The following is a 43,423-nucleotide window of genomic DNA, read 5'->3' on the forward strand; positions in this document are numbered from 1 at the left end:
ACGGCGCGCGTTCACGCGTATTCCGTGTTGCCAAGCAAGCGGTAATCAAGGCTGGCCAATACGCCTACCGTGACCGTCGTCAGAAAAAACGTCAGTTCCGCGCTCTGTGGATCGCTCGTATCAACGCCGGTGCGCGTATCAACGGTCTGTCCTACAGCCGTTTCATCGCTGGCCTGAAAAAAGCGTCGATCGAGATCGACCGCAAGGTTCTGGCTGATCTGGCAGTGAACGAAAAAGCGGCGTTTGCTGCGATTGTCGAGAAAGCTAAAGCCACTCTGGCCTAAGTCCCCGGCAATCACCGGACCCCGTTTCGGGGTTCGGTGTTAAACGTCATAAATAGGGGAAGAGCCTTTTAAGCTCTTCCCCTATTTTGTATCTGGAGTCTGTACATGGAAAACCTGGACGCGCTGGTCTCTCAAGCACTTGAGGCTGTGCAAAGCGCCGAAGATATCAATGCCCTGGAGCAAATCCGGGTTCACTACCTCGGCAAGAAGGGTGAACTGACCCAGGTGATGAAGACCCTGGGGAATTTGCCGGCTGAAGAGCGTCCGCAGGTGGGCGCCCTGATCAACGTTGCCAAGGAGCGTGTCACAGAGGTTCTCAATGCGCGCAAGGCGTCGTTCGAGGAAGCGGATCTTGCCGCCAAACTCGCCGCCGAGTCGATTGACGTGACCCTGCCTGGCCGCGGGCAAACCACTGGCGGGTTGCATCCTGTCACCCGGACTCTGGAACGCATCGAACAATTCTTCACTCATATTGGCTATGGCATCGCCGAAGGGCCCGAGGTTGAAGACGATTATCACAACTTCGAAGCCCTCAACATCCCAGGCCACCATCCGGCCCGGTCGATGCATGACACCTTCTATTTCAACGCCAACATGTTGTTGCGCACCCATACCTCGCCGGTACAGGTCCGCACCATGGAATCGAACAAGCCGCCGATCCGCATCGTCTGCCCGGGCCGGGTGTACCGCAGCGACTCCGATATCACTCACTCTCCGATGTTCCATCAGGTCGAAGGCCTGCTGGTCGACCGCGATATCAATTTCGCCGACCTTAAAGGCACCATCGAAGAGTTCCTGCGCGTGTTCTTTGAAAAAGAACTGGCAGTGCGTTTCCGTCCTTCGTATTTCCCGTTCACTGAACCGTCCGCCGAAGTCGACATGGAATGTGTGATGTGCAGCGGTAATGGCTGCCGTGTCTGCAAGCAGACTGGCTGGCTGGAAGTCATGGGTTGCGGCATGGTTCACCCGAACGTGTTGCGCATGTCCGGCATCGATCCGGAAGAGTTCCAGGGCTTTGCCTTCGGCATGGGTGCAGAGCGTCTGGCCATGCTGCGTTACGGCGTCAATGACTTGCGCCTGTTCTTCGACAACGACTTGCGGTTCCTCGCGCAATTTCGCTAGGTCGCCCGTAACGAACTTTTTAGGAGAGCAGGATGAAATTCAGTGAACAATGGTTGCGCGGCTGGGTAAGCCCGCAAGTATCCCGTGACGACCTGGTTGCACGTCTGTCGATGGCTGGCCTTGAGGTCGACAGCGTGACTCCAGCTGCCGGCCTTTTCAGTGGTGTAGTGGTCGGCGAAGTGTTGAGCGCCGAACAGCATCCGGATGCCGACAAGCTGCGTGTGTGTCAGGTTAGCAACGGTGCAGAAACCTTTCAGGTTGTGTGTGGCGCGCCGAATGTGCGCCCCGGTCTGAAGATTCCATTCGCCATGATCGGCGCCGAATTGCCGGGCGACTTCAAGATCAAGAAGGCCAAGCTGCGCGGCGTCGAGTCCAACGGCATGCTGTGTTCGCAGGCCGAGCTGCAGGTGGGCGAGGGCAACGAAGGTTTGATGGAACTGCCGGCGGACGCGCCGGTGGGCAGGGATTTTCGTGTCTATCTGGAACTGGACGACGCCAGTATCGAAGTCGATCTGACGCCGAACCGTGGCGATTGTCTGTCTATCGCGGGCCTGGCCCGTGAAGTGGGTGCGCTGTACGACGCCAAGGTTGCACGTCCGCAAGTGGTTGAAGTGCCAGCTGTTCACGATGACGTGCGTCCAATCGAAGTCCTGGCTCCGGCTGCGTGCCCGCGCTATCTGGGCCGCGTCATTCGAAACGTTGACCTATCGCGTCCGACCCCGCTCTGGATGGTCGAGCGCCTGCGTCGTTCCGAGGTGCGCAGCATCGACGCTGCTGTAGACATCACCAACTATGTGATGCTGGAGTTGGGTCAGCCGCTGCACGCTTTCGATCTCGCCGAAATCAATGGCGGCATTCGGGTCCGTATGGCCGAAGAGGGCGAGAAGCTGGTTTTGCTGGATGGTCAGGAAGTCAGCCTGCGAGCAGATACCCTGGTCATCGCTGACCACCAGCGCGCCTTGGCCATCGCCGGTGTGATGGGCGGCGAGCACAGTGGCGTTAACACCGCGAGTACCCGTGACATCTTCCTGGAAAGTGCTTTCTTCGATCAGATCGCTGTTGCTGGCAAAGCTCGTTCCTATGGCCTGCACACCGATGCGTCGCACCGGTACGAGCGAGGGGTGGACTGGCAACTGGCCCGCGAAGCCATGGAACGCGCCACAGGGTTGCTGCTGGAAATCACCGGTGGCGAAGCCGGGCCGATCACCGAAACCGTCAGCCAGCAGCATCTGCCGTCGATCGCGCCGGTTATCCTGCGCGCCGAACGTATCGAGCAAATGCTGGGCATGCAACTGGATGCGACCGAAGTCGAGCGCCTGCTCTCGGCGCTGGGCCTGCAGGTGTCTTCGCAAACCGCTGGCCAGTGGCGCGTTGAAGTGCCAAGCCATCGCTTCGATATCACACTCGAAGTCGACCTGATCGAGGAACTGGCGCGTCTGTATGGTTACAACCGTCTCCCGGTTCGCTACCCGCAAGCCCGTCTGGCACCTCAGGCGCGGGCTGAAGCTCAGGGGGATCTACCTGCATTGCGCCGTTTGCTGGTCGCGAGGGGCTACCAGGAGGCGATTACCTATAGCTTCATCGACCAGAAATGGTTCGAGCTATTCAGTCCGGGTGTAGAACCCCTGTTGCTTGCCAACCCGATCTCCGCTGACATGGCGGCGATGCGTTCGTCGCTGTGGCCGGGGCTGGTCAAGGCCTTGCAGCACAACCTCAACCGTCAGCAGGACCGCGTACGTCTGTTCGAAAGCGGGTTGCGTTTTGTCGGCCAGCTGGAAGGTTTGAAGCAGGAGCCTATGCTGGCAGGTGTGATCTGCGGCAGCCGTTTACCTGAAGGTTGGGCGCAAGGACGCGATGCGGTGGACTTCTTCGACGTCAAGGCTGACGTGGAAGCGGTACTGGGCTTTGCGGGCGCTTTGGATGATTTCCGTTTCGTACCTGGAAAACATCCAGCCCTCCACCCAGGCCAGACTGCCCGTATCGAGCGCGATGGCCGCGAAATTGGCTATATCGGCGCGCTGCATCCAGAACTGTCCAAGACTCTTGGTCTGGACCGACCGGTTTTCGTTTTCGAGCTGGTTTTGGCAGATGTTGCCAAGGGCCGCTTGCCGAAATTCCACGAGTTGTCGCGTTTTCCGGAGGTGCGCCGCGACCTCGCACTGCTGGCGGATCGTGAGGTTGGAGCCACTGCGGTACTGGACGTTATTCGTGAAAATGCAGGGGAATGGCTGACAGACCTCAGGCTATTTGATGTTTATCAGGGTAAAGGCATTGATCCGCATAGAAAAAGCATCGCAGTTGGCTTGACCTGGCAACATCCATCGCGCACTCTTACTGACGATGAGGTAAATGCTTCGACGCAGCAAATTCTCACCTCGCTAGAGGAAAGGTTAAACGCCACGTTAAGGAAGTAGCGTATGGGGGCTCTGACGAAAGCTGAGATGGCCGAACGTCTGTACGAAGAGCTAGGCCTGAATAAACGAGAAGCCAAGGAACTGGTAGAGCTGTTCTTTGAGGAAATCAGGCACGCTCTGGAGGATAACGAGCAGGTCAAATTGTCCGGATTCGGAAACTTTGACCTGCGAGATAAACGCCAGCGACCGGGTCGAAATCCCAAGACAGGGGAAGAAATTCCGATTACGGCTCGCCGTGTGGTCACCTTTCGCCCAGGGCAGAAATTGAAAGCCCGAGTTGAGGCATATGCTGGAACCAAGTCATAACGACGAGCTACCGCCTATTCCCGGCAAACGCTACTTTACCATTGGTGAAGTCAGTGAGCTCTGTGCGGTGAAACCGCACGTTTTGCGTTATTGGGAGCAGGAGTTTCCTCAACTCAACCCGGTCAAACGCCGCGGAAATCGTCGGTATTATCAGCGACAGGATGTGCTGATGATCCGACAGATTCGCGCGCTGCTTTATGACCAGGGTTTCACCATTGGTGGCGCGCGACTACGCATGTCCAGCGACGAGGTCAAGGATGATTCTCTGCAATACAAGCAGCTGATCAAACAGATGATTACAGAATTGGAAGACGTATTGATCGTGTTGCGTAAGTAACGTGTTGGATGAAAATACTTCCATAATTCAAAAGCTTAGGGTATATTTCTCGACGCTTTCTCAAGAAGCCCAAACAGATTCACGCCTAGTCGGGGCGTAGCGCAGTCCGGTAGCGCACTAGCATGGGGTGCTAGGGGTCGAGTGTTCGAATCACTCCGTCCCGACCATATTTTTCAATGACTTAGGCCAATGTTCGCAACATTGGCCTTTTTCATGCGCGTGACTTTTGCGTGACTCTTCGATTTTTCATGCCTGCCTCCGTTTCAAAATTGTCAGCACCGGACCACGTGAATCAGTTGCTGATACCATGTTCGCAGCTTCAATCAGATGACCGAGCTCAGCGCCCGAGTAGTGACTGGTGATGCTGCCGTTCTTGTGCCCGAGCAAGGCCTTGCGATCCTCCTCTGTGACACCCGCCGCCCGAAGGCGACGGCCGAAGGTGTGCTTTAAATCATGGATCCTGATCGATAGATAGCCAGGGTGAGCGGGGCGGAGATGTTACTCCTGCCAGAGTTTCGCCGCGCGCACCCGCGCTTTTTTCCAGGCCGAGTCGTTCATTCGGTGCAGGGCCGTGCCGTTGTAGGGGAAAACCCATTCCTTGTGGATGCCGCGCTGCTTGTCGATGATCGACTTCGCCACGGCATTCAGCACGACTAGCCTGTCATCTCCATTCTTCACACCCGAATTTTCATGTCGCCCACCAAAATCGGCGGGAATCAGAAAAACGCTGGTGCCAAGCTCCGGCACCGAGATCTCCCAATCCCACCTCAATTTGCAGACTTCCTGCTCGCGACAGCCAGTGTTCACCTTGAACAGGGACATCGTCTGCAGGTGTGCTGGCAACTCCCCGAACAGAATAGACTGCTCCTCCCATGACATCGGGTAAGGTTTGCGGCTCGACTTCTTCTCTTCCAGCTTGGTGAGCATCGGCACACTGTCCAGCCATGGCCGCCGCTCATCGTCTCGCCACTTCCTGGCACACAACGATAAAACTCGAACCACACGCTCGATCGAGATATTCACCGTCCTGTTGCTTACGCCTTTCTGCACCTTTCCGTCTGGGAGCTTCTTTGTCGTCAGCCGATCCTTGATGAAGGGCTCAAGAGCTTGATCATCAATATGCGTCAGCGGCATGTCGCCAATAAAAGGATCAAGCTGCGAAAGGTGATGCGCGGACAGCTTGAATGACGGTTGATCCTTGATCTCCACCAAAAACTTCATCGCAGCATCGCGCCAGGTCTTCACCTGACGCACGCCGTAGACTTTCTGCTGCCGGATCTGCTCAAGGCGGTGAATCAGGTAGCGTTCTGCTTCTTGTCGGTCAGCTGTGCCAGTAGATTCGTAAAGTCTTTCGCCGTTGATTTTTTTGTCGATATGCCAGAGCCCGTTCCTTTGTGAGAGGCCTGTAATCGTTTTTCGCGCCATTGTGTATCTCCTTTCTGGCGCTCGCTGCGGGGCAATTGTTGCGCCCCTGCGCCTTTTTTATCAATCGCTTTGGCCGCTACGTACGAGGATGCCCAGTCATCAAGCTCCTGCCGGTCGAAGCCGACACCGCGCTCGCCGATGGGGAACTCGTTCACGAAAGGCCGCACGATCTGGTTGAATAGCGCGAGGTTCATGCTCAGATACCGTGCGGAAGGCACAGTGAACATCGACGTGCTCGGCTACAGCTGGAAGGCCGACACTGGCGGTTCGAACCCGACGCTGGCTGCTGTGGGTTCTCCTGCTAACTGGGTCAAGCACGCAGGCAGCGACTAACCCCTCGCACCACAACGCGGCCAGCAATGGCCGCCACGGAGAACATCATGGAACTCATTTACAGCAATCAGCCTGATGGCTTCTAGTCGGGCAAGCGCTACCGCAACCCCGAACTATTCCGTTCGATTGAGCGCGGCGTGACGAAGGTCGTGATCGTGGGTGATTACCCGGAAATCGAAAAGGCCTACAAGTCTGCGGAGGTTGATGTGGAGGTGCAGGCTCGCAAGACGCCCGTTACCTCTCCAGCAGCCAAAAAAGGCGGCGAAGAACAAGGCCGCCGCTGGGAAAGATAAGGCGACCAAGTCGACGTTGCCAAATGAAACCAACGGCACGCTCAAAGACGGAACCTCAGATGAGCCGACCTACATCCCGAAACTGGACTCGAACGACCAGTGGATCATCATCGCTCGTGACGGTGTACGATTCAGCGACTTCGTAGGCACTGCCGAGGAAGCGAAAGCCGAAGCTGACCGCCTGAATAACGTCAAGGAATAACGCATGCTCATCATCGAGGACGGTACCGGCAACCCTGACGCTGAGAGTTATTCGAGCGCGTCCGATCTGGCCAGTTATGCCGTGAAGTTCGGCGTGACCATTCCGGATGAAGAGGTTGCTCAAGAAGCGTTGCTGCGCCGGGCCGCCTTGGTGATGGATGGCATGACGTGGAAATCCGCTTGGCAATCCTTTGGCATTAGCCAAGTCTAAAACAGGCGCCACGCCATCCAATCCCCCCCGGGTCTACGACATCTATTCAGGGTCCTGAACAATCACTATCGATACAACGGGATATAAAAAAATTAGAGTGAAAGGTATCGGTGGCGGCGCGGACGGAAGTGGATATAACAGCGCTATTGCAGGCGGAGGCGGGGGTAGCGATTCAACACCAATTATTTCAATATCCACGCAGCTAGTTGATATAACTTACTCGATTGGCGCTGGCGGAGCCGCAGGGGGACCCAACAATTCACCGGCTGTAAGCGCTGGCGGGAACACAACCGCAAGCGTGCTGGGTTATTCGATTGTTGCGGGTGGGGGCGGACCAGGTACAAGCGGAGGCGCTGGCGGTTTATTGGGTTTTAAGGGCGGTGATGGTGGTCCCCGAGTTGGTACAAGCGCCGCAAATTATAAATCGGGCGGTGGCGGTGGTGCGGCAGGATTCAGCGCTCCTGGGGCAAATGGTGGATCAAACTCCGGCGCTGGGGAGGCGGCGACATTGGATGCCGGAGCCGGCGGCGGCTCATCCAATCCTAGTGGTAGCGGCGGCGGCCAAGGGGCAGCAGGAGCAGCGGCTTTTAGTAGCGGCGGCTTAGGTGGAGCGTCAGCTAGCGGTCTTCCATCAAACGTAAAAGTTGGCATTGGTGATGCGGCGACCCCAATCGATAATCCAAGCGCAACTAATTTTTATGGCGGTTCGGGGGGGTATCGGCGGGGGAGGGGGAGGGGCCAGCTCATATAATTCAAGCGCTCGGGGAGGCGCTGGTGGATCGGGCGCATTGAGGATCGAACTATGGTAAAGGTCGAAAATGGAAAGGCGTCCCGCGACGCGCTGCCGGACTTTCTGAAAGGCCTGGGGATGGAATCGCTGCTGGAGCTTTCATGGACCGATCCATCATTGGGGGTGCAGGACTCCGCATGGTGGCCCGAATAAAATGCTGACGGCGAACTTGGCACGAACAAGAAGTGGGGCGCCGAGGTGCTGACCCTGGACGCTGACCGCAAGGTCGTGATCGTAACTCACAAGCAGGTCAACATGACTGCTACCGAAAAGGCAGACCTGGATGCCCCGATTCAGGCGGCTACCACCGCGGCGTTCGAACAGGCGGTCCAGTCCAAGCTGGACGGCTCAGCACGGGATGCAGGCTACGACAGCATCTTCACCGCGATTTCCTACGCCGACGAACCCGCCGTGCCGCGCTTCCAGGCAGACGGCCAGGCCTTCCGTCGCTGGCGCTCATTGGTATGGGATTACGCGCACACTGAACTTAATGCAGTGCTCGCGGGGGAGAAACCGCAGCCGGACATCGAAACGTTTCTCGCGGCGCTGCCAGTTCTGGATTTGCCGACGTAACCGGTATCCGGGTGGATTTCGGCTCTTCCGATATCTGCATTAATAGTGGCAAAATGGAATCCCGCTGAATATACCCAAGGAAGAAACTATGACCACCATCGAGAACCAACAACTCATCAGCTCTCTCTACGTTGCGGCTTTTGGGCGCGCAGCAGACAAAGGAGGTTTGGCCTACTGGACAGAGCAGGTGGACGCTGGGCTGTCTTACGATGCGATGATCACCAGCTTTTTGAGCAGCCAAGAAGGTCTGGCTCTTGTCGGCAGCGATGTGAGTGACCAAACGTTTTTGGACAATCTGTACGGGAACGTACTGAGTCGTGCGCCCGACACAGCCGGCGCCGCGTATTGGCAGGATCGCTTGGACATTCTCGAAAATCGCACGCAGTTGATTAAAGAGTATTTGTCCTCTATAACCAGTAGCGGAGGTACGGACGCCCAGCTTCTGTCAAACAAGATCGAATCCAGCCTGAGTTTCGCTGCTTCAGCGTCCGGTGATAATCTGATTTACGCCAAGAGCCTGCTAAGCGTTGTAACAAGCGACCCTGCGTCAGTGGCTACCGCGAAAGCTCTGAACGATATCTTCGACAATCCCCAACCTTCCATCCCTCCAGTGGTTGTTCCACCTGTAACCATAACCCCAAAATTTGTGTTGCATGAAGACACGGGAACGTCAGCAACTGACGGCATTACAAAAAACGGCGCGATTGATGTTACCTTACCAACTGGCACGACATCGTGGGAGTTCACAGCGGATGGCGGGCAAAGCTGGACGCAGGGTACCGGAACCAGCTTTTCGCTTGCAGAGGGCGTCTATGCTGCGGGCTTAGTTAATGTCCGATATGAAAAAGGCGGCGTAACCACTGAAATTGGCAGCACAGAGTATTCAATCGTCGTTGATCAAACGGCGCCATCTGTCACAGCTTTCATCAATTCTGGTTTTGGTTCAACTAATGGTGTTCAACACTACAGTTTCCAAGCTAGTTTTAGCGAAAATGTAACTCAAAATCCCGCCTTCACCGGGGGCGATGCTACCTACGAGTATCAATCGGTCACGACCCCTCTTACTATCAATTCTATTTCTGGGAATAACGTAGCCTTACAAGGCGAGACTGCTGCTCTTACTTCTAAAACTGTGGAAATCATCATCCCAACTGGCCAGTACGTAGACGCGGCAGGAAATGAGTCGAGTGGCTACATAAATAGCAACTTCACTACTCTAGCTGCTGGCTAAAACTTAACGCATAGATTGGTGACGAATCGAGCCCGCCGAGTGCGGGTTTTTTTTTCGCCAGGAAAAACCATGAGCCAGTTCACAACCACACTGAAAACAGACCAGATTGGAAAATGGACACATGTCCTCCTCGATGACCTGGTGCTGGCCGACGACGAACAAGGCGTCATCACCGTGCTCTCTGGATTCACCACGGAGTTTGCGAGCATCAAGGTTCTGCACAACGCCTTTCTGTTCGTGCTGTTCGCGCTGGTGTCTGGGTACGGCAACTATGCCGCGACCGTGCATGACTGGCTGTACACGACAGGCGAAGTAACCCGGAAGGAAGCCGACGCCGTTCTGTACCGCGCGCTGCGCGCCGAGGGCGTTGCCCGATGGCGGGCCTGGCTCTTTTGGGCCGGTGTCCGAATAGGCGGCGCCAAGCAGTATTCCAAGACCCCGACCAGTTCGGGGTTTTTTACGCCTGGAGAAAAGTAAATGCGCACATCGCAGAAGGGTATAAGCCTGATCAAGTCGTCTGAAGGACTGTGCTTGACCGCGTATCCAGACCCTGCCACCGGTGGAGCTCCATGGACCATTGGCTACGGCGCCAGTCGCGGAGTTACCAAAGGCATGAGAATCACCGCCGAGCAGGCCGAGCGGATGCTGCTGAACGATGTAGGTGGCTTTGAGCCTGAGATCGAGAATCTGGTGAAGGTGCTGCTGAATCAAAACCAGTGGGATGCTCTCATGAGCTTCGTCTACAACCTCGGATCCGCCAATCTGGCGTCGTCCACATAGCTCAAGCTGCTGAATGCTGGCGATTACGTGCGCGCTGCAGATCAATTCTGTCGCTGGAACAAGGCCGGAGGCAAGGAATTGCCGGGTCTGACCAAGCGTCGCGCAGCGGAGCAGGCGCTGTTTCGAGGTGGCATGAGCGAGTCAGAATAGCAGTGCATGCTACGGGGCCGCTTACGATAGCCTGAGGAAGAAGCTACGGAGCATCCGGCCATTAAATAGGACCGACCTGACAGTATGCGTTAGTACACCGTCAGGTCGCAGACCTGCAGACGTTTCTTGCAAGTCACTTAGCGGGTGGCGTCAGCCAATGTGGTCGATCAAATTAAAAGACCCTACCCCATGTACGACTCCGACAAGCTGTATACCATCTATGCTGGCGGAACCTGAGTTTATATGCGCCTGGTAGATGGCAGCACCTTGGTTGCTGTCGATGACGAAGGTATAGGCGCCGGTAGTCCCTGTGGAGACATTGACTGCTCGTTGTAAATTGGCCGAAGCGCTGGAGACGTCGGTGGCGTCGAACACCGTGAAGCCTGGAATGGCGCCCAGGTTCTCTACCAAAATTACCCCATTGTTGCCTACGTTGATGATGTCGTTGCCGGAGTCGGAGATGCCTTGAAGACCGTTTGTTTGCGCAACGCCGCCTAAAGTCAGTTTTATGTTGTCCGATGCGGTGTTGAAATTGTTGATGGTGGCGTAGTGGGTGCTGTCGTTCGTGCTAGCGCTTATTTGGGCGCCACCGTTGTTGAACGTAAACAGGGTGTTGCCGGCGGTGCCGATTTCATCCACCGCCTTATTGAAGCCGCTACCCACTGTCGATGCGCCTACCGATATGTTAACCGTGGAGCCAGCCTGCACGCCAACAGTGGTCAGCGCACTTTCCAGCAATCCCAAGTTTATGTTGCCCGTGTTGGCGATGTTCATAGTGGCGGAGGAGGCGTTATTGACTGTAAATGCCAGAGGGGAGGCATGAAATACAGCGGCTTCATCTGCGCTCACAGTGACCGTTGCAGCACCGCCCGTGCCGTCGATGATGAGCTTGGCCCGGTGTGCTGTACCTGTGATGGTGCCCCCGGATATATCAGACCCATTGGCAATACCGACGGCGTCGATGGAGCTGGACGCGTTCAGCTCCAGATTGCCGGTGAAGTTGGCGACCTTGACGTGGTAGGTGCTGCCCCCGTTGTTGGACACGTCTTTCACATGAATGGCGGCGTTGTTGACGATGTTGAACGTGTTGAAGCTGGTGGTGCTGAGGATGTAATTGTCGACGCTAGCGCTATCGGTCAAGGTGCCCGAAGTGGTGATGGTGACACTGTTGCCAGCGGCGGTGCCCCCGGACGCGACGATGACGCCGTTGGTTAGCCCGTTGTACTGCGCCGTCGTCATGGTGATGGCGCCGTCGAGCGAGAGCCCCTGGACGTGAAGGGCGGCAGCGCTATTGACGCCAGTGACATCCACCGTACCGGTAGCGGCCAGTTTTTCGTTGGTGCTGCCCAGAGACCATGTGCCAGTGTAGCTACCAGTGCCGACGGTTATGGTGTCGCCCGTGCCGCTGCCGCTGACTCTCGCGGCCGTGTTCCCGGTGAGGGTGATGTTGCTGCCGCCTGCGGAAGCCAGGTTGTAGGCGCTGAAGATGCTGCTGCCGGGCGCGGCGGTGATGGTGCCAGCGTTGGAGAATGTGGCAGTGTTACCGGCAGTGATTGCGCTGAAGGTCAGGTTCTGATACTGCGCGGTCGTCAGGCTGAGGACATTGGCCGTGTCAGCGGTGAAGTTGAGGTTGGTCGCGCTGGACAGAGTGACGGCAGCGATACTGCTGTTGCCGCTGATGTTGATCGCATCGCTGGCGTTGAGCAGGTTCCATGTGCCGGTAGCGGCGGCGCCGCTCAGGTTGATGGCGACTACGCCGGTCGAGGCGCCGTTGATGTCCTGATTGGTGGCGGCAGTGTTCACGCTGAAGGTGCTGGAACCGCTAGCACCCAGGTTGTAGGTCTGAAAGGCAGAGCTGCCAGCGATATTACCGCCATCAGTGATGGTGACAGAGGCACCGGGCTGAGTGTTCAGGGTGCCGGTGAAGCCGGCGTACTGTTCGGCTGTCATACTGATGCCGGGGGCGGTGCCGATGAGCGTGAGATTTTCGGCAGTGGTGACGCCGCCGCCGTTTACGCCGCTTAGGTTGGCGCCATTGCTGGCAGTGAGCGTATCGCCGGTGCCATGCATTGCCCAAGTGCCAGTGGGGGCTAGGCTGCCGATAGCGAGGGTGACATTGTTGGTCGCATTGCCATCGCCGACGCTCTGTGTCGCAGCGCCCAAGGTGACGCTGTTACCGGCTAAATCGGCTAGTGTCCAGTCCTGCACGTTGGCTGCCAGCGTCTGGTCGGTTCCAGCGGTGGTGAGGGTGACGGAGACGCCCGTGGTGACCCGCGAGGTGTCGATGGTGCCAGCCTGCGCCGCCGTCATTGTGTAGCCCTGGCCGCTGGAAAGTGCCAGTTTTGTAATACCACTGGTGTCGATGGCAGCGATATCGTTAGCGGTGTCGAGCGTGGCGGTCACGCTGTCGGCACCGGTGAAGGTGCCGCTGTTTCCGCTCAGGTTCGCCAAGCTATCGACCACAGCGATGGTGCCGGCGCCGTGGTTGCCCAGTGCACCGGGAGTACCGTTGACTCCGATCTGGCCGAGGGCGGCCTCGGCTTGGGTAAGGGTGTAATTCTGGCCGCTGGTGAGCGACAGGCCGGTGAGGCCCGTAAAGTCGAAGCTGCCGGTAGTGAGATCGCCGCCGGTGGATGAGGCGATGGCGATGCGCTTGTCTGCTCCGGCGTTCAGGAGCTGGGTGGCAACGCCGGTGGTGAAGTTACTCAGGCTGTCGAGCACGGTTGTGACTCCGGCGTCGGTGAGCATGCCTATGGTGCCGCCCGAGCCGATGCGGGCGAGGCCGGCTTCTGCTATGTCTAGGGAGTAGGCTTGGCCCGTGGTGAGCTGGATGACACTCTCGCCGCTGGCATTGAGGCCGGCAAGGTCTTCACCGCTGGCGCTGGCCACGATGACGCTGCTGCCCGTGCCGGAGAAGCTGGCGTTGGCAGCCAGAGCGCTGCTAATGGTGAGGGTGCTGCCGGTGGGTACTTCATAGCCGGCGATGGGCGTGGTCAGCGTGGCGGTACCTGAGCTGCTGGTGAAGGTTTGGGTCCCGCCGCTATTTCCGCCTGTATTGGTGACGGTGATATCCGCGCCCGCATTGGTGAAGGAGACGATGTCGCTACCGTCCTTGGTGGCAGTGAATGCTGGGCTCGCAGGTGAACTCGGAGGTGAAGATGTTCCGGTGGCAATGATGACGGCATTAGTCAGGTCGGACTGTGCCGTTGTCAAGCTAGCGCTGGTGGCGTCAACGTCACTCAGGAAGCCGCGAGCATACGCGAACGATGTGGAACCTGCATAACCCGCCTTTTCAGCAGTTGTATCGATCTGTGCGGTGAATGCATTAGCAACGGTCAGTTTGTTGTCGGCTGCCGTAATGTCGTTGGTTTGCGCGCCTTTTAGAACGGCATAAGCTGCCGCTGCACTCGACACGTTGCCGGACGTGATCTGTCCTAGCCAATAGGTTAGGCCCGCAGCATCTGGTACGCGATTGAAGAGGTAGTGATAGATGGTAGTGATGATCTGCTCGGTGGACATCCCGCCGTAAAGCAATTGGGATTCCTGAGAAACGGAGAAGCTGTTCAAGATTCCAGTCAGATTGCCTCCTGCAGCATCCGCCTCAGCAGCCCAGTAATCGAGGCCAGCGGGATCCGCAGGACGCCCAAAGTAGGCGATATAAATCTGCTGAATCGAATCGAGGTACTGCGCGGCTGCCATGAGGACTGCTCCTGATGAATATTAGAATATGGAGGCAGAACGCTAGCATAGATTGCTATGGCGTTCTAATAATGTTGTCGGCTGGAACATTTCGATAGGGTGACACTTCGACTCGATGATGCCCTGCCTCATCAATGCCTCGCTATTGCGTCTTAGCGTGGCATGCGCGTCGATCTAGTCGGGCCGTTGAGTTTGGACACTCAAACAGCGTCGGAGGTAGGCAAACGCTGCATCGGGACAGGCTCGAGTTACGGTGGTCAAGCAGCCGTGAGACCGCCGCCAGCGTAGATCATGGATGTTTGCCAAATGCCATCATTGTCGTAATGGCCGCCATGCTTACAATGCGCCGCACACTCTTCAAGGGCGCTGCAATGGATCCGCGACTTGCCGGACTTTCTTTTCTGATGACGCTCGCCTGGGTCGCTGGGGTGTTGGCTGTCATGTGGCCTGCCTACTGAACGTCTGGTTACACTGCGTCGCTCGCGGGCGGCAGAGCAGTCACCATTGGCCAGCGGTCATGAATCCACGCGTATTCCTCCGGCGGGGAAGTAGTCACCACATAGACCCGCCGACCTTCGCCTTCCCCAATCACTAAGCACTCCAGCGCGTAGCCTTCGTTTATATCGACCCAGTGCGAAACGCGCTCCGCGTCTTTTTCCATGTACCGACTGATCAACCCCAGCGCCCGCTGCGGGTGGTACTTTCCCCATCCCCCGCGCTCCACAGTTTCCAACTTGGCCCATCCTCCCTGCGGGCCTTTGCCGGGCTGTTCTCGTCTGCGCCCCCAAGGCACCCAGTCCAGATCGGTGCCGTCCTCCAACACCACAGGGAAGGCGGCCTTCGGGTTCGGGAAGCAAACCTTTACCGCCCGGTACGCTCTGTTTTTGTCCCTTGCTTCCACGCCGCCGCACATGCCATGTCTCCTGATCATTCAGATGTCTCGATCGGTTGACATCATCGGCATCGGGGCTGCCTATTTCGTGTGCTCTGTCAGGGATGCGCTCTTTTTTTCGACACTGGCGTAGAGGTCGGCGGCTTCCATTCTACTATCGCCTGTCGCATTGCGACCGCGTCGGCTGCCTGCTGTGCATTTTGCTTCGTTTGAACTGCAATCTGCTGGCGTAACAGATCCTCGATCAGCTTTTGCTGCACGCCGTTCTGCTGATCCAGATCCTTGGCAACTTGAATCTGCCACACAGTAACAAAAATCGTCAAAACCGCTGAAATCACAATCGCCCATGCTGCTAGAGCTAGGCCTTTGGTCGCTTGGCGGACCGCTATATCAGAGTTTCGCTGACCTTCTTCAACCTGTTTAAACCATTCGGGCAGAACCCTGCTCACGATGGTGGAATTCAACCCTGCGACAATCTCAACAAGATCATGGACTTTCGCTGCGGTCTCTTTTGAAGCCCTAATGCCGTCGGCTGTTGCGCGGGCCATTGGCGTATCTTCGTATGATGGAAACCTCACGCGGACTGATTCGTGGTTCAACTGCGATAGCAAGGACGCCTTAGGTACAGTAGTTTTGAGCATCTCGGCTTGGGCATCAGCGGAACTCTTTAGAGTATCAAGCGCGTAGGCCTGATTGCGTAACATTGATAGGTCGGCCATCTGACCCTGAAGCGTGTTAAGCGCACCGGAGCTTAGGAACGAGTAGCTAGATTCGATAGATTTGTGCAGAGCCTTCATGGCTTTGGCGTCGGAATCGCGCTTTTCCCGTCTGGCGGTATTTAAACGCTGTCCAAGTTCGGCTAACACATCACTTGTCGAAACTTCACCCCAGCCGTTGTGCGCGCATATTGATATGGCCAGCGCGGCTTTGTCAGTGTCTGTGAGCGCCTGAAACTCCTCTTCAGCCAGCGGGCTAAAATTACGCTTATCCTCTTCCCGGCTACAAAGCAGCATCAACCCTTTAACGCCGAGCTCCTGGGCTTCGTCACCGGCAATATCCTTCCAGTCGCCCCCATTGACCTTGCGCACATAGACCGGGCCCAGGCTTGTGGTAACGAGAGCTTTGGGACGATAGAGGTCAGACAACCTTAGCCCTGATTTTTTGGGAGGTGGCTTTGCTCTGAATCTTCTGGGCTGTCGATCATCCTATCTACCATTTTGGCTGATGCCAACGATTATATAGCGCCATTATGCCCACAGTGAGCGATGCGCGCTCCTAGATCTAGAAAATCCCGGTATAGGGCTGTTCGTGGAAAATAATCCAACAACCGCCGCGCAAAACCTCCTCTGCAGGCCGCGTGATTTCGTTTGCAAAATCACAGGAAACGCCGTGTTTTGCAGGTCCTTTTATCGGCAGTTTTACATACGAATCAGGGGGGTTGCGCGCCAAAAAGGCCCAGCATGGGGTGCTAGGGGTCGAGTGTTCGAATCATTCCGTCCCGACCATATTTTGTAAAGGGAATCAGCCACTTACGGGCTTGATTCCCTTTTTCGTTTTTGGCCTGCGCAAATCTGCGCAAAACTGTGTAAGTCCGCACCGGATTTGGCACAAATTTGCGCCGCTTTTGGCACTATTCAGCGCGCATTCTGACGAAGCACTCCAGCACACGCGGGATCAAGAATGGGAAACGCGGCGCAGGAAATCCTTCATTCGATCATTCGTGGGATTGCTCAAAATCTCTGATGAAGATCCTTGAGCTACGATCTTGCCGCCCTCCAGAAATAGCGTTCGGGTCGATACGGCTCTGGCAAACCCCATTTCGTGCGTCACTACAACCATGGTCATGCCTTCCTGAGCGAGGCTCTTCATGACGGCCAACACTTCGCCGACCAGTTCGGGGTCGAGCGCAGAGGTCGGTTCATCGAATAGGATTGCCTTGGGCTCCATCGCAAGCGCTCTGGCGATCGCGACGCGCTGCTGCTGACCACCGGAAAGTTGAAGCGGATATGCGTCATACTTGGCACCGAGGCCGACGCGGTCGAGCAGTTCCTTGCCACGTTTGCGAGCTTTGTCGAGGGACTCACCCTTCACGTACACCGGGCCTTCGATCACGTTGTCTAATACAGTGCGGTGAGGGAAGAGGTTGAATCTCTGAAAAACCATGCCGACCGAGCGGCAAATCTGCCGGATGTTCTTGGACTTCGCCTCGACCTTCATGCCGTCAATCGTGATCTGGCCACCGTCGTAGCTTTCCAGTCCGTTGATACAACGAAGAACCGTCGATTTTCCCGAACCCGATGGGCCGATCAAACACACCACTTCGCCCTGCTTGATCTCCGCGCTGATGCCATGGAGTACCTGATGTTGGCCAAATGATTTGGTGATATCGTCGATGCGGATCATCGTGCGCTCCTTTTATATTTGCGTTCAAGCCAGCTGGCCAGCCCCATCAGCGGCAAGCTCAGGCACAGGTACATCAACGCCACCAAGGTGAAAATATTGGCGTTATTGAACGACGCCGCGGCGATTAGTTTGCCCTGCATGGAGAGCTCCACAACGGTGATGATCGACGCCTGAGACGAGTCCTTCAGCAGCATGATCATGTTATTGCTGTACGGCGGAAGCGCGATCTTCAAAGCTTGGGGGAGAACTACACGGCGCATGGTCATTGCGCGGCCCATGCCGATGGATTGAGCAGCCTCGTTCTGACCGGGATCAATGGCTTCGATGCCAGAACGAAACACCTCGGCCATGTAGGCTGAGTACGCCAGCCCCAAGCCGATTGCACCGGCTTGAAAGGCACTCATGTCCACACCCATTTCTGGCAGCACGAAGTAGAGGTAGAACAGGATCACGATGATTGGAATGCCGCGAATGGCATTGGTCAGATAGCGTGAACCCTCGGCCAGGAATCGCATATTGCTCACTCGGAGCAGCGCCCAGAATAGCCCCAAAACCGTTCCTATGATGAGGGCGCAAAGAGTGAGCCCTACAGTTGTCCAAGCACCCTCCATAAGTATCGGAAAGTACTCGATTGCCTGATTGAAAAAACCTTCAAACATAGAATCGCGTCCTCACAATGCGGGCAACGTCGAGTGATGCCCGTGATTTCGAATCAAAGCTTATTCACGTTCCACTTGGTGAGGATCGCGTCCAGGGAGCCGGTCGCTTTGATCTTGGCTATACCGCCATTAATACGGGCAAGCAGTTCACTGTTGCCTTTGCGCACTGCGACTCCTATGGCGATACGGATCTGCTTCTTGTAGTCGTCTGCCACCCGCAGCTTGCTGGATCCAGACTGTTTAACGGTGTAAAGCATCACCGGACCGTCCCCGACAGCGACATCGATGCGGCCCAAAGCAACCTCGCGAATCATGTCCGACATGCTGTCGTACATACGCAACTCTTTGATGCCCTGCTGGGCTTTCATTGGCTCGACCGACACCGTGCCGGTCTGTACGCCAACGGTCTTGCCTGCAAAATCAGCGCTACTGTGATAGGCGGTTTTGTCTTTGGTGTTGGCGACGACCTCCTCGCTGTAGGCGAACAGCTCATCGGAGAAATCCACCACCTGAGCGCGCTGTGCATTGATAGCGAACGCCGAGCTGATCATGTCGATCTTGTCTGTCTGCAGTGACGGAACAAGTCCGCCAAAAGGGATGGGGCGCAGGTCAGGCTTGAATCCGAGCTCCTTACCCAAGGCTTCGGTGATATCGATCATTACCCCTTGAAGGGTGTTGGTTTTTGTGTCCAGAAAGTTGAAAGGTACAGCGGTCGGTGTCGCACCTACGCGCAGTATGTCTTCGGCCTGGGCGCTGCCTATCAACATGGGAATTGCCAGGGCCGCGCAAGTACTCAGCTTGATCAATCGGGAAAGCATCGGAAGTCTCCTGAAGTGGCGCAATAATGGGGAATGGTTGTGTGCGAATATGTAGTCACGCAGCTGCCGTGACGATAACTTCAACGAGCATGTCCGGGGCGCCAAGCAATGCCTGGCATGTAGCGCGGGTGGGAGCACAGCCCTGTGGCAGCCACGTATCCCATACCGCGTTCATACCTTCAAAGTCGTTGGCTATGTCCTTGAGCCAGATCTGCGCTGTCAACAATCGGGTTTTGTCGCTGCCAGCAGACACGAGCAACTCGTCGATGCGTCTAAGCACCTCGGTGGTCTGGGCTTTGATGTCCCCGCTTCGGTCGGCGGCGACCACGCCTGCAAGATGGACCGTGCCCGCATGCACGACGATGCGGCTCATTCGGGCGTTGGTCTGGTGACGGGTGATGCAATGAATCATGGTTAGCTCCTTTGCGTTGAATGGGTCAGAAACGGCTGATCGAAAATGGCGAGAGCGTTCTCTGGGCGCTTGCGACCCCTGACATTGCCTGCGCAAGCAGCCGACCTGTGCCGGCTGAACCGGTCAATCCGAGATGCCCATGGCCAAAAGCGCACCACAGATTTTTTTGGTGCGGCACTTCGCCGATGACGGGAAGGGAGTCAGGGAGACAAGGGCGATGCCCCATCCATTCGGCCGGGGATGAGATGTTGAGGTCTGGGAGTCCTGCCTTGGCATGGCCTGCAAGCAATCCGGCGCGGACGGTGCTAGGGGGCCTTTTCAAGCCACCGAATTCCACAGTACCAGCGACCCTCAGGCCGTTCTGCATTGGCGTGATGAACACCTTTCGGTCTGCCAGGACAACTATCCGCCGCAGGTCAACACCGCCCCCGGCGAAGCGCAGGTGGTAACCGCGTTGTGACTCAAGCGGGACTTTTATCCCCAACGGACGTAGCAACTGCGCAGACCACGCGCCGGCGGCGAGCACCACCTGCGTAGCGAAATAATCGGCCGCCCGACCGCGGATGCTCCACCCTGTAACGTCTCGTGAAAGGCTCTGGACGTGATCACGGATGAATCGCACACCTCGCGATTTAAGATGATCTGCTATTCGCGAGGCATAAAGTTTTGGCTCCTTGACCCAAGGTTGATCAGGCAGGTGATATCCCGCCTGGTAATCCGAGCTGACTGCAGGCTCCAAAGAGCGAATTTCTGCGCCGCCAATGTGCTCCGCAATCAAGCCGTACTGCCGCTTCAATGCCCACGCAGCATTGTCTTTTTCGAGGCTTCGCTGATCCGGATATAAGTGCAGTTGGCCGGTGTCGGATATCAGGTCCCGGCAGCCGGTCCTGCTCGCCATGTTCTTGTGGTCCGCTACGGCGTTCCCGATCAAGGCGTGAAGCGCTTGAGCAATTTCGGCGACCCTGGTTTGACGCGAAGCAGCCACAAAGCGGGCCATCCATGGAGCAACCTGAAGCAAATATCCGGTCGGCACATAGAGCGGCCCGGTGGGATCGAGCAGCATGCTAGGGGCCTGTTTCAAAACACCCGGCATAGCCAAAGGTGCCACGGCGCCGGACGCGAGCGACCCCGCATTGCCCGAGGAGCATTCGGCACCAGGTTCGGAGGGGTCAATAATCGTCACCGGCATTCCTGCCTCGACGAGGAAGTAAGCGGTACAAAGGCCGACGATGCCAGCACCGATGACAATCGCCTCCGGACGGTGAAGTTGAAAATTTGCCATCTTCAGCAGAACTCACGAGTAGATAGATATCCCTCATAGATGCAGAGCTTGGGCCGATTCCAATATCCTCGTATCGCACAGCGATATGGTTGAGTTTGAATAAGATAGATAAGGACATGATGATTTAAAAAGGAGGCGTTAAAGTGCAGCTGATGAACGCGGCGGTCACCGCAACCGCCCTGTTTCAGTGCTTGGCACACAGCGTTGCACCATAATTTCGCCGGAGAGCTTCATGGAGCCACATGAGTCACCACTTTTCGTTCAGTCGCTGGCAACGGGCTTGGCCGTCCTTGATTCATTCACGACCGAGCGACCCACGATGAATCTCAGGGAGATCTCTGAAGCTGCGGGTGTTACCAAAAGTGCGGCGCAGCGTTTCACTCATACGCTGGTCGCTCTGGGACTGTTACGAAAAGACGCAGCGTCAAAGCGGTTCTCGCTATCGCCACGTACGCTGGACAATGGATATCGCTACCTGCAGGCGCACGTCCTGCTGGAACGCGCCAATCCGTATCTTCTGGACTTGAATCGCCAGACAGGCGAAACCGTCAACCTTGCCGAACTCGACGGCCTGGAAATGGTTTACATCGGACGGTTTCCGAGCCCGCATCGCGCGGTCGTGCATATGCCAGTTGGCAGACGTCTGCCTATCTTCTGCTCATCAGCAGGCCGCGCGTTCCTTTCGTCTTTGCCCGATGATCAGGTAGAACAAATGCTCGCAAGTATGGAGCGGCCGAAATTTACGCCACATACCATCACGGATATCGAGACGCTGATGAGCATTATCGCGAAGGTTCGTGAAACAGGTTTTGCATACAGCATTGAAGAGTTCTATCTCAGTGACCTTGCGTTTGCCGTGCCCGTTTATAACATCAGGGGGGAGCCGGTCGCCGCAGTGAATTTATCGGTCTCGACAGCGTACTGGAGCTTTGAGCGAGCCACCTTGGAGCTTGTGCCAAAGCTGATCCACACCGCGAGAATGATCTCCACGACTCCACCGACGTTCCGTGCGATGGAGCCGTTTCAGATCGGCTACGGCAAGCTGAAGGAAGGCCCTCATCATCGATAATTGATCCTGAGTGAGGGTTTTTTTTTCAATGCCACAGGCTGTCAGCAACAATGCAGGGATGGCAGATCAAATCCATGCCTTCCAGCATCGACTACTTGATCAAGCGCGCTCGTATGCGGAGTCGCATCGGACTTGGCCGGGGAGGAGAGGGGGGAGGTATTTCGGGGAGGCGAAGAACGCTGTCGCTGATCTACAGCCGAAGCCACTTGTTACTTGGCCCCCGAAGGCAAGATCGCAAATCACCGGCAGCAATCTTTAACATGTCGACTGTCATCGCTTCTTGCCTGACGATTTAGAACTTCTCACTCCTCTTTGTGTGAATAGGAAAATTCTAAGTCTTAATCGGCCATTTGAGCGATGGCAGATACTTCGACTTTGTCTCGAAGGTGGCGCCGGAGGACATCGCCCAGAGCGAGGCTATCTCGATCCCGCAATGCGTCGACCATAATTTCATGATCTTTTATCGCGCGCGACCAATAGCTCGTGCTAATTTCGGCTGTAAAGCGCACATGTCTCACACGTTGGTTCAAGTTTTTGTAAACATTAATTAACACGTCATTTTTAGAAGCTTCGACTATTGCCTCATGAATCTGCTGGTTAACCAGAAGGTATTGCTGCATGTCGCCGCTTTTGTAGTGAGACAGCATTAATTTATGGAGCATTTCGATATTTTCAAACTCAGCCTCATTTATACGCTCGCATGCTCGCTCACCGGCCAGCGCTTCCAAGGCCTGCATAACCTCGAAAGTATTTCTAAGGGACGCTTTGGTTAACTTGACGACACGAGAGCCTCGATTAGGCATCAATTCGACGAAGCCTTCAAACGCTAACACCTTGAGAGCCTCTCTCAAAGGTGTGCGGGAAACACCAAACTGTTCGCACAACTGTTTTTCTGGGACCCGAGAGCCAGGGGGTAATACGCCCTGATCAATCATGTCACGAATACGGGCGGCTACCTCCCCATGCAAAGTGTTCTGTTTAATCTTATCCAAGGGTATTCACTCAAAGGCGCGATTGCTTGTTCCCATTCCGGGTTTACAAGCAGACTAACTAGATGAAAAGTCAGTGATGCAAATTTCAAAGCCTTTATGTTAGCTTCGTATCGCTTTATGCACAAGTCATACCATTGCCAACCTACCTATTGAACATACATCCGGCCCTCTCGCCCTCCGATACAAAGGCGGCGACGTGTGCTGACACAAGCGCCACGTCTGCCGGACGCGGAGAACCAAGAGGACCGACCGCTGAAACGAAATCCATTACCATATCCGAAGAAACCGTAAATCACATGATCGACAATATCGGTTTAGGGTCACGCGTGCCTCATCGAGCATCGCCTATCGTCGACCTCAATGGGGCATGCTTGACACACTCCTGACGGGAAAGGTCAGTCCTGACTCCAGGGGCGGGTATCGGCTGAACCTCGCTGCAGCGTTATTCCGTGTGCGCTATGACACGTAACTCGGGAAGTTCATTATCCGAATAAATTTGCTTTGACGCGTCGATTCTTATGAATAGCACGCTAGCAATGGCACAAAGTACCGCCAGCACTAGAAACGCAAGGTCCCAGCCATAAAGGGTGATTAGATAACCAGTCAATGCCGCAGCGCTAGCGCCAGCGAGGTTTCCACAACTATTCATAATGGCCGCCACCGAACCGGCATACTCGGCACCTATATCCAGAGTGATGGCCCATGAGACCCCTACAGTGAGTTCCAAGCCAAATAGTGCTACACAAAAGCAACCCACGGCGATCAGCGGATTGAATACCAACACAGCCGGCACGATCGCAGCAGCGGCGAGGGAATATCCCACAATTGCTACGGTACGCCGTGACGATTTAAGGTTCTTCGACCGCTTGAGCAGATAGTCGGAAGCCGAACCACCGCAGATATCACCAATCACCGCAGTTAAAAGCGGAAGGCTGGCATAAAGCCCCATTTCCTGGAGTGAGAACCCCCGGGCATCCATCAAATACTTCGGGAACCACGTAAGAAAAATGCCCATAACGTAGGCATAACAAGCATATGTGGAGCAGAGCAGCCAGAGCTGGCGACTCCTTAAGAGCTGGCCCCAAGGAACGCTTTTACGATCTCGACCGGCTGCCGAGCTAGCGCCTAGCGCAGAGGCGATCAATTTCCGTTCCCCATCATTGGTCATGGAGTGCTCACTGGGGGTATCGCGATAGAACCAGAACCAAACAGCCGCCCACAGCAAACCAACTAGAGCAAATATGAAGAACGGCGAACGCCATCCCCATTCAGCGATGATAGCTACCACAACAACCGGGGTAAGTGCGCCGCCAACCCGTGAGCCTGCATGAGTAATACCCTGTGCAAAACCTCGCTCCGAGGGAAGCATCCACCGAGAAAGCGAGCGCGTGGCATTGGGGAAAGCGCCTGCCTCGCCCATGCCGAAGAGGAAGCGGCAGGCGATGAGCGACGTTGTCGACCAGGTCAACGCAGTGAGGGCTGTGAAGATTGACCACCACGCGACTATGCCTGTCAACGCACGCCGCGCACCAAATCGGTCGCCCAGCCAGCCTCCGGGGATCTGGAAAAGCGCATAGCTCAACTGAAAGGCTCCGAACATATAGCCCAGCGCTACCGTTGAGAATCCGAACTCCCGTTGCATGGCGGGTGCTGCAATCGATATGACCACCCTGTCCATATAAGTGATCATGTAGGCGGCGACTGTCAGCCACAACACGATGTGTCTGACGCGAGTCGGACGAATGGGGGGTTGAGGCGTGGTCATATGTTTTCACCTTATTCTATTTATTGTGCTATCGACCTTAAGCGACGCAACCCGCTTTGACCTTGTCCCGATCCGCTTGGGGCGCAGAAAACGAGGCGCCTTGATGTTGCGTTAGGCAGCACTCTGAGAGCCTTCAGCTAGCTTTCACTGTGAAGCCATGACCATGGAGAGGGGCGTGCGACGTCGTTTTTTCATTCTGAACTCATAATTCATAATTCGCAAGGAAAGTGCCTGACGGTTTTTCGACGCGCTTAAAGCGACATAGAACTTTGTTAACTTACTGATTTATATGGAAATATAATGGCTTAATCATGTTTATGGCGCCGATTTATCTGCCCCTACCGCGAGCTCAATTTTTGTATTTGGGGTCATAGATGCGCCGATGAAACGATTCAACCAAGCGATTGACTTTAGTAAGCGACGCTGAACCTTCGTGACCCCGTAACGAAGCATACGTCCGCTAAAGAGCCGCTATTCCGGGACTTTTGCTCAGAAATATTGAGAAACCTGGAAGATTCATGGCTGCCGAATGGCGAAACCGAGAGGCTACGAGGTTGCAGGTAATGAATTATGAGTTCATAATTCATTTTACCTGCACAGCCGTTCTTACCAACGCGGTCAGCGGTGGCGCGAGTGATGATGAGTGTAGAAGGTCGCAGGCCAGTCGGAGTTTCAGCGGCGACTATCAAGCAAGCCTTAGCTAGAAATGGCAAATTTCTTATTATAAAACAGTAAGTTAAATATATTAGGCCAATAATAAAATGAATCTTACCGAGGCAGAAGTTGTAGAGCGTCTAACTGAAATCCTGGGTGTGAACGGTGTATTGCACGACCCCAAAGATTATGGACGCTATGCCCAAGACTGGGCGGGCGATCAATTAGGGACACCGTTAGCCGTGGTACGCCCCAGAGATACAGCGGAAGTCTCCAAGGTCGTTTCATTGTGTCATGAGTATTCGATCCGCATGATCGCCCAAGGGGGAAACACCGGGCTGGTCGGCGGCGCCTTACCTGATATCGACTACCCGGAACTGGTCATCAGTCTAGAGAGAATGACGAAAATTCGTCGAATTGACCCTCTTAACTTCACCATGACGGTAGACAGTGGCTGCATCCTTGAAGATATAAAGAACGCAGCGCTCCAAGTGGATTGTTTTTTCCCTCTATCATTAGGGGCGCAAGGGAGTTGCCAGATAGGTGGAAATATTGCCACCAATGCTGGAGGCGTCAACGTTTTACGTTATGGCATGATGCGCCAGTTGGTCTTGGGCCTTGAAGTCGTACTTCCTGATGGCAAAATTTGGAATGGGATGAAAGGCCTATACAAGGACAACCGGGGTTATAGCTTGCAACAGCTCTTCATCGGTAGCGAGGGTACATTAGGAATTGTGACAGGAGCAGTTCTCAAATTGTCGCCTCGTCCTGAGCAAATACAGACAGCACTGTTGGCCGTACCTTCAGTTGAAGCGGCGGTCCGATTATATTCGTTGGCGCGATCGCTATGTAGCGACTTGCTTTGTGCATTTGAGTTAATTCCCCGCCAATGTATGGAACTGGCTTTTGAAGCCTCGCCGCAACTTTCCGATCCGCTCGATACCGTCTACCCAAATTATGTGCTTCTTGAAGTTTGCGCAACTGGCGGTGTCGACTTGGCGAAAATGCTTGAATGCTTGACGGAAAAGGCGATGGGGTCTGGAGAGGTTATAGATGGCGTGCTGGCCAGCAGCGAAACGCAGTCTAAGCAGTTATGGCAGATTCGCGAAAGCATGGTCGAGGGGCAGCTGCTACGTGGAGAACACCTACGCACCGATATCTCTGTACCGATTTCCCGTATGGCCGACTGTGTTGAGAAGGCCACCGCCGCGATACGATTAATTTCGCCAGAATCCACGACCATCGCCTATGGCCATATTGGGGATGGAAATCTCCATATCAACGTGCTTCCGCCCGCAGGCTCAAGCAAGAGTGAAGTTTCAGAGCTTTTGCATCGTTTTGAGGCCAGGATTTTTGAGATCGTTGACGATTATGACGGAAGTATCAGTGCCGAGCATGGTATTGGCCGTAAGAAACAAGCCGCGTTCATGGCCAGAGCCTCCGAATCGGAAAGGGCGCTGCTAGCCGGGATCAAAGCCGTCTTCGATCCAAAGGGATTGATGGGTGCAGGGCGGATATTTCCACCAGTTGATCCTTCATGATTTCAAAGGCTTCATAACATTCCCGGTACACCAACAAGTTGGAAGTTTGCATCTTACTGTTGGAACAGGTTTTTTATTGAACGCGAACAATGCTTAGGGGGTACACATGGCACAGCTGGCAGGCTCTGACGTCGAGTACATCAAGGAAGGACGTTTGGCATGGGTGATATTCAATCGACCCGAAGTTAGAAACGCGATGACTTGGGAGATGTATGATGCACTCGAAAGCTTATGCGATGAGCTCGATCAAGATGAAGAAGTCGACGTCGTCGTATTCCGTGGCAAAGGCGGGGAGGCTTTCGTTGCGGGTACCGATATAAAACAATTCAGCAGTTTCGAAACTGCTGATCACGCAATAAATTACGAGCATCGGATTGACAGGATAATCAACCGCTTGGAGAAGGTGCAAAAACCAACCATTGCATTGATAGAAGGCTATTGCGTCGGAGGGGGCGCGGCCATTGCTATGGCGTGTGACTTCCGATATGCCACACCTGACCTTGGTTTCGGAATTCCTATTGCCAAAACGCTGGGTAACTGCATATCCATTAATAATCTTGCGCGTCTGGTGAACTTGGTTGGGGGAAGCAAAGCCAAGGAAGTGATAATGCTGGCAAAAATCGTCACGGCGCAAGAAAGCGCCCGAATAGGCTTGGTCAACGACGTTTTCGAATCAACCAAGATAGAGGAAGAAGTTAGAAGCATTGCCGATAGATTATGTAGCTTCGCTCCTCTTACGCTAAAGGCAACTAAAGAAGGTGTCAGGCGCATACAGGAAAGTCGCCGACCCGCTCCAGGTACAGATAAAGACCTCGTTGAGCTCTGTTACACGAGCCAGGATTTCAAGAACGCGGTGGATGCATTCATTAACAAAAAACCGCGCTCTTGGCTGGGTCGGTAATTAAAATAACAGCTGGAGTAAGACATGCCTTCATTATCTTCAATCAAGATTTTAGACATCTCCCAGATCATGGCGGGGCCTTATTGCACGATGGTTCTTGCTGATATGGGGGCAGATGTCACTAAGGTGGAGAAACCTAATGGCGGCGATGATAGCCGGCAAATGGGTCCTTATATAAATGAAGAGTCCACGTGTTTTGCTCAGATAAACAGGAATAAGAAAAGTATCTCCATCAACCTGAAGGAAGAAGAAGGCAGGGGGATTTTTTACCGCTTGGCCGAAACTGCCGACGTCATTGTCGAGAACTATCGTCCTGGCGTGACGCGATCACTCAAGATTGACTACGAAACCATCAAGGCCATCAATCCAGGGATAATCTATTGCTCGATCTCTGGCTACGGACAGACCGGACCATCAAGCCATAAAGGTGGCTTCGATCTGGTGGCCCAAGGAATGACCGGGCTGATGTCAATGACCGGCGAGCCCGGGCGCCGGCCGTTGAAAACAGGTATTGCCGTTTATGATATTGGCGCAGGCATCACAGCCGCATACAGCATATTGGCGGCCTACATTAACAAGATGAATACCGGCGAGGGGCAACACATCGATATTGCTATTGCAGAGTGTGGTCTACCCTGGTTTTCCTGGGAAGCAGCGGCGTACTTTTCCAGCGGTTCCATTCCCCAACCCACTGGTTGGCGCCACCGCGTTTCAGCTCCTTACCAGGCGCTGAAGGTCAGCGACGGCTATATCATGCTCGGATGTGCCAACCAGCGAACTTGGGAGCGGCTATGTCAGAGCGTGATCGATTGTCCTGAGCTTCTGGATGACCCGCGCTTTACGACCAATCATCTGCGCGGCCAGAATGTGGTAGTGCTCGAGGAAATCCTGGAAGGTATTTTCATCACTGACACCATGCAAAGCTGGTTGCGCAAGTGTGACGACGCGGGAGTGCCTGCGGGGCCTATCAACAACTTCGCTCAAGCGATGGAAGATCCTCATTATCAAGCGCGTGATATGGTGCTGGAGGTGGATCACCCTACCATTGGCAAGATGAAAACCATCGGCTTTCCTGGCAAGCTTTCGCGAACACCAGCGACGATTCGCATGCCCGCGCCGCTGTTCGGACAACATACCGATGAAGTGTTGGGCGGTTTGGGTATAAATGCCCAGCACCTTGAGTTGCTCCGCCAACAGGGCGTTATCAAATAAGTTTTTGGATGGAGAGGCTGCTGCAGTCGTTCCATGCTGCGTCATCGCACTCCTGGTGATTCGGTCTCTCTTCCTGGCTATCCAACTATGTTGGCGACAAGACAATCACACGACAATCTGTTCTATATATGATAACGGTCAATAGCGGGGTGCCAAAACCCACTACACGCACTTCGCGAAACCGAGTGCTGCGGATGGCGCTCAAGATGTTCTGCGAAAGTGGTTATCAGGCCGTCAGCTTGGGGAAACTCGCTTTGGAAATAGGCATTCAAGCCGGGTCCTTATACAACCGTATTGAAAACAAGCAAGCCTTGTTGTTTGAGCTGATAGAGAAGTATGAAACCGGCTTGGCGCAGGTACTGGGTAAGGCCAGTACGCGGAACTATGTGCATTACGAGCTGGAAGATTTTATCCGCAGGTACATTATGTTCATACAGCGTCACCGGTTTCGATGTCGACTGAGCAAGTCGGAATTCCGATTTCTCAGCCCTGCTCAGCAGGACGAAATCAGGCTTGTCCGGGCGAAAGTTTCAACGCAACTTGAAACGATAATCGGTCGGGGGATAAATAACGGCTGGTTCGAAAATGTACCCATAGCTGCCACGGCTAATCGTATTCTTTCAATGCTCAACGAGGTTGCCACTTGGCATGCCATAGATTATCAACTCTCTCAAGCGGAGGTGGTAAACATGCACATACGATTTGCCAAGGGGTACCTGATGGCCCCACAAGTGGCGCTTAGTAGGTAACAAAATGCTGCCAGCGGCTTTCGCGGGTGATGGTAAATCGTTCATGACGGTCGGTTAGATCAATCCCAGCCGAAGGGCTGGTGATACGCGAGTTCGGAACATAGCGCCATTAGCCGGCGCCTGAACAAACTTCAAAATAAAAACAACAGGTGAACTTCATGAGTCGTATTCTGACCGAGTCCGTAAGTCGACGGACGTTTCTGCTGACGGCAGGTGTGACCGTTGGCGGCGCGTTTACCGCCAGCGTTCTGCCTTCGCGGGCGTTTGCAGCAACCAAGCCAATCGTATTGCGTTACGCCAGCAGTCTGCCCGATACCCATCCACTTAATAATCAGATGAAAGTCGCCGCCGAGGCGATACGCGTCCAAACCAATGGTGCAGTGGACTTGCAGGTCTATGCCAACGGCTCTATGGGCGGCGACACCGACTTATTGTCTCAAGTGCGTGGGGGAGCGATGGACCTCATCGCACTGTCAGGGGCGATTCTGTCGACCATGGTTCCGTCCATGTCCATTGAAAGCATGCCGTTTGCCTTCAAGGATTATGACAGTGTGTGGGCCGCGCTCGATGGCAAACTGGGTGATTACGTCCGCGCGCAAACCGCCAAGGCCGGGCTGATCCCAATGGACAAGGTCTGGAACAACGGCTTCCGCCAGATCACCAGTTCGACTCGACCGATTAACACCCCACAGGACCTCGCCGGCTTTAAGTTGCGGGTGTTGGTCAGCCCGTTGTGGAGTTCGATGTTCACCGCATTTGGCGCCTCGCCATCCGGGATCACCATCAACGAAACCTATTCGGCCTTGCAGACCAAAGTCGTCGACGGCCAAGAAAATCCACTGGTGGTGGTCGAGTCTGCGCGTTTCTACGAAGTGCAGAAATACTGCTCGATGACCGACCACATCTGGGGCGGTTGCTGGATGCTGGGTTCAGGCAAGACCTGGCCAAAGCTGCCCGCCGATGTTCAGGAAATCGTCGCTCAACAGATCAACGCCGCTGCGCTGGTGCAGCGTCAGCAAGTGATCGATCTCAACGCCAGCCTCGAAACTTCGCTGACAGCCAAGGGCGTGATCTTCAACAGGGTCGATCGGTCGCTCTTTCGTGCGGAGTTGGAGAAGAAGGGTTTCTACGCCCAGTGGAAGAAGAGGTATGGCGACGAGGCCTGGAGCCTGCTTGAGCAATACGCGGGTCAATTGTCCTAAGCCGGAGCCATGATCATGAAGAACGAGATTTCTGTGACGGAGGCTTCTACGACAGGGCTTCCCGCGAAACGGCAGTCGCTGCGACACCCGGCACCTGGCGAAGCAGTCGCTGAAGGACGTCACCCGCGTCACACGATTTTCCTCTTGGGCCGCATTCTCGACACTGGGCTACGCTGGCTGACCGAAGGCAGCGCAGCCCTGCTGGTGGTCGTTGAAGTCATCCTGCTGTTCAGCAGCGTGTTCTCCCGCTATGCGCTCAACCAGCCGATCGTCTGGGGTGACGAGATGGCATCGCTGCTGTTCCTTTGGCTGGCAATGCTCGGCTCGGTGGTCGCCATGCGCCGTGGCGAGCACATGCGCCTGACGTCATTCATCGCCCGCCTGTCTGCGCGAAAGCGCGCCTTCGTCGACACCTTCGGCGCGGTAATCGTGATCACCTTCATCGTCATGCTGTTTTCCCCGGCGTGGGAATACGTCAGCGACGAGTGGATTATCACCACTGCCGCGCTGGAGATCCCCAATGCCTTGCGCGTGTCGGCGATTGCCGTGGGCCTTACATTGATGCTGATGACCTGCGTGGCGCGGCTGATGACCAATGCCAGGCTGATCGACTTCGTGGTGTCGGTGGCGATTCTTGGCGCCGTCGCAGGATTGCTGTGGAGCACCGAGAGCGTCATGCAGCTGATGGGCAACTGGAACCTGATCATCTTCTTCATGATCGGCGTGATGACGATGATTCTTATGGGCGTGCCGATCATGGTGGCTTTCGGTCTGGCGACAGTCGCTTATCTGTCGACCATGACCAACACCCCACTGACACTGGTAGTGGGGCGTATGGACGAAGGCATGGCAAGCCTGATCCTGCTGGCAATTCCGCTGTTCGTGTTCCTGGGCGCGCTGATCGAAGCCATGGGTATGGCCCGGGCGATGATTGCCTTTCTGAGTTCGCTGATCGGCCATGTACGCGGCGGTCTCTCGTATGTACTCATCGGCGCCATTTACCTGATCTCTGGCATCTCGGGTTCCAAGGCAGCCGACATGGCGGCAATCGCCCCGGCGCTGTTTCCGGAAATGAAGAAGCGCGGCGAAGATGAAAATGAACTGGTGGCGATGCTCAATGCCAGCGGTGCGATGTCGGAAACCATTCCGCCAAGCCTGGTCCTGATCACCATCGGCTCGGTGACCGGGGTGTCGATTTCCGCGCTGTTTACAGGGGGATTTATGCCGGCGGTGGTCGGCGCGATCGCGATGGCGGCGGTGGTCTGGTGGAAGAACCGCAAGCGCGCGCCGTGCGAAGTCAAACGCGCAAGCGCGGCGCAGATCGGCCGCTCCCTGCTGGTCGCGCTGCCTGCGCTGGCGTTGCCATTCGTTATCCGCACTGCGGTAGTGGAAGGCGTCGCTACCGCCACCGAAGTTGCCGCCATTGGCGTGGCGTACACCTTTATCGCCGGCTTGCTGTGTTATCGCTGTTTCGACTGGCGTCGGTTGTACCCGATCCTCGTGAGCACCGCCTCGCTGTCAGGTGCGATTCTAATCATCATCGGCAGCGCCACGGCCATGGCCTGGGCCTTGACCCAATCGGGCTTTTCTCACCAGCTGGCACAGCTGATGTCGACGGTCCCCGGTGGCGCGCTGGGTTTTCTGATCATCTCGGCAGTGGCTTTCATTGTTTTGGGCAGTTTCCTGGAAGGTATCCCGGCCATCGTGCTGTTCGGCCCTCTGCTGTTCCCGATCGCCCGTGCCATGGGCATCAACGATGTGCACTACGCCATGGTCGCGATTTTCGCCATGGGCCTTGGGTTGTTCGCACCGCCGTTCGGCGTCGGATTTTATTCCGCCTGCGCCATCGCCAAGGTCGACCCGGCGGGTGCCATGCGCCGAGTCTGGCCGTATTTGGGCGCGCTGGTGCTGGCTCTGCTCATATTGATCGCGGTTCCGTGGATTTCCATCGGTTTCCTGCCCCCATCATGAAATCTCTTTGTCCACGGGCATGGCTGGCCAAGCCCCGGCAGCCTATCTGCCCTTTCATCGATCAGCGTTTGCCCATGAACTTCTCCACCCTTAACACCGGCGAGTGCACAAAACATAAGCTGACCGTTGAGCCTGGGCGGACCGTCGCGTTTCTTCGGGAACGTCCAAAACACCGCGCTGAGCACTGCGTTATCGGCCCGGTCGCACTAAAGCAAGGAGACCGATCATGATTACCCTACATGAACGCAATGGCCTGCCTAACTTCGCCGCCGAGGATGCGTTGCCTGTTATCGATGTTCATCATCATCTATGGGACTTGGCTTCCGGGCATTACCCGTGGTTGCAGGACGAATACCATGAGGACTTTTTTCTCGGCGACTACCACACGCTGCGTCAAGACTTCCTGCCGGAACAATTCCTTGCGTTGACAAAGCGTCAACGCCTGATCGGCACGGTACATGTCGAAGCTGAACGCGCGCGCGACCAGCAACTGGCCGAGACCCTATGGTTGGAACGCGTTCATGCACGCTGTGGGTTTCCCAACGCCATCATCGGCCATGCATGGTTCGATCGAGACGACAGCGAGGAAATACTTGCGGCTCAGGCAGCGCGGCCCCTGGTCAGAGGTATACGTTCCAAGCCCGTGACCTCGGCATCGCCGGATGTCTCGGTGGCCGGCGCACATGGGACGATGCAGGACCCGAAATGGCTCGAAGGGTTTTCCCGATTGGCACGTTACGGCCTGTCATGGGACCTGCGCGTACCGCCGTGGCACTTGCTCGAAGCCGCCGAAGTCGCGGCGATGTTTCCGCAGATCCAGATTGCGCTGAACCACACCGGTTTCGCCTGGGACCGCAGCGAGCAAGGCATGCACCGATGGCGCAAAGGTCTGGAAGCGCTAGCCGCGCAACCCAACGTGCACATCAAAGTGTCCGAATTCGGCCTGAAAAACTCGCCTTGGCGCTACGAAGATAACCGCGTGGTGGTGACCACGGCCCTGGAAATATTCGGCGTGCAACGCTGCATGTTCGCCAGCAACTTCCCGGTCGCCGGATTGCGAGCGTCGTACGACACAATAGCCGACGGCGTGGCGCGGATGATCGCGCCCATGGGCCGTGCAGCTCAGGAAGCTGTGTTCGCGGGCAATGCTCAGCGGTTCTATCGAATCGATCTCCGTTAAAGCACAGCGCCAGTCCGCGAGTAGATGGCAACTTGCGAACACAAGAAAGTCTGAAGCTGCAAACGCAAAGCAGCACTAAGGTTACGTTCTGAGCAATAGCGTTCAGATATCCTTCATCAGCCTCAATGCGTCGTAAATCGCCGCGTGGGTGTTACGCGCGGCAACGGCATCGCCAATTCGAAACAGTTGGAATGCTCCCTGCGGGTTATCTACGACGTTTTGAGGGTTGCCTGCTATCAGATCCTTATAGTCGACCGCACCACTGTTCTTCGATTCCGGCCTCAACTCCAGATACAGGTCGTCGAGGGGAATGGTGCCGTGATTGACGACGATTTGATCGTAAAGGCGCTCTTTGCCGAGTGGGCCGTAGTCGCTGTCGATACTGGCCGCCAGTTGCGCGCCTTCTCGTCGAACGGACGTCAGACGGTAGGTCACGGTAAATGTGGTGTCCAGTGCCTGAAGGCTGCGCATGTAGGGAACCAGGTTCATGGCCATGATTTCCGGCGAGAATGCGCGGTCCGGGGTCATGATCTCGACTTTGGCGCCACTCTTGGCTATGACTTCTGCCGCTTGAAGCGCCGTGTGGTCACCCGCGTCGTCAAACAGCAAAACGTTTTTGCCCGGTTTCACATCTCCCGACAAGATGTCCCAACTGGACACCACCAGTTCGTTACCGGCTGTGAGGACTTCGGTATGCGGCATACCCCCGGTGGCGATGACCACGACATCGGGATTCAAATCGCGAATGTGGCTCGCTTCCGCCCACGTGTTGAACTGGAAATTGACCCCTTTGGCGTTGCACTGCGCCATACGCCAATCGATGATGCTGATCATCTCCTTGCGCCTCTCGCTTTGCGCTGTCAGACGAATCTGTCCGCCCGGTTGGTCGGCGGCCTCGAACACGGTAACGTCATGCCCACGGCCGGCCGCCACGCGTGCTGCTTCCAGCCCGGCAGGTCCCGTCCCGACGATGACGACTTTCTTGACCTTGTCAGCGTGGGCCAGCTCATGCGGCATCGTCAGTTCGCGGCCAGTGGCGGCGTTATGGATGCAGTACGCGGCTCCGCCTTGATAAATACGGTCCAGACAGTAGTTGGCACCGACGCAAGGGCGGATGTCCTCTTCGCGCCCCTCGATAATCTTGCGCACGATGTGCGGGTCGGTCATGTGGGCCCGGGTCATGCCGACCATGTCGACCTTGCCCGATGCGATCGCGTATCTGGCTGTAGCAACGTCTGGAATCTTGGCCGCGTGGAAAGTGGGGAATTCGGTCGCAGCCCTGATTTCGCCGGCGAAATCCAGGTGAGGTGAGTTGCGCATCCCCTGAATCGGGATCACGTCGGTGAGCCCCGCGTCCGTATCGATATGGCCGCGGATCACGTTAAGGAAGTCGACCAGTCCGCTTTCCTTCAACCTTCTGGAAATTTCGAGCCCGTCGTTGGCATTCAGGCCGCCACTGAGTGCTTCATCGCCGGTATAGCGAACGCCGACGATGAAGTCATTGCCGACACGTCTGCGGATCGAAGCCAGGACTTCAAAAGTAAAGCGCAGGCGGTTTTCCAGCGAGCCACCGTATACGCCGTCCAGCTCGTTGGTCAGTGGCGACCAGAATTGATCCATCAAGTGACCGTAGGCTTGCAGCTCGATGCCGTCCAGCCCGGCTGCCTGCATCCGTTCAGCCGCATCGGTGTAATCAGTGATGATGCGCTGGATATCCCAGTCTTCCAGCTTTTTGGGAAACGCACGGTGAGATTGTTCACGCTTGTGGGAGGGTGAGACCACCGGCAACCAGTCGGCTTTATCCCAGCGTGTACGACGCCCCAGGTGAGTAAGCTGAATCATCACCGCTGTGCCGTGTTCGTGGCATTCATCGGTCAGCTCGCTCATCCAGCGCACGACCTCATCCTTATAGGCAAGGATATTGTTGAAGACCGGAGGACTGTCGCGCGAAACCGCTGCCGAGCCTGCCGTCATCGTCAGTGCAACGCCCGCTTTGGCTCGTTCGACATGATAGGCGCGGTAAAGCGCTTTGGGCATGCCGTCCTCGGGATACGCAGGCTCATGAGAGGTGGTCATGATGCGATTGCGAAGCGTCAGATGTTTGAGCTGATAGGGCTGCAGAAGCGGATCATTTGACATATGCGGCATTCTCGTTGAGGGCAACAGGCGACGATGAACTCAAATTAGGATGGAATGTACATATGTGTCAATATCCAAAACACAGGTGAACATTTTTTTGTTTTTGCTGCGCGACATTGCGCCGAGGTTGGCGACTCGCTCAGACCTCGGCGCGCATGACGGATGGAAGGCGACGGGTGTTATGCTGCTTCGTCTTGAGCTGAGGAGGTGCTGAATTGAAGGCGTTCATATTTCTTCGCGATCCGATGTTTCTCATTGGCGCGCCGGTTCTGGTCCTCGCTCTTATTTACGACCAGCCGGTGCTCATGGGCTTTGGTATGTCTCTGGTGGCTTGCACGCTCATTACGAACTGATCCGAACCTCGGTCCATGGCTGCCAGCGGCGGCGCTCAATACTTCACCACTCGTCCATCTTTGGGCACTCCTCGTTTCTGCAGGCGTCCCAAGCCCATGTGTGTGGATATCCCATGCAACGAGGATGGAGAATCGAGATGGAAATGAATCCCGATGCACCAGGCAACGTTTCACAGAAAGGTGTGAACAGCGAAACGAACAACGAGACTGGTTTCGACCGCGGCGCTCGGAACCCGCCTAAGCAACCAACCGCCGGTGAGCAAAACGTCGACGACGATCTGGGCTTCGATCCTGATTCGCCAGATGTCGCAGATCCGCAGGTGGATCCTCCACACCCGGCCAGGACCAGTAACGATCCTGTTCCCTCTGGCAAACGCTCGAATGACGACGATCAGACTTCTTCGGGTGGACGCGGCATCTAGCAGGCGTCAGCGTGTTTTAAGGCCCGGCCATTGAGCCGGGCTTTTTTTGCGCTGCTATGCGCCTATCGTTTATCCGGCTTGCCGTTGTTCCGAATTCAGGAACGAATTGATTCGAGGTTTGGTCAACCCAATTCGACCACCCGAATACGGTACGCCTCCATGAGCAAGACGATCGACAACCTCACTGAAACGCTGAGCGAAGATCTCTACGAGAAAACCCGCAGGCAGCTCAATACGTTCATCCACGAGACGAACGCATTGCTCGCTGCTGGTGATGCATTGCATGAAGACCGGACAACTGACGCCCGGGAGCGTTTGGCCAACTTTCTGAAAGGCGCAGCTTTGAACGGTGCAGCGGCTTCGGCGGTAGGTGTTCAAACCGAACAGCCGCCCTTGACCCGAGTGATCAGCGACGCGAAGAGCTACGTCAAGAGCCACCCGTGGGTAGCAGTCGGCGCTGCGGCGGGGGTAGGCTTGATCGTCAGTATGTTGCTCAATCGCAGGCAGCCCTGAGGAGACGGATCGTGATTCGTGGTCGCGGTATCGCAACGATGCGCAGAGGGCAGGGGGGAAGATTTTCGCTTGCGAACGCCTACAAGCGGTGTGAGGGGGCGAGGGTGTTTTCGCCTCGCTACTGGCTGGTCTATGGTTCGCCAAATGTTGTTACAGCGGGTGGCCTCGGGGTCTATTTGACGCCGGGCGACGAATTGCAAAGATATTTAAGGGGGCCATGCATGAGTGTCGACGAAGAGGCTGTTCGTCAACTGGCGCAGCTGATCTGGGAAACCGAAGGCAGGCCTGAAGGCCAGGAGGCTCGGCACTGGGAAATGGCTACGAAGCTTGCAGAATCCGCTGCCATGGCGCCCGTGCGCTCGGCTAATCGGCACCGGGTCGATACGCTGTTTCCGACGCCGGACGATGAACCCGATCAATGAAACATGATGGAAAAAGCGACTCAGGCTTCGCTTGCCTGCAGCTCACTCAGCAATGAACGTGCAAAGCCCTCCGAAGCGATGAAATCCAGCGCCTGGCGCAGCTTTACCGTTTCTTCTGCGCCAAAGGTCTTGTCGAATACCTGCGATACCCGGTCGGAGATCTTGCGCGCCTCGGCGTACTTGAGTTGACCCGCCGTGGTAAGCAGAACCCTGCGACAGCGGCGGTCGGCTCCGTCGATCTGCAGTTCCACAAGCCCATCGCGGATCAGCGGTTTGAGCGTATGACCCAATGCCGACAGGTCCATGACCAGCGCTTGGGCCAGATCGCGCATTTTCGGCTCGCCGCTGCGGGCAATTTGCGCCAACAGTGAATACTGCGTGGCTTTCAAACCGCATTGGGTGAAGGCTTCGTCGTAAATCTGTCCCAGCCGTCGGGAAGCGCGGCGCACCGAGCCATTGGCGCAAGTGCTGGCCGTGACCGGATCTGAGCACGATGTCACATGTTTCAAAGCCTGATTACTCACGAGTCGCGATAGATCGGCCGATTATGCCTGCCCGAACAGGGCGGACAAGGTTTTTCGGCCCATCGGGCGAGCGACACGATGACGCATGGCTGGCGTCATGGCCGGCGTCTTTAGCCCATGCAATCAGGCTTCTCCGGCCGCCTGCCGGTCGAAACGCTGCTCGGCACGACGGGCATCGGTGAGCGCCCAGTACCACATTCCCAGTCCGCCGAGCGTCAGGGCCGCAGCAGCGTAGCCGGTAGCGGGCAGGCCAAACCCCGCTGAGATGACGATGCCGCCGACCCACGGTCCGATGGCATTAGCCAGATTGAATGCGCTTTGCACCAGAGCGCCTGCGAGCGATTGCGCATGGGGCGCGACGTCCATCAGGCGGGTTTGCAGGATCGCTGCCAGACCGACGCCGCAGCCAACGAAAAACACCAGCGGGATCAGCAGCCACAGGTTATCGGTGGCCGATGGATACAGCGCCAGCACCAGCGCGGTGAACCCGAGGGAAATCCCCGCCGAGCGCATCGTGGCCCGATCCGCCGCCCAACCACAGACCAGATTGCCCACCGTGGTGCCCAGGCCGAACACGGCCATGACCACCGGGATCATGAAGTCCGAGGTACGCGTGACTTCGATCAGGGTCGCCGCCAGATAGGTGTAGACGCAGAAAACCCCACCGAAACCAATGCCGGCGATCCCCAGGGTCAGCCACACCTGACGAGAGCGCAAGGCGCCCAGTTCACGCAACGGGCTCGCGTCGGCTTGGGCAGGGGAGGCCGGCGCTAAGGTGCGGATCAGCAGCGCGGTGATCGCGGCCAGGACTGCGACCACCGCCAATCCCCAGCGCCAGCCGACGGTCTGACCGATCCAGGTCGCGAACGGCACGCCAACAATAGTGGCGATGGTCAGCCCGAGGAACACCCGAGAGACCGCCTGTGCCCGCTGGTTCTTCGGCACCAATGACGCGGCCAGCAGCATGGCGACGCCGAAATAGGCGCCGTGGGGAAAGCCGCTCAGAAAGCGGAAGAACACCAGCCACGGCAGTGACGGGGCGATGGCGCTCAAGGCATTGGCGATGCCGATGAAGGCCGCCAACCCGACCAGTAGCGCCCGGCGTGGCAGTCTGACACCCAGCACCATGATCACCGGGGAGCCAACCACAACCCCCAGCGCATAGGCACTGATGGCATGTCCTGCCAGTGGCTGAGTGCTGTGGAAATCGCTGGCAATGAACGGCAAAAGCGTCATCGATGCGAATTCGGTGGTGCCGATGGCGAACGCGCCCATGGCCAGCGCGAACAGCAGCCAGCCCATGTGAAAATCGTGTGGGGAATCGGAAGTGGTAGTCATGAGAGAGCGGGCGCGACGTCTTTGAGAACAAGGCGTCTGTTATACCTGAAACCGGTTTCAGATCAACCCGAAACCGGCTTCAGCTCAGAAGCTCACTCTTTGGGCTTTGCATTAGGCAGCGCCGCGCCCTTGGGCCACAGCATCCAGATCTGCCCTTGCTGTTTCATGTTGCCTGCCAGTTCGCCTGCGGCATCGCCCGTGCCCCAGAACATGTCGGCACGCACTTCGCCAGCGATGGCACCACCGGTGTCCTGGGCTGCAACAGGACGCACCAGCGGCGAGCCATCGGGACGGGTCGACGACAGCCACAGCAGGCTGCCCAGTGGAATCACCTTGCGGTCGATGGCGACGCTGTAGCCTGCGGTCAGCGGTACGTTCAACGAGCCGCGCGGGCCTTCGTCGCTGTCCGGCCGCAGAGTGAAGAACACATAACTGGGGTTGCTGCCCAGCAGCTCATGGACGCGATCCGGATGCGCGATGGCCCAGTCACGGATGCGGCCCATGGACACTTCATCCTTGCTCAACTGGCCCTGCTCGACCAGCCAGCGGCCCACCGGTTTGTAAGGATGGCCGTTCTGATCGGCGTAAGCGATGCGCAACTGGCGACCGCTTTCAAGTTGCACACGGCCGGAGCCCTGGATCTGCAGGAATTGCAGGTCAACCGGATTTTCCAGCCAGGCGAGGACCGGGGCGTTTGCGCCTTTTTCGTTGATAGTGGCGGCATCGTCATAAGGACGCAGTACGCGGCCATCGAGACGACCGCGCAGGCGTTTGCCCTTGAGTTCCGGGTAGATGCTGTCGAGATTGACGATGATCAGATCGTCTGGCACGCCATAGATCGCGACGGGGTGCTGATCGTTTTGCGCTTCGCTGCCTTTATAGACGGGCTCGTAATAGCCGGTGATCAGGCCGTTGGCGCCATGTTCGGAAGAACGCAGGCTGTAGACCTGCAACTGGTTCTTGAGGAAGTCGCGAACGGCTGCCGGGTCCTGCGGCACTTGCGCGGCCATGGTACAGGTGGTGCCCCACACCGGGTCTCTGGCCAGACGCTTGCACGCCGAGAACCAACTGTTGTAGCCCGCCATCAGGTCGGCATCGTTGACCGCAGGCAGTTTGTCCCATTCGACGCTCACGTACGTGGTGGCTTCGGAAGGCTTGGTTTTCGGCGCGCCCCCGTCGCAGGCGGCGAGCAGGGCGATCAAAGGAGCGAGGCAAAACAGAAAGCGGCGCCAGTGCAGGCTTGGGGTCATCACGCGGGTGTTCCTGAAAACAAGTGAAGGCGGCTAGCTTGGTGAAAGGTGAGGGCGGCGTCAAATCTGTAAGAGGTTTCGGAGCGGATGCACGCTGCGTTATCCCTGTGTCAGTTCTCGTCACTGGGCCATGCTGATCGTGCCCACGCTCTGCATGGTAACGCCGCCTTGAACGACTGCGCGCGCGCCAACTGAGTGACGCGGAGCGTCACAGGCGGCGCTACCTCGCGGATCGGGGGACGATCATTAAGCGAGGCTTTTCACCCCGCTGTCGCACTTTTCTGCGTTTTGCCGCTCTATGCATGGCCGGGACGCCGCGATTCGCGCGGGGTCCAGATCGTTGAAGCTTGTGATAGATGGTTCCAGTCTTGTGTTTTTTCTCTATACGCCGCCGTGTTCGCGTCTGGCTTGCGGTATGCCTTGCGACGCTCTGTGCGGTGGGCTGTACCCGTCAGGACGGGCAGGACGTTGCCACGCAATTCAGCGAAACCCGGCCTCAGGAGTTCTTCCAGACCAGCGTCGATCGCATGGCGAGCCTGACGATGCACGACAACCTGGAAAGTTTGTACCTGTTGATGAACAAGCTGTACCTGCGCAACCCGGCTGAGTGGCGCAAGTCAGGGTTCATCGATGCCCGGTCTGCCGAACGCAACGTGCGCAACGCCATCGAGCAGCAGACGCCGCTGGTGCAATTGGGCAATCGACGAGACCTGGCGGCACTGAGTTATGCCCTGAGCCCGGATTTCCTCGGTGATCGTGTCGGTGCATTCATCTATGCCATCGGCAGCATGCTGGTCACCGCCCACGGCGGGCGACTGGAATTCTTCATGACCGATCAGATCAATCCGAAATTCGTGAACAACGCCGCCCGCAACATCGAAAAGGCCACCTGGCTTCTGGGCCAGCGGCAGAATGCCAATGGCGAGTTGATGCTGTTTTCCAACCAGATTTCGGAGGAGGGCAGCAACCTGAGCTTCGCCACCGAATTCGGAAAGATCGTCGCGCGCCTGGATTTGCTCACCCAAATGCTTGACGAGCGCTACCGGCGAATCGGGCTCAACTATGCACAGAGCTTGCTGTTTCTGAATTTCCTGCCGGTGCAATGAAGGCGATCCAACGGTCGGTGCACAGCCTTCGTTTGGTAACGAATCATTACAGAAGCCGGCTTACTGGCGAACGCGTAGCGTCAGGCACAAACCCTGCGGCTGACACTCATCATTCGCCAGCAAGCCGGCTCCTACGATGAGCGTGGGAGACCGTGCCTCTGCGCCAGGCGTTACCCCTGAATCAGTCGCTCAATAACTTTCGCCGCGAATGTATTCCTGCATTTTCTCGATCAGCCGCGCCTGTTCGGCAATCGCTTCTTTCACCAGGTCGCCTATCGACAGCAAGCCTACCAACTGGCCATCATCCACCACCGGCAGATGGCGCAGACGGTGGTCGGTCATGATTTTCATGCATTCACCCACCGTCCGATGGGAGTCCACGGTCTTGACGTCGTGAGTCATGATGTCGCTGATCGGGGTGCCTACCGACGCTCGCCCCTTCAATTCCATCTTGCGCACATAGTCACGCTCACTGACGATGCCGACCACCTTGCCGTCCCGGACAACCGGCACGGCACCGATGTTCTTGTTCGCCATCAAAGTGATCGCTTCAATGACCATCTGATTCGGTCCGATGGTATGAGGAACGCGATGCTGCTCGTCTTTAAGCTTCAATAGTTCGGCTACGGTGGTCATGCTGGCCTCTCCGGCGCGTATTTATCAACCCGGCCGCATCAATCAGGCCGTGCATACAGAATCGTAGAGAGATGGCATTCCGGCAAGTTTTGGAAGAGATCCATGGGAAATCGTCCATGCAGGGATTTTGCTCCCTGCGGCACCGCTGGCCCGTGTGATTCCCGGTCAGTCTGAATTCGCCAAAGACGTGGCAGTCAGTCCGGCCGACCGCGACGGGGCCGGGAGATGACGGACTCGATGTTCTTGCGTCCGATCAGCAATGGGCTTTTGGCCTTGCGTGAGGCGGGCATCTCGGCGAGCCATTTGTACATCACCAGGCAATCGACCAGACCGTGACGGGCATGGCGATAGGCACGCGGCAGACGGCCGACGGTCTCGAAGCCGAGCTTGTTCCAGAGCGCGACAGCGATTTCGTTGGTCGAGACCACGGAGTTGAACTGCATTGCCGAGAATCCGCTGTCCACCGCCAGTTGTTGGGAGTGCTCGCACATCAACCGGGCGACGCCACGGCCCCTTGCCTGTGCAGTAACCATGTAGCCGCAGTTGCACACATGGCTGCCGGGACCGGCGGCGTTGGCTTTCAGGTAATAGCTGCCGAGCAGCACGCCGTCTTCCTCGGCGATCAGGGTGTGAAGCGGATATTGCAGCCACAGGTGCTGGGCCTGCTCATAGGTCAAACCGGGGTCGTAGGCGTAGGTTTCCTGAGCCTGGACCACGGCCTGGAAAGTCGGCCAGAAACGCTCGAAATCTTCGGCGGTCATGGGGCGGATCTGGATCATGGGGCGTCCGTCGGCTAGCGAATATCAATGGCAGGAGCCGGCTTGCTGGCGAACAGCGGCGTGTCAGATAAACAAGGTTTGCTGACACAC

General features: G+C 56.4%; 39 protein-coding genes, 1 tRNA gene and 5 pseudogenes. 27 read left to right on the forward strand and 18 right to left on the reverse strand.

Annotation, left to right across the window (positions count from 1 at the left end):
• From rplT to ACRER8_RS08655, 6 genes are all read left to right on the forward strand, one after another.
• Positions 1-284: 50S ribosomal protein L20 (gene rplT, locus ACRER8_RS08630; RefSeq protein ID WP_431745915.1), on the forward strand; the 284-nt coding region annotated here is incomplete at its 5' end.
• Between the two features lie 105 nt (positions 285-389).
• Positions 390-1,406, forward strand: coding sequence for a phenylalanine--tRNA ligase subunit alpha (gene pheS / locus ACRER8_RS08635; RefSeq protein WP_431745916.1), 1,017 nt, complete (start codon positions 390-392; stop codon positions 1,404-1,406).
• Positions 1,407-1,438: 32 nt separating this feature from the next.
• Entirely contained in the window at positions 1,439-3,820 is a 2,382-nt protein-coding gene (gene pheT / locus ACRER8_RS08640) for a phenylalanine--tRNA ligase subunit beta (protein WP_431745917.1), read from the forward strand.
• Between the two features lie 3 nt (positions 3,821-3,823).
• Positions 3,824-4,126: an integration host factor subunit alpha gene (gene ihfA / locus ACRER8_RS08645; RefSeq protein WP_002553164.1), complete on the forward strand. Its 303-nt coding sequence runs from the start codon at positions 3,824-3,826 to the stop codon at positions 4,124-4,126.
• Positions 4,107-4,463 (forward strand): MerR family transcriptional regulator, encoded by a 357-nt coding sequence (locus ACRER8_RS08650; protein WP_296187240.1) that lies wholly within the window; start codon positions 4,107-4,109, stop codon positions 4,461-4,463. Before ihfA ends, ACRER8_RS08650 begins: the two co-directional genes overlap by 20 nt.
• A 90-nt stretch (positions 4,464-4,553) precedes the next feature.
• Positions 4,554-4,630: transfer RNA gene (locus tag ACRER8_RS08655), tRNA-Pro, on the forward strand.
• Between the two features lie 79 nt (positions 4,631-4,709).
• Here ACRER8_RS08655 and ACRER8_RS08660 read toward each other — a convergent pair.
• A pseudogene (locus ACRER8_RS08660) lies at positions 4,710-5,873 on the reverse strand (tyrosine-type recombinase/integrase).
• Positions 5,759-6,082, reverse strand: coding sequence for a hypothetical protein (locus ACRER8_RS08665; RefSeq protein ID WP_431745918.1), 324 nt, complete (start codon positions 6,080-6,082; stop codon positions 5,759-5,761). Before ACRER8_RS08665 ends, ACRER8_RS08660 begins: the two are co-directional and overlap by 115 nt.
• Positions 6,083-6,089: 7 nt before the next feature.
• Here ACRER8_RS08665 and ACRER8_RS08670 point away from each other — a divergent pair.
• The 9 genes and pseudogenes from ACRER8_RS08670 to ACRER8_RS08710 all read left to right on the forward strand — a co-directional run.
• Positions 6,090-6,221: pseudogene (locus tag ACRER8_RS08670) on the forward strand (major capsid protein); the annotation flags it as partial.
• Positions 6,222-6,358: 137 nt separating this feature from the next.
• Entirely contained in the window at positions 6,359-6,514 is a 156-nt protein-coding gene (locus tag ACRER8_RS08675; RefSeq protein WP_431745919.1) for a hypothetical protein, read from the forward strand.
• Between the two features lie 16 nt (positions 6,515-6,530).
• Complete coding sequence (locus ACRER8_RS08680; protein WP_431745920.1) at positions 6,531-6,716, forward strand: hypothetical protein; 186 nt, start codon at positions 6,531-6,533, stop codon at positions 6,714-6,716.
• A gap of 3 nt (positions 6,717-6,719) precedes the next feature.
• Positions 6,720-6,890, forward strand: a pseudogene (locus ACRER8_RS08685) (DnaT-like ssDNA-binding protein); the annotation flags it as partial.
• An 838-nt stretch (positions 6,891-7,728) separates the two neighbouring features.
• Positions 7,729-7,869 carry a hypothetical protein gene (locus ACRER8_RS08690; protein ID WP_431745921.1) on the forward strand — a complete coding sequence of 47 codons (141 nt, stop codon included), beginning with the start codon at positions 7,729-7,731 and terminating at the stop codon, positions 7,867-7,869.
• Between the two features lie 102 nt (positions 7,870-7,971).
• Positions 7,972-8,289 (forward strand): hypothetical protein, encoded by a 318-nt coding sequence (locus tag ACRER8_RS08695; RefSeq protein ID WP_431745922.1) that lies wholly within the window; start codon positions 7,972-7,974, stop codon positions 8,287-8,289.
• An 88-nt stretch (positions 8,290-8,377) separates the two neighbouring features.
• Positions 8,378-9,520 (forward strand): DUF4214 domain-containing protein, encoded by a 1,143-nt coding sequence (locus tag ACRER8_RS08700; protein ID WP_431745923.1) that lies wholly within the window; start codon positions 8,378-8,380, stop codon positions 9,518-9,520.
• A 69-nt stretch (positions 9,521-9,589) separates the two neighbouring features.
• Positions 9,590-9,997 (forward strand): DUF1353 domain-containing protein, encoded by a 408-nt coding sequence (locus ACRER8_RS08705; RefSeq protein WP_431745924.1) that lies wholly within the window; start codon positions 9,590-9,592, stop codon positions 9,995-9,997.
• A pseudogene (locus tag ACRER8_RS08710) lies at positions 9,998-10,450 on the forward strand (lysozyme). It begins immediately after the preceding gene.
• Between the two features lie 150 nt (positions 10,451-10,600).
• On the opposite strand, the gene ACRER8_RS08715 reads toward ACRER8_RS08710, so the two are convergent.
• From ACRER8_RS08715 to ACRER8_RS08750, 8 genes are all read right to left on the reverse strand, one after another.
• On the reverse strand, positions 10,601-14,149 hold the full coding sequence (locus tag ACRER8_RS08715) for a DUF4214 domain-containing protein (RefSeq protein ID WP_431745925.1): 3,549 nt from the start codon (positions 14,147-14,149) through the stop codon (positions 10,601-10,603).
• A gap of 466 nt (positions 14,150-14,615) precedes the next feature.
• Positions 14,616-15,080, reverse strand: a complete 465-nt coding sequence (locus ACRER8_RS08720; RefSeq protein WP_431745926.1) for a hypothetical protein — start codon at positions 15,078-15,080, stop codon at positions 14,616-14,618.
• A 59-nt stretch (positions 15,081-15,139) separates the two neighbouring features.
• Positions 15,140-16,186: a hypothetical protein gene (locus tag ACRER8_RS08725; RefSeq protein ID WP_431745927.1), complete on the reverse strand. Its 1,047-nt coding sequence runs from the start codon at positions 16,184-16,186 to the stop codon at positions 15,140-15,142.
• A 529-nt stretch (positions 16,187-16,715) separates the two neighbouring features.
• The gene (locus ACRER8_RS08730; RefSeq protein WP_431745928.1) at positions 16,716-17,444 is read right to left on the reverse strand and encodes an amino acid ABC transporter ATP-binding protein; all 729 of its coding nucleotides are present in this window, start codon (positions 17,442-17,444) and stop codon (positions 16,716-16,718) included.
• Complete coding sequence (locus ACRER8_RS08735) at positions 17,441-18,103, reverse strand: amino acid ABC transporter permease (RefSeq protein ID WP_431745929.1); 663 nt, start codon at positions 18,101-18,103, stop codon at positions 17,441-17,443. The genes ACRER8_RS08730 and ACRER8_RS08735 overlap by 4 nt, the downstream gene beginning before the upstream one ends.
• A gap of 53 nt (positions 18,104-18,156) precedes the next feature.
• Positions 18,157-18,921: a substrate-binding periplasmic protein gene (locus ACRER8_RS08740; RefSeq protein ID WP_431745930.1), complete on the reverse strand. Its 765-nt coding sequence runs from the start codon at positions 18,919-18,921 to the stop codon at positions 18,157-18,159.
• Positions 18,922-18,976: 55 nt separating this feature from the next.
• A complete protein-coding gene (locus ACRER8_RS08745; protein ID WP_431745931.1) occupies positions 18,977-19,333 on the reverse strand; it encodes a RidA family protein in 357 nt (118 codons plus the stop codon).
• A 25-nt stretch (positions 19,334-19,358) separates the two neighbouring features.
• Entirely contained in the window at positions 19,359-20,615 is a 1,257-nt protein-coding gene (locus ACRER8_RS08750; RefSeq protein WP_431745932.1) for an NAD(P)/FAD-dependent oxidoreductase, read from the reverse strand.
• Positions 20,616-20,847: 232 nt separating this feature from the next.
• Between ACRER8_RS08750 and ACRER8_RS08755 the strand changes: the two genes are divergently transcribed.
• On the forward strand, positions 20,848-21,684 hold the full coding sequence (locus ACRER8_RS08755) for an IclR family transcriptional regulator (RefSeq protein WP_431745933.1): 837 nt from the start codon (positions 20,848-20,850) through the stop codon (positions 21,682-21,684).
• A gap of 338 nt (positions 21,685-22,022) precedes the next feature.
• On the opposite strand, the gene ACRER8_RS08760 is transcribed toward ACRER8_RS08755, so the two are convergent.
• Both ACRER8_RS08760 and ACRER8_RS08765 read right to left on the reverse strand, forming a co-directional pair.
• Positions 22,023-22,676, reverse strand: coding sequence for a GntR family transcriptional regulator (locus ACRER8_RS08760; protein ID WP_431745934.1), 654 nt, complete (start codon positions 22,674-22,676; stop codon positions 22,023-22,025).
• A 442-nt stretch (positions 22,677-23,118) separates the two neighbouring features.
• Positions 23,119-24,441, reverse strand: coding sequence for an MFS transporter (locus tag ACRER8_RS08765; protein ID WP_431745935.1), 1,323 nt, complete (start codon positions 24,439-24,441; stop codon positions 23,119-23,121).
• Positions 24,442-25,202: 761 nt separating this feature from the next.
• Between ACRER8_RS08765 and ACRER8_RS08770 the strand changes: the two genes are divergently transcribed.
• From ACRER8_RS08770 to ACRER8_RS08800, 7 genes are all read left to right on the forward strand, one after another.
• A complete protein-coding gene (locus ACRER8_RS08770) occupies positions 25,203-26,636 on the forward strand; it encodes an FAD-binding oxidoreductase (protein WP_431745936.1) in 1,434 nt (477 codons plus the stop codon).
• 106 nt (positions 26,637-26,742) lie between these two features.
• A complete protein-coding gene (locus ACRER8_RS08775) occupies positions 26,743-27,537 on the forward strand; it encodes an enoyl-CoA hydratase/isomerase family protein (RefSeq protein ID WP_431745937.1) in 795 nt (264 codons plus the stop codon).
• Positions 27,538-27,561: 24 nt separating this feature from the next.
• Positions 27,562-28,749 carry a CaiB/BaiF CoA transferase family protein gene (locus ACRER8_RS08780; protein WP_431745938.1) on the forward strand — a complete coding sequence of 396 codons (1,188 nt, stop codon included), beginning with the start codon at positions 27,562-27,564 and terminating at the stop codon, positions 28,747-28,749.
• A gap of 194 nt (positions 28,750-28,943) precedes the next feature.
• Positions 28,944-29,498 (forward strand): TetR/AcrR family transcriptional regulator, encoded by a 555-nt coding sequence (locus ACRER8_RS08785; RefSeq protein ID WP_431745939.1) that lies wholly within the window; start codon positions 28,944-28,946, stop codon positions 29,496-29,498.
• A 158-nt stretch (positions 29,499-29,656) separates the two neighbouring features.
• Positions 29,657-30,700, forward strand: a complete 1,044-nt coding sequence (locus ACRER8_RS08790) for a TRAP transporter substrate-binding protein (protein WP_431745940.1) — start codon at positions 29,657-29,659, stop codon at positions 30,698-30,700.
• A 15-nt stretch (positions 30,701-30,715) separates the two neighbouring features.
• The gene (locus ACRER8_RS08795; protein WP_431745941.1) at positions 30,716-32,671 is read left to right on the forward strand and encodes a TRAP transporter large permease subunit; all 1,956 of its coding nucleotides are present in this window, start codon (positions 30,716-30,718) and stop codon (positions 32,669-32,671) included.
• Positions 32,672-32,897: 226 nt separating this feature from the next.
• On the forward strand, positions 32,898-33,851 hold the full coding sequence (locus tag ACRER8_RS08800) for an amidohydrolase family protein (RefSeq protein WP_431745942.1): 954 nt from the start codon (positions 32,898-32,900) through the stop codon (positions 33,849-33,851).
• 102 nt (positions 33,852-33,953) lie between these two features.
• Here the strand turns inward: ACRER8_RS08800 and ACRER8_RS08805 are convergent, their stop codons facing one another.
• Positions 33,954-35,990, reverse strand: a complete 2,037-nt coding sequence (locus tag ACRER8_RS08805) for an FAD-dependent oxidoreductase (protein WP_431745943.1) — start codon at positions 35,988-35,990, stop codon at positions 33,954-33,956.
• Positions 35,991-36,525: 535 nt separating this feature from the next.
• On the opposite strand from ACRER8_RS08805, the gene ACRER8_RS08810 reads away from it, so the two are divergent.
• The 3 genes and pseudogenes from ACRER8_RS08810 to ACRER8_RS08820 all read left to right on the forward strand — a co-directional run.
• Positions 36,526-36,765: a DUF6021 family protein gene (locus tag ACRER8_RS08810; RefSeq protein WP_431745950.1), complete on the forward strand. Its 240-nt coding sequence runs from the start codon at positions 36,526-36,528 to the stop codon at positions 36,763-36,765.
• Between the two features lie 159 nt (positions 36,766-36,924).
• The gene (locus ACRER8_RS08815) at positions 36,925-37,278 is read left to right on the forward strand and encodes a glycine zipper domain-containing protein (protein WP_431745944.1); all 354 of its coding nucleotides are present in this window, start codon (positions 36,925-36,927) and stop codon (positions 37,276-37,278) included.
• A gap of 221 nt (positions 37,279-37,499) precedes the next feature.
• A pseudogene (locus tag ACRER8_RS08820) lies at positions 37,500-37,640 on the forward strand (DUF2934 domain-containing protein); the annotation flags it as partial.
• Between the two features lie 80 nt (positions 37,641-37,720).
• Here the strand turns inward: ACRER8_RS08820 and ACRER8_RS08825 are convergent.
• The 3 genes from ACRER8_RS08825 to mltA all read right to left on the reverse strand — a co-directional run bounded on the left by ACRER8_RS08825 (position 37,721) and on the right by mltA (position 40,812).
• Positions 37,721-38,200 carry a MarR family winged helix-turn-helix transcriptional regulator gene (locus tag ACRER8_RS08825; RefSeq protein ID WP_431745945.1) on the reverse strand — a complete coding sequence of 160 codons (480 nt, stop codon included), beginning with the start codon at positions 38,198-38,200 and terminating at the stop codon, positions 37,721-37,723.
• A gap of 147 nt (positions 38,201-38,347) precedes the next feature.
• Complete coding sequence (locus ACRER8_RS08830; protein ID WP_431745946.1) at positions 38,348-39,526, reverse strand: MFS transporter; 1,179 nt, start codon at positions 39,524-39,526, stop codon at positions 38,348-38,350.
• Positions 39,527-39,654: 128 nt separating this feature from the next.
• On the reverse strand, positions 39,655-40,812 hold the full coding sequence (gene mltA / locus ACRER8_RS08835) for a murein transglycosylase A (RefSeq protein ID WP_431745951.1): 1,158 nt from the start codon (positions 40,810-40,812) through the stop codon (positions 39,655-39,657).
• Positions 40,813-41,168: 356 nt separating this feature from the next.
• Between mltA and ACRER8_RS08840 the strand changes: the two genes are divergently transcribed.
• Positions 41,169-41,918, forward strand: a complete 750-nt coding sequence (locus tag ACRER8_RS08840; protein ID WP_431745947.1) for a hypothetical protein — start codon at positions 41,169-41,171, stop codon at positions 41,916-41,918.
• A gap of 189 nt (positions 41,919-42,107) precedes the next feature.
• On the opposite strand, the gene ACRER8_RS08845 is transcribed toward ACRER8_RS08840, so the two are convergent.
• Together ACRER8_RS08845 and ACRER8_RS08850 are read right to left on the reverse strand one after the other, a co-directional pair.
• Positions 42,108-42,554: a CBS domain-containing protein gene (locus ACRER8_RS08845; protein WP_431745948.1), complete on the reverse strand. Its 447-nt coding sequence runs from the start codon at positions 42,552-42,554 to the stop codon at positions 42,108-42,110.
• Between the two features lie 194 nt (positions 42,555-42,748).
• A complete protein-coding gene (locus ACRER8_RS08850; protein ID WP_431745949.1) occupies positions 42,749-43,333 on the reverse strand; it encodes an N-acetyltransferase family protein in 585 nt (194 codons plus the stop codon).
• Positions 43,334-43,423: the final 90 nt, after the last annotated feature.

The sequence above is a fragment of the Pseudomonas sp. genome, assembly GCF_050739935.1.
Lineage (GTDB): Bacteria > Pseudomonadota > Gammaproteobacteria > Pseudomonadales > Pseudomonadaceae > Aquipseudomonas.

Excerpts from the sequence above, each read along its gene's own strand:
- ACRER8_RS08785 (WP_431745939.1), top strand. The coding sequence starts at position 28,944 with ATGGCGCTCAAGATGTTCTGCGAAAGTGGTTATCAGGCCGTCAGCTTG.
- ACRER8_RS08650 (WP_296187240.1), top strand. The coding sequence starts at position 4,107 with ATGCTGGAACCAAGTCATAACGACGAGCTACCGCCTATTCCCGGCAAA.
- ACRER8_RS08750 (WP_431745932.1), bottom strand. The coding sequence starts at position 20,615 with ATGGCAAATTTTCAACTTCACCGTCCGGAGGCGATTGTCATCGGTGCT.
- ACRER8_RS08850 (WP_431745949.1), bottom strand. The coding sequence starts at position 43,333 with ATGATCCAGATCCGCCCCATGACCGCCGAAGATTTCGAGCGTTTCTGG.
- ACRER8_RS08665 (WP_431745918.1), bottom strand. The coding sequence starts at position 6,082 with ATGAACCTCGCGCTATTCAACCAGATCGTGCGGCCTTTCGTGAACGAG.
- ACRER8_RS08705 (WP_431745924.1), top strand. The coding sequence starts at position 9,590 with ATGAGCCAGTTCACAACCACACTGAAAACAGACCAGATTGGAAAATGG.
- ACRER8_RS08720 (WP_431745926.1), bottom strand. The coding sequence starts at position 15,080 with ATGATCAGGAGACATGGCATGTGCGGCGGCGTGGAAGCAAGGGACAAA.
- ACRER8_RS08690 (WP_431745921.1), top strand. The coding sequence starts at position 7,729 with ATGGTAAAGGTCGAAAATGGAAAGGCGTCCCGCGACGCGCTGCCGGAC.
- ACRER8_RS08770 (WP_431745936.1), top strand. The coding sequence starts at position 25,203 with ATGAATCTTACCGAGGCAGAAGTTGTAGAGCGTCTAACTGAAATCCTG.
- ACRER8_RS08830 (WP_431745946.1), bottom strand. The coding sequence starts at position 39,526 with ATGGGCTGGCTGCTGTTCGCGCTGGCCATGGGCGCGTTCGCCATCGGC.
- pheT (WP_431745917.1), top strand. The coding sequence starts at position 1,439 with ATGAAATTCAGTGAACAATGGTTGCGCGGCTGGGTAAGCCCGCAAGTA.
- ACRER8_RS08700 (WP_431745923.1), top strand. The coding sequence starts at position 8,378 with ATGACCACCATCGAGAACCAACAACTCATCAGCTCTCTCTACGTTGCG.
- ACRER8_RS08800 (WP_431745942.1), top strand. The coding sequence starts at position 32,898 with ATGATTACCCTACATGAACGCAATGGCCTGCCTAACTTCGCCGCCGAG.
- ACRER8_RS08715 (WP_431745925.1), bottom strand. The coding sequence starts at position 14,149 with ATGGCAGCCGCGCAGTACCTCGATTCGATTCAGCAGATTTATATCGCC.
- mltA (WP_431745951.1), bottom strand. The coding sequence starts at position 40,812 with ATGACCCCAAGCCTGCACTGGCGCCGCTTTCTGTTTTGCCTCGCTCCT.
- ACRER8_RS08845 (WP_431745948.1), bottom strand. The coding sequence starts at position 42,554 with ATGACCACCGTAGCCGAACTATTGAAGCTTAAAGACGAGCAGCATCGC.
- ACRER8_RS08745 (WP_431745931.1), bottom strand. The coding sequence starts at position 19,333 with ATGATTCATTGCATCACCCGTCACCAGACCAACGCCCGAATGAGCCGC.
- ihfA (WP_002553164.1), top strand. The coding sequence starts at position 3,824 with ATGGGGGCTCTGACGAAAGCTGAGATGGCCGAACGTCTGTACGAAGAG.
- ACRER8_RS08780 (WP_431745938.1), top strand. The coding sequence starts at position 27,562 with ATGCCTTCATTATCTTCAATCAAGATTTTAGACATCTCCCAGATCATG.
- ACRER8_RS08795 (WP_431745941.1), top strand. The coding sequence starts at position 30,716 with ATGAAGAACGAGATTTCTGTGACGGAGGCTTCTACGACAGGGCTTCCC.
- ACRER8_RS08755 (WP_431745933.1), top strand. The coding sequence starts at position 20,848 with ATGGAGCCACATGAGTCACCACTTTTCGTTCAGTCGCTGGCAACGGGC.
- ACRER8_RS08790 (WP_431745940.1), top strand. The coding sequence starts at position 29,657 with ATGAGTCGTATTCTGACCGAGTCCGTAAGTCGACGGACGTTTCTGCTG.
- ACRER8_RS08730 (WP_431745928.1), bottom strand. The coding sequence starts at position 17,444 with ATGATCCGCATCGACGATATCACCAAATCATTTGGCCAACATCAGGTA.
- ACRER8_RS08840 (WP_431745947.1), top strand. The coding sequence starts at position 41,169 with ATGGTTCCAGTCTTGTGTTTTTTCTCTATACGCCGCCGTGTTCGCGTC.
- ACRER8_RS08765 (WP_431745935.1), bottom strand. The coding sequence starts at position 24,441 with ATGACCACGCCTCAACCCCCCATTCGTCCGACTCGCGTCAGACACATC.
- ACRER8_RS08815 (WP_431745944.1), top strand. The coding sequence starts at position 36,925 with ATGAGCAAGACGATCGACAACCTCACTGAAACGCTGAGCGAAGATCTC.
- ACRER8_RS08775 (WP_431745937.1), top strand. The coding sequence starts at position 26,743 with ATGGCACAGCTGGCAGGCTCTGACGTCGAGTACATCAAGGAAGGACGT.
- ACRER8_RS08740 (WP_431745930.1), bottom strand. The coding sequence starts at position 18,921 with ATGCTTTCCCGATTGATCAAGCTGAGTACTTGCGCGGCCCTGGCAATT.
- ACRER8_RS08735 (WP_431745929.1), bottom strand. The coding sequence starts at position 18,103 with ATGTTTGAAGGTTTTTTCAATCAGGCAATCGAGTACTTTCCGATACTT.
- ACRER8_RS08695 (WP_431745922.1), top strand. The coding sequence starts at position 7,972 with ATGACTGCTACCGAAAAGGCAGACCTGGATGCCCCGATTCAGGCGGCT.
- ACRER8_RS08805 (WP_431745943.1), bottom strand. The coding sequence starts at position 35,990 with ATGTCAAATGATCCGCTTCTGCAGCCCTATCAGCTCAAACATCTGACG.
- pheS (WP_431745916.1), top strand. The coding sequence starts at position 390 with ATGGAAAACCTGGACGCGCTGGTCTCTCAAGCACTTGAGGCTGTGCAA.